At 59.6% G+C, this 57,671-nt stretch carries 49 protein-coding genes and 1 pseudogene (1 of these 50 running past the window's edge); 24 read left to right on the top strand and 26 right to left on the bottom strand.

The features are described 5' to 3' along the window. The 3 genes in view from EI290_RS07705 to EI290_RS07695 are tightly spaced (at most 53 nt apart) and all read right to left on the bottom strand, a layout consistent with a single transcriptional unit that may run on beyond the window. Positions 1-1,885: the 5' portion of a UvrD-helicase domain-containing protein gene (locus EI290_RS07705; RefSeq protein ID WP_125428388.1), read on the bottom strand. The gene continues 1,622 nt to the left of window position 1, outside the view; 1,885 of the gene's 3,507 nt are visible here — the first part of the coding sequence; the start codon lies at positions 1,883-1,885; the stop codon falls past the left edge of the window. Positions 1,886-1,894: 9 nt separating this feature from the next. Further along, entirely contained in the window at positions 1,895-2,482 is a 588-nt protein-coding gene (locus EI290_RS07700; RefSeq protein ID WP_125428386.1) for a hypothetical protein, read from the bottom strand. A gap of 53 nt (positions 2,483-2,535) precedes the next feature. Then, entirely contained in the window at positions 2,536-2,955 is a 420-nt protein-coding gene (locus EI290_RS07695; protein ID WP_125428384.1) for an acyl-CoA thioesterase, read from the bottom strand. A gap of 200 nt (positions 2,956-3,155) precedes the next feature. Between EI290_RS07695 and EI290_RS07690 the strand changes: the two genes are divergently transcribed. Together EI290_RS07690 and EI290_RS07685 are read left to right on the top strand one after the other, a co-directional pair. Continuing rightward, positions 3,156-3,347, top strand: coding sequence for a cold-shock protein (locus tag EI290_RS07690; protein WP_110980085.1), 192 nt, complete (start codon positions 3,156-3,158; stop codon positions 3,345-3,347). Between the two features lie 410 nt (positions 3,348-3,757). Next, positions 3,758-5,668 (top strand): DEAD/DEAH box helicase, encoded by a 1,911-nt coding sequence (locus EI290_RS07685; RefSeq protein WP_125428382.1) that lies wholly within the window; start codon positions 3,758-3,760, stop codon positions 5,666-5,668. 214 nt (positions 5,669-5,882) lie between these two features. Here EI290_RS07685 and EI290_RS07680 read toward each other — a convergent pair whose 3' ends face one another. Next, positions 5,883-6,332 carry a PA2169 family four-helix-bundle protein gene (locus tag EI290_RS07680; RefSeq protein ID WP_125428380.1) on the bottom strand — a complete coding sequence of 150 codons (450 nt, stop codon included), beginning with the start codon at positions 6,330-6,332 and terminating at the stop codon, positions 5,883-5,885. Between the two features lie 340 nt (positions 6,333-6,672). Between EI290_RS07680 and EI290_RS22395 the strand changes: the two genes are divergently transcribed. Further along, positions 6,673-6,825: a hypothetical protein gene (locus tag EI290_RS22395; RefSeq protein ID WP_185816894.1), complete on the top strand. Its 153-nt coding sequence runs from the start codon at positions 6,673-6,675 to the stop codon at positions 6,823-6,825. A 460-nt stretch (positions 6,826-7,285) separates the two neighbouring features. Here EI290_RS22395 and EI290_RS07675 read toward each other — a convergent pair whose 3' ends face one another. Beyond that, the gene (locus EI290_RS07675) at positions 7,286-8,545 is read right to left on the bottom strand and encodes a BaiN/RdsA family NAD(P)/FAD-dependent oxidoreductase (RefSeq protein WP_221766239.1); all 1,260 of its coding nucleotides are present in this window, start codon (positions 8,543-8,545) and stop codon (positions 7,286-7,288) included. A gap of 247 nt (positions 8,546-8,792) precedes the next feature. Beyond that, the gene (locus EI290_RS07670) at positions 8,793-9,638 is read right to left on the bottom strand and encodes an NAD(P)H-binding protein (protein WP_125428378.1); all 846 of its coding nucleotides are present in this window, start codon (positions 9,636-9,638) and stop codon (positions 8,793-8,795) included. Between the two features lie 102 nt (positions 9,639-9,740). Between EI290_RS07670 and EI290_RS07665 the strand changes: the two genes are divergently transcribed. Further along, positions 9,741-10,130: a hypothetical protein gene (locus EI290_RS07665; RefSeq protein WP_125428376.1), complete on the top strand. Its 390-nt coding sequence runs from the start codon at positions 9,741-9,743 to the stop codon at positions 10,128-10,130. 46 nt (positions 10,131-10,176) lie between these two features. After that, positions 10,177-11,058 (top strand): SDR family oxidoreductase, encoded by an 882-nt coding sequence (locus EI290_RS07660; protein ID WP_125428374.1) that lies wholly within the window; start codon positions 10,177-10,179, stop codon positions 11,056-11,058. Between the two features lie 152 nt (positions 11,059-11,210). Here EI290_RS07660 and EI290_RS07655 read toward each other — a convergent pair whose 3' ends face one another. The 3 genes from EI290_RS07655 to EI290_RS07645 form a co-directional block, all read right to left on the bottom strand. Continuing rightward, a complete protein-coding gene (locus tag EI290_RS07655) occupies positions 11,211-11,591 on the bottom strand; it encodes a GxxExxY protein (RefSeq protein WP_125428372.1) in 381 nt (126 codons plus the stop codon). 117 nt (positions 11,592-11,708) lie between these two features. Further along, a complete protein-coding gene (locus EI290_RS07650) occupies positions 11,709-12,557 on the bottom strand; it encodes a DUF1571 domain-containing protein (protein ID WP_125428370.1) in 849 nt (282 codons plus the stop codon). Between the two features lie 122 nt (positions 12,558-12,679). Then, entirely contained in the window at positions 12,680-12,979 is a 300-nt protein-coding gene (locus tag EI290_RS07645) for a hypothetical protein (protein WP_125428368.1), read from the bottom strand. Positions 12,980-13,078: 99 nt separating this feature from the next. On the opposite strand from EI290_RS07645, the gene EI290_RS07640 reads away from it, so the two are divergent. Further along, on the top strand, positions 13,079-13,837 hold the full coding sequence (locus tag EI290_RS07640; protein ID WP_125428366.1) for a glycosyltransferase family 2 protein: 759 nt from the start codon (positions 13,079-13,081) through the stop codon (positions 13,835-13,837). Positions 13,838-14,015: 178 nt separating this feature from the next. Here the strand turns inward: EI290_RS07640 and EI290_RS07635 are convergent, their stop codons facing one another. The 5 genes and pseudogenes from EI290_RS07635 to EI290_RS07615 form a co-directional block, all read right to left on the bottom strand. Then, entirely contained in the window at positions 14,016-15,287 is a 1,272-nt protein-coding gene (locus EI290_RS07635) for a metal-dependent hydrolase family protein (RefSeq protein WP_125428365.1), read from the bottom strand. A gap of 45 nt (positions 15,288-15,332) precedes the next feature. Beyond that, positions 15,333-15,944 (bottom strand): hypothetical protein, encoded by a 612-nt coding sequence (locus tag EI290_RS07630; protein WP_125428362.1) that lies wholly within the window; start codon positions 15,942-15,944, stop codon positions 15,333-15,335. Positions 15,945-16,010: 66 nt separating this feature from the next. Then, entirely contained in the window at positions 16,011-18,272 is a 2,262-nt protein-coding gene (locus tag EI290_RS07625; protein WP_125428360.1) for a S46 family peptidase, read from the bottom strand. A gap of 330 nt (positions 18,273-18,602) precedes the next feature. Then, positions 18,603-18,701, bottom strand: a pseudogene (locus EI290_RS22990) (YkvA family protein); the annotation flags it as partial. A gap of 318 nt (positions 18,702-19,019) precedes the next feature. Next, a complete protein-coding gene (locus EI290_RS07615; RefSeq protein WP_125428356.1) occupies positions 19,020-19,583 on the bottom strand; it encodes a YdcF family protein in 564 nt (187 codons plus the stop codon). Between the two features lie 128 nt (positions 19,584-19,711). Here EI290_RS07615 and EI290_RS07610 point away from each other — a divergent pair, with 128 nt between their 5' ends. The 3 genes from EI290_RS07610 (at position 19,712) to EI290_RS07600 (ending at position 21,329) form a co-directional block, all read left to right on the top strand. Next, on the top strand, positions 19,712-20,242 hold the full coding sequence (locus tag EI290_RS07610; protein ID WP_125428354.1) for a DinB family protein: 531 nt from the start codon (positions 19,712-19,714) through the stop codon (positions 20,240-20,242). Positions 20,243-20,503: 261 nt separating this feature from the next. Beyond that, on the top strand, positions 20,504-20,749 hold the full coding sequence (locus tag EI290_RS07605) for a hypothetical protein (RefSeq protein WP_125428352.1): 246 nt from the start codon (positions 20,504-20,506) through the stop codon (positions 20,747-20,749). Between the two features lie 181 nt (positions 20,750-20,930). Continuing rightward, positions 20,931-21,329 carry a VOC family protein gene (locus EI290_RS07600; protein WP_125428350.1) on the top strand — a complete coding sequence of 133 codons (399 nt, stop codon included), beginning with the start codon at positions 20,931-20,933 and terminating at the stop codon, positions 21,327-21,329. On the opposite strand, the gene EI290_RS07595 is transcribed toward EI290_RS07600, so the two are convergent. The 4 genes from EI290_RS07595 to EI290_RS07580 form a co-directional block, all read right to left on the bottom strand. Then, entirely contained in the window at positions 21,317-21,949 is a 633-nt protein-coding gene (locus EI290_RS07595) for an AlbA family DNA-binding domain-containing protein (protein WP_125428348.1), read from the bottom strand. The genes EI290_RS07600 and EI290_RS07595 overlap by 13 nt on opposite strands. A 164-nt stretch (positions 21,950-22,113) precedes the next feature. Then, complete coding sequence (locus EI290_RS07590) at positions 22,114-22,989, bottom strand: SDR family oxidoreductase (RefSeq protein ID WP_125428346.1); 876 nt, start codon at positions 22,987-22,989, stop codon at positions 22,114-22,116. 69 nt (positions 22,990-23,058) lie between these two features. Beyond that, the gene (locus tag EI290_RS07585; protein ID WP_125428344.1) at positions 23,059-24,411 is read right to left on the bottom strand and encodes a leucine-rich repeat-containing protein kinase family protein; all 1,353 of its coding nucleotides are present in this window, start codon (positions 24,409-24,411) and stop codon (positions 23,059-23,061) included. Between the two features lie 209 nt (positions 24,412-24,620). Then, complete coding sequence (locus EI290_RS07580) at positions 24,621-25,043, bottom strand: DUF3127 domain-containing protein (RefSeq protein WP_125428342.1); 423 nt, start codon at positions 25,041-25,043, stop codon at positions 24,621-24,623. A 148-nt stretch (positions 25,044-25,191) separates the two neighbouring features. Between EI290_RS07580 and EI290_RS07575 the strand changes: the two genes are divergently transcribed. Next, positions 25,192-26,163 (top strand): isoaspartyl peptidase/L-asparaginase family protein, encoded by a 972-nt coding sequence (locus tag EI290_RS07575; protein WP_125428340.1) that lies wholly within the window; start codon positions 25,192-25,194, stop codon positions 26,161-26,163. 173 nt (positions 26,164-26,336) lie between these two features. On the opposite strand, the gene EI290_RS07570 is transcribed toward EI290_RS07575, so the two are convergent. Together EI290_RS07570 and EI290_RS07565 are read right to left on the bottom strand one after the other, a co-directional pair. Continuing rightward, positions 26,337-27,275 (bottom strand): cyanophycinase, encoded by a 939-nt coding sequence (locus EI290_RS07570; protein WP_125428338.1) that lies wholly within the window; start codon positions 27,273-27,275, stop codon positions 26,337-26,339. A 182-nt stretch (positions 27,276-27,457) separates the two neighbouring features. After that, positions 27,458-29,281, bottom strand: coding sequence for a M1 family metallopeptidase (locus EI290_RS07565; protein ID WP_125428336.1), 1,824 nt, complete (start codon positions 29,279-29,281; stop codon positions 27,458-27,460). 269 nt (positions 29,282-29,550) lie between these two features. Between EI290_RS07565 and EI290_RS07560 the strand changes: the two genes are divergently transcribed. The 3 genes from EI290_RS07560 to EI290_RS22390 all read left to right on the top strand — a co-directional run bounded on the left by EI290_RS07560 (position 29,551) and on the right by EI290_RS22390 (position 33,352). Further along, a complete protein-coding gene (locus EI290_RS07560) occupies positions 29,551-31,314 on the top strand; it encodes a L,D-transpeptidase family protein (RefSeq protein WP_125428334.1) in 1,764 nt (587 codons plus the stop codon). 477 nt (positions 31,315-31,791) lie between these two features. Further along, on the top strand, positions 31,792-32,394 hold the full coding sequence (locus EI290_RS07555; RefSeq protein WP_125428332.1) for a helix-turn-helix domain-containing protein: 603 nt from the start codon (positions 31,792-31,794) through the stop codon (positions 32,392-32,394). A 787-nt stretch (positions 32,395-33,181) separates the two neighbouring features. After that, complete coding sequence (locus EI290_RS22390; RefSeq protein ID WP_185816893.1) at positions 33,182-33,352, top strand: hypothetical protein; 171 nt, start codon at positions 33,182-33,184, stop codon at positions 33,350-33,352. A gap of 100 nt (positions 33,353-33,452) precedes the next feature. Here EI290_RS22390 and EI290_RS07550 read toward each other — a convergent pair whose 3' ends face one another. Then, positions 33,453-33,932 carry a hypothetical protein gene (locus tag EI290_RS07550; RefSeq protein ID WP_125428330.1) on the bottom strand — a complete coding sequence of 160 codons (480 nt, stop codon included), beginning with the start codon at positions 33,930-33,932 and terminating at the stop codon, positions 33,453-33,455. A 179-nt stretch (positions 33,933-34,111) separates the two neighbouring features. After that, positions 34,112-35,539, bottom strand: a complete 1,428-nt coding sequence (locus EI290_RS07545) for a DEAD/DEAH box helicase (protein WP_125428328.1) — start codon at positions 35,537-35,539, stop codon at positions 34,112-34,114. A gap of 168 nt (positions 35,540-35,707) precedes the next feature. Here EI290_RS07545 and EI290_RS07540 point away from each other — a divergent pair, with 168 nt between their 5' ends. Further along, on the top strand, positions 35,708-36,265 hold the full coding sequence (locus EI290_RS07540) for an NUDIX domain-containing protein (RefSeq protein ID WP_246008884.1): 558 nt from the start codon (positions 35,708-35,710) through the stop codon (positions 36,263-36,265). 152 nt (positions 36,266-36,417) lie between these two features. Here the strand turns inward: EI290_RS07540 and EI290_RS07535 are convergent, their stop codons facing one another. After that, positions 36,418-36,978, bottom strand: a complete 561-nt coding sequence (locus EI290_RS07535; protein ID WP_125428326.1) for a hypothetical protein — start codon at positions 36,976-36,978, stop codon at positions 36,418-36,420. A gap of 234 nt (positions 36,979-37,212) precedes the next feature. On the opposite strand from EI290_RS07535, the gene EI290_RS07530 reads away from it, so the two are divergent. The 9 genes from EI290_RS07530 (at position 37,213) to EI290_RS07490 (ending at position 51,737) form a co-directional block, all read left to right on the top strand. Next, complete coding sequence (locus EI290_RS07530) at positions 37,213-37,431, top strand: hypothetical protein (RefSeq protein ID WP_125428324.1); 219 nt, start codon at positions 37,213-37,215, stop codon at positions 37,429-37,431. 46 nt (positions 37,432-37,477) lie between these two features. Further along, positions 37,478-38,359 (top strand): UDP-2,3-diacylglucosamine diphosphatase, encoded by an 882-nt coding sequence (locus EI290_RS07525; protein ID WP_125428322.1) that lies wholly within the window; start codon positions 37,478-37,480, stop codon positions 38,357-38,359. A 50-nt stretch (positions 38,360-38,409) separates the two neighbouring features. Further along, positions 38,410-39,441 (top strand): glycosyltransferase family protein, encoded by a 1,032-nt coding sequence (locus tag EI290_RS07520; protein ID WP_125428320.1) that lies wholly within the window; start codon positions 38,410-38,412, stop codon positions 39,439-39,441. Between the two features lie 285 nt (positions 39,442-39,726). Then, positions 39,727-41,163, top strand: coding sequence for a GH1 family beta-glucosidase (locus EI290_RS07515; RefSeq protein ID WP_125428318.1), 1,437 nt, complete (start codon positions 39,727-39,729; stop codon positions 41,161-41,163). Positions 41,164-41,222: 59 nt separating this feature from the next. Continuing rightward, entirely contained in the window at positions 41,223-43,961 is a 2,739-nt protein-coding gene (locus EI290_RS07510; protein ID WP_125428316.1) for a choice-of-anchor I family protein, read from the top strand. Between the two features lie 461 nt (positions 43,962-44,422). Then, positions 44,423-45,892: a PhoX family protein gene (locus EI290_RS07505; RefSeq protein ID WP_125428314.1), complete on the top strand. Its 1,470-nt coding sequence runs from the start codon at positions 44,423-44,425 to the stop codon at positions 45,890-45,892. Positions 45,893-46,191: 299 nt separating this feature from the next. Next, a complete protein-coding gene (locus EI290_RS07500; RefSeq protein ID WP_125428312.1) occupies positions 46,192-48,078 on the top strand; it encodes a cytochrome-c peroxidase in 1,887 nt (628 codons plus the stop codon). 52 nt (positions 48,079-48,130) lie between these two features. Then, positions 48,131-49,576 carry a 3' terminal RNA ribose 2'-O-methyltransferase Hen1 gene (locus tag EI290_RS07495; RefSeq protein WP_125428310.1) on the top strand — a complete coding sequence of 482 codons (1,446 nt, stop codon included), beginning with the start codon at positions 48,131-48,133 and terminating at the stop codon, positions 49,574-49,576. A gap of 148 nt (positions 49,577-49,724) precedes the next feature. Next, entirely contained in the window at positions 49,725-51,737 is a 2,013-nt protein-coding gene (locus EI290_RS07490) for an OmpA family protein (protein ID WP_125428308.1), read from the top strand. Positions 51,738-51,809: 72 nt separating this feature from the next. Here EI290_RS07490 and EI290_RS22985 read toward each other — a convergent pair whose 3' ends face one another. After that, entirely contained in the window at positions 51,810-52,178 is a 369-nt protein-coding gene (locus EI290_RS22985; RefSeq protein WP_125428750.1) for an SMI1/KNR4 family protein, read from the bottom strand. A gap of 37 nt (positions 52,179-52,215) precedes the next feature. Next, positions 52,216-52,734, bottom strand: coding sequence for a hypothetical protein (locus tag EI290_RS07480; RefSeq protein ID WP_125428306.1), 519 nt, complete (start codon positions 52,732-52,734; stop codon positions 52,216-52,218). An 89-nt stretch (positions 52,735-52,823) separates the two neighbouring features. On the opposite strand from EI290_RS07480, the gene EI290_RS07475 reads away from it, so the two are divergent. Beyond that, positions 52,824-55,598, top strand: coding sequence for a polynucleotide kinase-phosphatase (locus tag EI290_RS07475; protein ID WP_125428304.1), 2,775 nt, complete (start codon positions 52,824-52,826; stop codon positions 55,596-55,598). 49 nt (positions 55,599-55,647) lie between these two features. On the opposite strand, the gene EI290_RS07470 is transcribed toward EI290_RS07475, so the two are convergent. Further along, entirely contained in the window at positions 55,648-57,498 is a 1,851-nt protein-coding gene (locus EI290_RS07470) for an STAND family AAA ATPase (RefSeq protein WP_125428302.1), read from the bottom strand. Positions 57,499-57,671: the final 173 nt, after the last annotated feature.

The following is a 57,671-nucleotide window of genomic DNA, read 5'->3' as shown; positions in this document are numbered from 1 at the left end:
GGCTGCTCTGGCGGGTGCGGCAGAGTACGGCCACGTCGTACAGGGCGAAGCCGTCGGCCACGGCCTTTTCCACCAGCTGCAGCGTCAGGTACAGGGTGCTTTCGTCGTAGTCCAGCGTCTGGCCCACCAGGTAGCCGGGTAGGGTTTCGGGCGTGTACGTGCCCAAAGCGGCATCGTAGCGGCAGGCGGGGGCGTCGTTATCGGTGAACAGCAGCTCCACGTGGGCGTTGGCCGGGGCGTTGGCCGGAGCCTGCTGCACAAAATCAGCATCGTAAATGCCCTGCACCAGCGGCAGCGCGGCGTGGGTGGCGCTGATAAACCGGAACAGCTCGTTGTTGAACTGGATGATGGCCGCGCCCGAGCGGTAGTTGGTGCTCAGGTTGCGGGATTCCAGGGCCCCGTCGATGGTGCGGTAGCGCTCCGTCAGAATCCGGCGCAGCTCCTCGTCGGCCACGTGCTGGTAGAGGTGCTTGGTCTGGCGCTGGTACAGGCGCAGAATCTGCTCCATCTCGCCGCCCCGCCAGCGGTAAATTGACTGCTTGGCGTCGCCCACGGCCAGGCTCAGGTTGCCCTGGCCCAGGGCGTTTTCCACCAGCGGCAGCAGGTTGTTCCACTGCAGCACCGAGGTGTCCTGAAACTCGTCAATCAGCAGGTGCTGGTACCGGTCGCCCAACCGCTCATACAGAAACGGCACCGGCTCGCGCAGCACAATGCGGGCAATCCGGCGGTTGAACTCAGCAATCAGCACCACGCCCCGGTCGCGGCTGATCTGGTCCACGGCCTTGCTCAGCTCACTCAGCAAGCTCACCTGAAATACGTAGGGCAGCATCCCGGCGGCCAGCAGGTAGGGTGCCAGCAGCCGCTCGCGCTGCTGCTGCAGCTGCCGGAATATTTGCTCCAGCGTGGGGGCGGCGGAGTCCACAGCCTCCCGTAACGGCCCTTTTTTGGATTTGGCGCTGCTCCAGTCGCCCGACTCCAGCGGTTTCAGGGCAGTGGCCGTGGGAAACTGCCCGCCGGTTGCCGGCAGTTCCAGCCAGCGCCGCCAGTTGCTGAAATGGCCGTACACGCCGTTGGTGCCGCCGTTCAGGTGTTCGGCTTCCAGCCCGTGCTGCTCCAGGGTTTCCAGGGCCAGGGCGGCAGTTTGCTCTACCAGTAGTTCGATTTCCTGCTTGCGCTGCCGCAGCCCTTCGTACAGACGGCGGTGGTCCTGCAGGCTCAGCTGCTGCAGCTGCTCCACGGCCTCATGTACCGGCTCACTTAGCAGAAACTGCCCGAACTGCACCAGCTCCTCGGGCAGGTTATTCCAGCTGCGGCCCTCGTCGGCCTTGTTTAGGGCAAAATCGGAAATGGTTTTCGACAGCAGCGCCGAGTTGGGGTCCCGGTTCACCTTGTCCAGCAGCACGGCCACGGCGTTTTGCAGCACGGTGGCGCTGTCCAGCTCCACCTCAAACGTGGCCGGCAGCCCCAGCTCCCGGGTGAAAGCCGTGACGATGCGCTGCACAAACGAGTCGATGGTGCTCACCGCAAAATCGGCGTAGTGGTAGAGCGCCAGCCGGAACGTGGCCGTGGCCCGCTGCTGCAGCACCTGCTGCCGCTCCTCGGGCGTTTCCAGGTGGGCCAAAGGGCCTTCCTGGGCCAGCTCGTCGGCAATTTCCGTCAGCAGCCGGTCGGAGCCGCCGGCGGGCAGGCGGGCAAACCGCCGCAGCGCCCCCAGAATCCGCTCCTTCATCTCGCCGGCCGCGTCGTTGGTGAACGTAATGGCCAGAATAGTCTTGAAGTACGCCGCGTCGTCGGTGGCCAGGGCCAGCTTCAGGTATTCCTTGGTAAGCTGGTAGGTTTTGCCGGAGCCGGCCGAAGAAGAGTAAATGCGGAAGGAGGGGGGCATTGGGGGAGGTTAAAAGTCGTTGTCGTGAGCCCAGAGCTTATCGTCACGACGTTTTGCGCGGTTTTTAGCTCTAAGTGTCATGTTTTCTTGGTGTTGGCTTTTCTTACGCCATCTAGCTTTAGCTTCCTTATGTAGCACTAAGTATACTCTACGCCGCTCAGGATTCAGCGAATCACGGGCATACTGTGGGCTTTTCTCATAATCATTGAGCATTGAACTGATTACGGTTATTACGGACCCGAAACATCCACACATCTGCGCTGTCTCTGCTCTATCCTGCCGATGCCGGAGCAAAAGTGGGTACAAATCTACCTCCGGCCGTTCCGTCAGCGCCCAAAAGGCGTACCCGCGCACGGCCGGCGACTTGTGCTTTAGCAACGCCTGCAACTCTGCGGAACTACAAAAGCGGCGCAGCGAATCGAAGCGGATATACTGGCGGGGAGTAGAGCCAATGCGGCTGACAGCTTCACATTTCACTACCCCTACGTAGGCAATGGTATCGGTAACGCGCTTGATAAAGGCTTGGTGGCAGTCCTGCGCCCACATCCCGTGGCTCAGGAACAACATCACCAGAAGAGTAGACAGTCGATACATCATAAGTAAAGGATAGTGCTGAAAAATAAACAGGGCAGAAATCAGCTGTAATATACCTACACCGGCTCCTGCACCCACCGGGCCATTTCCGCCGGAATGCGCTGGGGGCGCATCGTATCCGGCTGCAGCAGAATCCAGTGGGTTTCCGCCTCGCACAGTAGCTTGCCGTCCCGGGCCCGCTCAATGCGCACGTGGCGGTGCGAGGTGACGCCCTCCATACTACTCACCCAGGTAATGCAACGCAACTCGTCCCCTAGCAGGGCCGGGTGCAGGTAGCGGATATGATGCTCGCGCACTACCCATACATACTGCGCCTGAACAGCAGCCGGTGCGGCGGCATGCCAGTGCGCCCCGGCCGTATCCTGCACCCACTGCACATACCGCACGTTGTTGGCGTGGTTGAGCTCATCGATGTCTTCGGGCTGTACCGTAATCAGGCGCGTGAAGCGGTAGGCTGGGTAGGCAGGTGTATCCATCGAGGGCAAAGTAAGCAGAGGACAGCCGGAAGTCCTTATGCACATTCCTGCGTCGGCTCTTCCATATCTAAAATATCCCCGTATCTTTGGGCAGGTTAAGAAAACGCGGTTCTACCGCCCTGTTGAGTACGTCCGTGAGGAGGGGAAAGCAGAGTTGAGTACTGCTTTCCTGCCATACATCATCCATCATCACCAGTACCATGCAGACAGGAACTGTAAAATTCTTCAACGAAACCAAAGGTTTCGGCTTTATCAAAGTTGACGAAACCGGCGAGGACGTATTCGTGCACGTAACCGAGTGCATCGACGAAATCCGCGACAAAGACAAAGTGGAATTTGAAATTGCTCAGGGTCGTAAAGGCCCCAACGCTGTGAAAGTGAAGCTGGCCTAGTCCAGTATCCTTTCCCGGATAGCTCAGAAAAGCAGGCTCCTCAAGGGCCTGCTTTTTTTGCGTTTAATGGATTTAACAGCAAACGAAAAACGTCATGCAGAGGCGCAGCCGAAGCATCTTGCGTACTGAGTTGCAATGGCACCTGATTGCTTAGGAGCGTGTGCTCCGCCTCTGTATGACGTGTTTACAGCCACTACGTGCAAACATCAATAATTCTCCCTACCTTTGCAGCCGCATTTGAGAACGGCCACGTTCCGCGCAGCTTGTGAGCTGCCTCTAAAAGAAACTTGTTGGGCCGGCTTTGTCTTCCGTCCGTTGCTTCCGTCACTTGTCGTTGTGTTGAGTGGGAGAGAAGAGCGTCGCTGAATCCGCTGTTTTCAGAGCTATTCACTCCACTCCATTCAACTGACATGGAAAACGAAACTGGTAAGACCAAATTCAGCGAGCTGACCCTCTCTGAAGAAATGCAGCGCGCCATCACGGAAGTAGGCTACGAAGAAGCATCCCCCATTCAGGCCAATGCTATTCCGGTGCTGCTGGAAGGCCGCGACGTAATCGGGCAGGCCCAGACGGGTACCGGCAAAACCGCCGCCTTCTCTATTCCCGCCATTGAGCGCATTAACACGGAATCCCGCGAGGTGCAGGCCATTGTGCTGTGCCCCACTCGCGAGCTGGCCGTACAGGTATCCGGCGAAATCCAGAAGCTGGGTAAGTACAAGCGTGGCCTGGCCGTAGTACCGATTTATGGTGGCTCCTCGTACGACCGGCAGTTCCGCGCCCTGGAGCGTGGCGTGCAGATTGTAATTGGTACGCCCGGCCGCGTAATGGACCACATTGAGCGGGGCACCCTGAAGCTGGATGCCTGCAAAATGATCATCTTGGATGAAGCCGACGAAATGCTCGATATGGGCTTCCGCGACGACATCGAGACGGTGCTCAAGAAAATGCCCGAAGACCGCCAGACGGTATTCTTCTCGGCTACCATGAGCAAGCCCATCATGGAGATGACCAAGCGCTACCAGAAGGATCCGCAGATTGTGAAGGTAAACCATCAGGAAATGACGGTTACCAACATTGAGCAGAGCTACTTCGAAGTGCGCGGCCCCCAGAAGAAGGACGTGCTGACCCGCCTCATCGACATGTACAACATCAAGTCGGGCATCGTCTTCGCCAACACGAAGCGTATGGTGGACGAGATTGTGGGCGACCTGCAAGCCAAAGGCTACTTCGCCGAAGGCCTGCACGGCGACATGGGCCAGCAGCAGCGCCAGAACACGCTGGATAAATTCCGCAAAGGCACCCTCGAAATCCTGGTGGCCACCGACGTGGCCGCCCGCGGCATCGACGTGGACAACGTGGAAGTGGTAGTAAACTACGATCTGCCCGCCGACGAGGAATACTACGTGCACCGCATCGGCCGCACCGGCCGCGCCGGCAAGCAGGGCAAGGCCTTCACCTTCGTGAGCGGCCGCGACATCTATAAGCTGCGCGACATCATGCGCTTCACCAAAGCCACCATCAAGCAGGAGCGCGTGCCCAGCTTCGAAGATGTGTCGGAGGTGAAAACCACGCTGATGCTCAACTCTATCAAGGAGGTTATCGAAAAGGGCAACCTCGATAAGTACATTGCCCGCGTACAGCGCCTGATTGATCAGGACCAGGAAGACGCCGTTACGTCGCTGGACGTGGCCGCGGCCCTGCTCAAGATGACAATGAAGGAAGACAAGCGCGCCCAGGAAAGCCTCGACGCCAGCCGTACCCAGGGGGCGGCCCGCCCCGGCTTCACGCGCCTGTTCGTAACCATGGGCAAAAAGGACCGCCTGCACCCCCGCGACATCGTGGACCTGATTGCCGAAAATACCAGCCTCTCGGCCGGTAAAGTGGGCGACATTGCCCTCTACGACAAGTTTAGCTTCGTGGAAATTCCGAACGATTTCGTGGAGGAAGTTATCAGCCAGCTGGGTCGCAGCACCATTCAGGGCCGGCCGGTAGCCTTCAACATTGCCACGCCCCGCCAGGAAGGCGACGCGCAGCAGGAAGGTGGCAACCGTTTCGGCGGGGAGCGTCCGCGCCGCACCGGCGGCTTTGGCGGCGACCGGCGCGAGGGTGGCAGCTACGGCGGCGACCGTCGGGGCGGTGGCTCCTACGGCGGCGGCAGCTACGGTGACCGTCGGGGCGGTGGCTCCTACGGTGGCGACCGGCGCGAAGGTGGTTACGGTGGTGGCAGCTACGGTGGCAACCGTGGCGGCGGCTCCTACGGCCGGCGCGAAGGTGGCAGCAGCTACGGCGGCGGCTACAAAGGCAAGCGCACAGACGACTAAATCACGGATTTAGACGGATTTGTCGGATTTCACGGATTCGTTCTGGTATAGCATCGGGAAATTAGCCAGCAATACATTGCTTGGCCTAGTGCTAGTGCAGAAGTGTCCGGCAGACGTAAACAAAAACAGCTCCCTTGCAAAAGGGAGCTGTTTTTGTTTACGTCGGGTTCAAAAATGAATCCGTGAAATCCGACGAATCTGTCTAAATCCGTGATTATTTTTTGGCGGCGTCGCGCAGGTTGCGAATTTCGTCGTGGCCTTGCTTGATGCCGGCGGCTTGCTTCTCGATGAGAGCTTTGAGGGCGGCAGGAATGTCCTGAATCTTCTGGGCTTTCTCGTAGGCGCCTTTGGCGTAGTCTTCGCCCCGCTCGCACTCGGCCAGAATGCTGTACCGGTCCTTGCTGGTTACCAGGCTTTTCAGGTTGATAAAGGCGCGGTGAATGGTGCCCGTAATGGACGATTCTTCTTCCGGATGCAGGTTGAGCTTGTGCATCTGGTCTTCCAACTCGGTAATGTATTCGGAGCGCTGAGCCGCGTATTTTTTGAAGGTCTGTTTCAGGTCGGCGTCCTCCACGTCGGTCAGGGCTTCGGTGTAGCCTTTCTGGCCATCTTTCAGGGTTTCGAGCAGTTCGTTGAGGCCGGCTTGCAGTGCTTTAGCTTCCATGAGGAGAGGATAGTTTGGGTGTTTGTGGAAAAGAGGTGATGCAGTACTTTACTGGAAAACCCTGCGCAGGGTTGTACCCAAGGGCCGGCTTCACCTCGGACTTTCACTGCACCGGGCAAATAACAGGCAAGGGTAGTATAGTGAATAGCCCATTAGGAAATGCCACTATCTGAGCTGAAGTGCAAAGGCTACTAAATTGATCAGTAAGGCAGTAACCGTGTGGTTGCCTGGAATACTAACAAGAAATTTTCTGCTGGGCTTTAAATCGGGTTGCAGCTGCCAGTGTATGCCAGCGTATGCACACCCCATGCTAGTTCCTTCACCTATCATCCTACCCAGCATGGAAATCGAACAAAATAATCAGGCTCAGTCTATCAACCCAATCAGCGTTGCGCCGGACGTGGTCAGCAGCCTGAATGCCGGCTCCGGAGGTGCCGCCAAGCCCGGTCTTTCCGCTAACAAACAGTACCACTTCAGGAGATGCCAGCAGTAGCATTCCAGCCAGTATGTCCAGTCAGTAGTTGGTAGCCGCGGAAATGGGTGCCGGCCCCGGTGGCTACGGCAACCAGTAACCGCAACAACGACCAGACGAACTTGTCGCACGGAGCTATGGCCGCGGTAATTTTGGCAACGATTATCAGCAGGAACGGTACCGCGGCGACTATAGCCAGAACCAAAACCGAGGCAGCACCCTTGGCCACTTCAACAACAACGACGACTCGTGGGGCAACCGCCTAATACGCAGCAGTTACCGTAATACGCCGGACGAATGCCGGGACAACAACCGCAACCTGGGGCTATGGCCGGAATCAGCAGAGCTGGTACTGGGACCAGGACGACATAAACTACGGTAGCGCATCGGGGAGCAACAGCCGCCGCAACGACGACGACCAGCACTAAACCGGTAAGGTGAATAGTAAAAAGCCGGGCTTCCGGCACAGGAGGGCCGGCTTTTACATTGCTGGCACCAGAGTGGCTTCTGCCATAGCACGCCCGGCCAGGTAGCCGGTGGTCCAGGCCGCCTGAAAGTTGAAGCCGCCGGTAATGCCGTCGATATCCAGTACCTCGCCGGCAAAGTGTAGCCCTGGCAGCAGGCGGCTTTCCAAGGTGCGCATGTTCACCTCCGCAAGCGTGATGCCGCCGCAGGTGACAAACTCGTCTTTATAGGTTGTTTTGCCCTGCACCGGCAGCGAGGTGCGCAATAGGTTTTCAATCAGGCGGTTTTGCAGCTTCAGGGGCAGTTCCAGCCAGCGCATGTCGGGGGCAATGCCGGCTTGCTCGGCCAAGGTGCGCCACAGCCGCTGGGGTAGCCCAAACAGCGGGTTGCCGGCCACCTGCTTTTTGCCGTGCAGCTCCCGGTACTGGAGCAGGTACTGACGCAGGGTGTCCTCGGTAAAATCCGGAATCCAGTTGATGAGGGCCGTGCTCTGGTACTGCAGCTCGTGCAGACGGCGGGCACCCCAGGCCGAGAGCTTCAGCACGGCCGGTCCGCTCACGCCCCAGTGTGTCACCAGCACCGGGCCCTCGTACTCAAGCTTTTCGCCGGCCACGCGCACCCGGGCGTGGGGCACGCTCACGCCCGGCAGCTCCCGCAGCGGCGAGTTGGGCACGTTGAAGGTGAAGAGGCTGGGCACGGGCTCCTGCACCGAATGCCCCAGCTGCCGCAACCACCCGTACTGCTCCGATTTTGGGGCGCCGCCCGTGGCAATCAGCAGCCGGCTAACGGGCAGCGTCTGGGCGTGGGCGCCGGTAAGCATCAGCTGGAACCCGCCGCCGGGCAGGGGCTGAATCTGCTCGGCGGTGGTGTGCGTGAGGATGTCGACGCCGGCCCGGCGGGCGGCTTCCAACAGGCACTGGGCAATAGTTTCGGAAGAGTCGGTGACGGGGAACATGCGGCCGTCGGGCTCGGTTTTGAGCGCCACGCCCCGGCTGGCAAACCACTGCACCGTATCGGTAGCGCCGAATTGCTTGAAGGCTTCTTTGAGCTGGCGGGCCCCGCGCGGGTAGTGCTGCACCAGTTGCGCGGCCGTGTCGGCGGCGTGGGTTACGTTGCACCGGCCCCCGCCCGAAATCCGGACCTTGCTCAGCAGCTTGCCCGTTTTCTCGATGAGGACCACCCGCAGCGCCGGGTTGGCCTCGGCGCAGGCAATGGCCCCGAAAAAGCCAGCGGCCCCACCGCCGAGTACCGCCACCGTTAGTCGTTCATTCTTCACCCTGCAAAGATAGACCACTGATTGCACGGATGTTGAGCGGATTGCCCAGATTCTGTGGACGATTGTGGCACACGCTGTAGCTTGTGCCGTGCGCCGCTTAATAACTCTGGATAACAACAAAAGAGGCTTGCCACTTGGCAAGCCTCTTTCAGTAAGCTTCTTGTTGTGGAATGCGTAATTCGGCGCACGGCACAAGCTACAGTGTGTGCCACGGGTAACCGTCCACAAAATCCGCGGAAATCCGTGCTTAGCAAAAGGCCAGGGCGGCTACCACGTCATCGTGCCGGAACTGGTAGCCAGTCAGCTCCCGGATGCGGGAGGCATCAATCTGCTTGCCCCCGCTGGTTTCAGCTTGGAACGTGGGCAGCTGCAAGCCCAGGCGGGCGGCGGCTTCGGTGTAAAAGGTGCGGCGCGACGGATGCGTGGCCGCGCTGGCGTTGAAGGTGTAGCCCCAGAGTTGCCGTTCCAGCACGCACAGCAGCAGCCCGAGGCAATCCTGTAGGTGAATCATGTTGACGGGTGCCTCGCCGTGGGCCACACCGGTGCGGCCGGCCAGGAAGCGGCCCGGGGCCCGGCCCGGACCCATGAGGCCCGCCAACCGCACAATGGTGTGCGTGGGCCGCTGAAACAGGGCCTCGGCCCGGAGCAGCGGGGTTTCAGAATCAGGAGAAGCCACCGCGTCCGATTCGCGCATCAGGCGCGGCTCATCGGGGTACACGCCGGTGGAGCTGATCAGCAGTATGTGCCGGACGCCGGTTTGATTGGCTACGGCGGCCACCTGCGCCAGCAGGGCCGGGTAGGCATCGGGCGTACCGGCGCCGCGCGTAGGCGGAATATTCAACACCAGCACATCAACTCCCTGCAGTAAGGCCTGCAGGGTATCGGCATCGGTGGCGGAAAGGGTAGGGGCCAGCCGCAGCAGATAGGGCCGGATGCCGGCGTCGCGCAGGGTGAGCAGCTGCCCGGGCGTAGTGGTGGAGCCATGCACCGGATAGCCCGCTGCTACCAGGGCGCGGGCCAGGGGCAGCCCCAGCCAGCCGCAGCCCAGCACGGCCACAGTAGGCAGGGTGACAGATGGGATGAGGTCAGTCATGCGAGGTAAAGGTGGCAAAAAAACTTTCCCGGGCAAGGAGGCAACCGGGGAATTGACAAACTGTTACCTTGCGCCCGAAACAAGTATGCAAGCATACTACCTATGCCCGAGCCGGACCGCCTGCACCCAGAGTTTCCAGTCGACTTTGAAGCCCGCGTGCGAATCCTGCGGGCCGATGAGGGCGGACGGCAGCAACCACCGTACAATGGTATCCGCTGGGATTTTAGCTACGCCACAGCTACGCCCAGGCAGTTTCATATGATGCTGTATCCCGATTTCTTCGACCCCATAACCGGCAACTCGTGGCGGGAACTGCCGGTGCCGGTGGATGAGTGGCTGCATGTACGGGTGAGCGTAATGTTGGAACATAGGCGCGCCTTCCACCAGACCCGGATTCGGGCTGGTACCAGCTTCTACTACTGTGAAGGCAACCGAATAGTGGCCGAGGGCACCGTTACCCACATAATCGGTTTATTTGAACCCCGGCCCTAGTTAACAGTCCTGAATTCTGATTTCCCACTTAAACCTTTCTCTCCTTATGTCTTTCGCGCACCCTTACGCCCAGCCCATGCTCCGCGACAACGCCCTGCAGGGCAAAACCATTGTGGTAACCGGCGGCGGTACCGGCCTCGGCCGGGCCATGACTACGTATTTTCTGCAGCTGGGGGCCAACGTGGTTATCAGCTCCCGCAAGCTGGAGGTGCTGGAAAAAACGGCCGCCGAGCTGCGCGAGCAAACCGGTAACCCGAATGTGCTGGCCGTGCAGTGCGACGTGCGCAAGTACGACGAGGTAGAGAAACTGCTGCAGCAAACCATTGACACCTATGGCGGCGTGGACGTGCTGCTCAACAACGCCGCCGGCAACTTCATCAGCCCTACGGAGCGCCTGAGCCACAAGGCCTTCGATGTTATTGTGGACATCGTGCTGAAGGGTTCTTATAACTGTACCCTGGCCTTTGGGAAGCGCTGGATTGCCGACAAGCGCCCCGGTACTATCCTGAGCATCGTGACGACGTACGCCTCGGTGGGCTCGGCGTTTGTGGTGCCCTCGGCGGCGGCCAAGGCTGGCGTGCTGGCCATGACCCGCTCCCTGGCCGTGGAGTGGGCCAAGTACGGTATCCGCTCCAATGCCATTGCCCCCGGTCCGTTCCCCACGGAGGGTGCCTGGAGCCGCCTGTTCCCTGAGCCCTTGGCTTCCAAGCTGGACCCCGCCGCCAACGTGCCGCTCAAGCGCGTGGGCAACCACCAGGAGTTGGCTAACCTGGCCGCCTACATGGTGTCGGACTTCTCGGCCTACATGAACGGGGAGGTAGTTACCCTGGATGGGGGCGAGTGGCTGAACGGGGCCGGCGAGTTTAACAAGCTGGAACTCCTGACCCCCGAAATGTGGGACCAGATTGAGAAAACCATGCGCCGCTAAATCACGGATTTAAACGGATTTTTCGGATTGCACGGATCTGTTCTGGTATCTGTGAACTGATAGCTTTGTTGCCCAGACATATAAAGAACGAGGCCATATGCATATGGCCTCGTTCTTTATATGTCTGGGCATTTCAAATGGCTGGATAATACCTAGGCAGAACGCAGAAAACGTTTGTATTTCAGGCTGGCTTCTCCAAAATTCAGCAACAACCCTACCTCAAGCTGGTAGGCCTTTAAGTAGTTAATTACTTGGGCGTAGTGTAGCGCGGTAATTTCTGTAAGGGCTTTCAGCTCAACCAAGACAACTTTATCAACCAAAAAATCTACCCGCCGTGAACCTACCTCCTGATTGAGGTAATACACTGGCAAATGTAATTCCTGTTCGAAGGGCAAGCCATGATGGGCAAACTCAACGGCCAGACTACGTTGATATATAATCTCCGGAAAGCCATTTCCAAGTGCCGTCTGCACTCTCATAGCACACCCAACAATTTCCTTAGTCAAAGGGGCGTATCGATTTTCCAGTAGCATACAGCAAATAGTAAAGGTATTCTACTTCATCAACATGAAGATAAAAGCCTGCTGCATAATTATTATTCGAATCCAGAACGAATCCGTGTAATCCGAAAAATCCGTCTAAATCCGTGATTAAAGTTTGTAGCCGTTGAAGTCCTTGGTGAACTCCTGGGCGGGAATGGGCTGGTTGGGCACCACGTCTGAAAACTCGAACTTCTCGAACAAGCCTTTATCATCAGTTACCTGCACCACCAGAGGCAGAAACAGCTTCTGATCAATGCATATGATGATGCGACGGCCGTAGCCGTTGGGTACCTGCACCGCTTTACCGGCCGGCACCACGGCCCCCGGCGACAAGTCGTTGCGCTCCAGAATCCGGTATTCCCCGCACCCAAACTTATCGGAAATGGTGCTGACGCTCTCATTCCTGGCGGGCTTGTAGCTCAGGTACCGAAACTGCGGAAAATCGGAGCGGAGCACGTAGGCAGGGTGGCCCTGCACGGTGGTGTCGCCGGCGTAGCGGAAGGTTTTCTCGAAGCTTCGGTCGAGGCGCTGGCTGGAGCCGTGCAGCATTTCGGCAATAGTGCCATAACCGGCGTCCAGGGTGGTGTGGTGCTGGTTTTTGCGCATCACTGCGCCCTTGGGGTCAAGGCTGAGCGTAACGTAGGGGAAGCTGTTGGGGTACACCCAGGCGTCGCCGTTGTTCTGGCCCGTCACGTACAGCACCTCAATGCCCTTCTGGTTGCGCATGTACACCTTATAAGGACTGAAGCTGATTTTCATCAGTGTACGAGCCTGTTGGTAGCTGCCTTCAATGCGCTCCTGGGCCCGCACGTTGCAGCGCAGGGTTTTCAGGCCCTGAATAGCGGTGCTGAGCCGGGTAGTAAGCTGTTCGGTAGTGATTTTAGGCTCGGGAAGGGTGGCCGCCAAAGTGGTGAGGCCTACGGTAGCAGCGGCCAGCAGCCGGTAATAACGAATCATGTAGCGGGTAAGGGAGTGAATACGAATCCGGAAGATACAGCAAAGTGCCCGGCCTGCGCAACCAAGCCGCCGCAGAGCGGGACAGGGGAGCCTGGTGCCGCTACTGCTACTATCGTGCCCGCTTAGTTCAGGCTGATGGCCGGGAAGCGGCTGGCCTTACTGTCAAACACAAACAATTCATCGACCTCAATGCCGAGCAAAAACCGAAACAGCGGAAATTGCTCCACCACGGTGCGCACAGCTTCGGCGCTTTGTCCATTCATGGTTACCCAACCGCGGGTACGGTCGGCGCTAATGGCGTATGCCTCAATGATATCCTCCTCGATGAGGCGGCTGATGAAAGCACGGTGGCGGGGGATGAGGGCCATGAAGGCCTCATCGATTCTATCGGGCAGGCGCAGGGTGACTACAAATTTGGCCATAAAGTCAGCGGCTTTCCTGTCCTAACGGGCGCGGCCGCCGCAGGGTTAAGGCCGAAGCTCGGCCGTAACTTTTTTAGGCCATAGGCAGAATAGGAGAGTATGCATTTTACTGTTATTACCCCGACCCACAACCGCCGCGACTATCTGCCGGAGGCCGTAGCCAGCGTGCGGGCCAGCGTATCGGCTCCGCTGGACTTTTCGTTTGAGCACCTGATTTGTGAAAACGCCAGCACCGACGGCACCGCCCAGTGGCTGCGCGAAGCCGCTCCGGAAGCCGGCCCTACGCTGCGCGTACGCACCCAGGCTACCCTGCTCAAAGCCGGCCCCGCCCGTAACCTGCTCATCCGGGAAGATGCGCCCGCCGATACCTGGATTGTGCCCCTCGACGATGACGACCTGCTGCTGCAGCGCACCCTGTTTCACTACGCCGACCAGATCCGGCGCCACTCCGGCCGGCCCTGGCTGGTAGCTGACTTTCTGCGCGTGGACCAGGACCGGCGCTACCTGCCCAATGAGGATTACTACGCCTGGCAATTCGATTCGCCCCGGGCCATGCTACAGGCCATTTTCCGGGCCGAGCACTTCATTCAGGGCAATGTGTGCTACAGCCGGGAGCTGTTTGATGCAGTAGGTGGGTACGATGAGCACATCAAAATGGCAGAGGACCTGGACCTGTACGTGCGGTTTTTGCTGGCCGGCCACCTGCCCGTCATCTGCCCCCACATCAGCCACCTGCACCGTTTCCACACCAGCAACGTGAGCATCGGCGTCGATGCCGACCACCACGCCCAGGACCTGCGCATCATTTACGACAACTACGCCGGGCAGCTGCAGCAGTTGGGTATCGAGCGGCCGTAGCGCGCAGCTCTGCTTCGCGCACGAGCCGCAGGCGAGTAGCTACATTAGAACGTGTGCGGGAGTTAGTAAACATTGTTTCTGTTATGCTGACTTTATCGAAGCATGACAATTTCTAAACGTATTCTGGCGGTGCAGTACCGCATACTCGCTCCGCTCGTGCGCGAAGCAGAGCTGCGCGCTACTCTTTCACAATCACTCCACCCTTCACCACCAGCCGTACCTGCCGCAGGGCTTTGATGTCTTGGGTTGGGTCGCCGGGTACGGCTATGAGGTCGGCGAGGAGGCCGGGCTGGAGGCGGCCCCGGTCGGGGAGCTGGAACAGGCGGGCGTTGGTGGCGGTGAGGCCGCGCAGTATCTGCAGGCTGCTGAGGTTATAGTTCTGCACCAGCTGCTCGGCTTCGCGTAGGTTGTCGCCGTGCTGGAATACGCCCACGTCGCCGCCCACAGCCAGCTCCACGCCGCTTTGCAGGGCCAAGCGCATGCTTTCCCGCTTCTGGCGGATGCGCTCCGGCTCGGGCGTGGTGCCGGGCTGCCAACCCCGGTAGCGGGAAATAGCGTCGCCGGCGGCCACGGTGGGACACAGCGCCACGCCGCGCTGCTTCATCAGCCGGAATACTTCCAGGGTACCCCCGTCGCCGTGCTCAATGGTTTGCACGCCGGCCAGCGTGGCCCGGCGCATACCTTCGGGCGTGCTGGCGTGGGCCACCACGGGCCGGCCGGCGCTGCGGGCGGTTTGCACAATCAGGTTTAGCTCGTCCTGGGAAAACGTGGGGCGGCTGGGCTCGTTGGCTCCCCAGCGGTAGTCGGCGTACACCTTAATAATGTCGGCGCCCTTACCAATCTGCTCCCGTACGGCCCGGATAACGCCGTCCACGCCATCGGCTTCCTGGGCCCCCTGGGGCACCTCTACATCCACGGAAAGCTTGGGGCCGTAGCTGCCGGTGGCCACCAACGCGCGGGTGGCTACCAGCAGGCGCGGCCCCGGAATCAGGCCCTGCTCAATGGCTTGCTTCAGGCCCACATCGGCGTAGCCCGCGCCTTCCGAGCCCAGGTCGCGGGCAGTGGTAAAACAGGCTTCCAGCGTTTGGCGGGCGTGCACCGTGGCCCGGGCCACCCGCAGCGCTTCCGATTCCAGCAGCACCTGGTCGTTCCAGGGCGTTTCGTTGTAGGGGTGCAGCAGCAGGTGGCTGTGGCCCTCAATGAGGCCCGGCAGCAGCGTGAGGCCCGGTAGCTCCAGGGTGCGCGCTCCGGCCGGAGCCTGAAGCTGGGCGGCGGGGCCCACGGCTTTTATCTTGTTGCCCTCCGTGAGCACCGCCCAGCCCGGGTGCAGGGTTTCGCCATCGAACACGGCGGCAGGGCGCAGGAGCAGGGCTGGTGGAGAAGTCTGAGCGGAAGCAGCCCCGGTAATGCTGAAAAGCAGGGCAGCTGCTAAAGGCCACAAAAGACGCATAGCGGGCGAGGGGGAAAGGAGTGCCGCACAAGGTAGCGCAGCCTGTCAGAATTGCCACCATGCTTTCGGCTCCGGGTCGACGGGCAACCCCAGTATCTGCTGTAGCACGCGGGCGAGGCTTTGGGTGGTATTCATTGTTTCAACCTCGGCTAAGTACAGGAGCACGTCGTCTGTTAGCTCAACGCAAAGCAATCCATACTTATGTTCCTCTGTTCTTGCTCCATCGTAAGCTTTCACCTTCTGTACCTGTGAGAAGGCAACTAGGGTGGTTTTCGCTACTTGCTGTTGATAGTACGGATGCAGATGCTCTACTATAATCTGTTGGGCCAGCGTGTCAACTACAATTTTGTTTTGTAACCTAATCGTCTTAAGGTCGGGAGGTTTATTACGAGTCATATACGTATATAGAGCGGAACCTAGCCCAGTGAGTATTGACATTATTCCAAACCCATACTCTTTACAGACGAAAGCAATGACACTGGCTACTACAGTTATTGCTAACCAGATCAGGTTGGCATAAATCGTATCTCCCGGGCTGTCAACTGGCGCCTGAATTCGAATGGTAGTTTCGGAATAGCTGAACTTGAGCTTGCTGGAGTGCTCCCGCAGCTTCCGGCTGATATTCTGTAAATCAGGAAATAGGAGTATCAAATTCATATAAAGCACAAACGCCCGCCGGAAGATACATTTCCGGCGGACGTTTTACATATGCAGGCGAGCAGGCTAGGCCTTTTCCTTGGCCGGCTTACGCTTCACTTTGATCTTCTCCGGTTTCTGGCCGTTGCCGGCGGGAGTGGCATCGGCAGCACCGCCCACCAAGGTCATTTCCTTCACCAGATGGCCGGCCCCGGCGAATTTATCCACCACGAACAGCATGTAGCGCACGTCCAGGGTGATGTTGCGCACCCGGTCAGGGTCGAACATGATATCGGACATGGTGCCTTCCCAGTTCCGGTCGAAGTTGGTGCCAATCAGTTCCCCGCGGCCGTTGATAACGGGCGAGCCGCTGTTGCCGCCAGTTGTGTGGTTGGTGGCAATGAAGGCCACCGGCACCGAGCCTTTGTAGGCGTAGGGGCCGAAATCCTTGTTGCGGTACAGCTCGGCGAGGCGGGCGGGCACTTCAAACTCGGGGTTGGTGGGGTCGGCCTTTTCCATAATGCCGTCGAGGGTGGTGTAGAAGTCGTACTTGGTACCGTCGGCGGGCTGGTAGCCGGCTACCTGGCCGTAGGCGAGGCGCAGGGTGGAGTTGGCATCGGGGTAGAACTTGCGCTCCGGCTGCTGCAAGCGCAGGCCGGCCACGTAGGTGCGCTGGAGCAGGGCAATCTGGTCGGTGGCGGCGGTGTAAGTGGGCAGGATGGCCGTGCGGTAGTTGCCGATGATGGCCGAAGCCAGCAGTACGGCGGGGTCCTGGCGCAGCGCCTCGGCCTTGCCCTGAGCCACCTCATCCAGCACCGCCAGCGCCGACTCCTGCGACGTGAGGCGCGACTTGCTAAACAGCTGGGCGGCGTAGGCGTTCCACCCGCCCTGGGCGGCGTACTGCTTCTGCAGGTTGCTCACGTAGGCGGGCAGCAGGCGGGCCGGGGTGCCGGTAGCGTACAGGGGCAGCAGCTGGGCGGCCACTTTCTGGTCGGTGGGGGCGTTGTAGTTGCGGAAGAAGCCGGGCGTGCCTTTCTTGGCTTTGTCCACGGCGGCGGCCAACTCGGCGGCGGGGGCTTTCTTATCCACCATTTCCAGCAAGGGCAGCAGGCTGTTGGCGTAGGTCATCAGCTCCACGCCCAAAGCGGCTTCGGTCACATAGTCGCGGGCCAGGGTGTAGTCGCGGGCGGTGGCGTAGTTGCGCTGCAAATCGGGCAGCAGAGTGGCGAAGGTGGCGCGCCGGGCTTCGTCGCCGCTTTCGGCCCACTTCTGAAACCCTACTTCCTGCTGCTGCTTCACGCGCACGGCGTCCAGCTTTTTCAGCCCACGCACCTCGCCAATCCACTTTTTCCAGTAGTTGGCAATGCTGGCGTACTTGGCCGCGTACTGAATCCGCACCTTGTCGGAGGCCTTCATATCGGCGTCCAGCACCTTCAGCTTGGCTTCCCGAATACGGATTTTGGCCGGGTCGGAAAGAGCGTAGGTTTCTTCCACGCCCCAGCTGGTAAGGTACTCGTTGGTGCGGCCGGGGAAGCCGAATACCATGGTAAAGTCGCCGGGCTGCACGCCTTGCAGGGAAATGGGCAGGTGGTGGCGGGGCTTGAAGGGCTTGTTGTCGGGCGAGTAGGGGGCGGGCTTGTTGTCGGGGCCGGCGTAGATGCGGAAGATGCTGAAGTCGCCGGTGTGGCGGGGCCAGGCCCAGTTATCCGTGTCGCCACCGAATTTGCCGATGCTGCTCGGGGGCGCGCCCACCAAGCGGATGTCCTGGAATACTTCCGTTACGAACAGGTAGTACTCGTTGCCGTTGAACATGGGCCGCACGAAAGCCTGGTATCCTGTTCCTTGCACCGAAGCCTGAGCCACGCGCTGGGAGTTGGTTTGCACCAGTTTCTCCCGGTCGGCCTCGGTGATGCCCGTGGTGGGTACGCCGGCCAGCACCTGGCTGGTCACGTCCTCCATGCGCACAATGAAGGTGGCCGTGAGGCCGGGGTTGGGCAGCTCCTGGCTGCGGTCCATGGCCCAGTAGCCTTTCGTCAGGTAGTCATTCTCCACCGAGGAATGGCTCTGAATCTGGCCGTAGCCGCAGTGGTGGTTGGTGAGCAGCAGGCCCTGGTCGGAGATAATCTCGCCGGTGCAGCCGCCGCCAAACTGCACAATGGCGTCTTTGAGGCTGCCCTGGTTGATGGAGTAAATTTGCTCAGCAGTAAGCTTGAGGCCTTTTTTCTGCATGTCGGCCTCGTTGAGCTGCTTGAGCAGCAGGGGCAGCCACATGCCCTCATCGGCGCGGGCCGCGGGCAGGGCCGAAAGCAGGGTGAAGGCCAGCAGCGCCAGCCGGGTACGAATCGTCATTCTGAAGATGAAAGGGGTGGAGGTGGGCGGAAAGACGCAAAAGTACGGCTTCGGCTGCTTGCAAACGGGTTTCTCGCAGTGGGTGGCGCAGGGGCGTTCAACGCAAAACGCCCGACCAAAATCGGCCGGGCATTATAGAACGAATCTGCGCAATCTGTAATTCTAGGAATGGCCCAGCTCGGCCACGGCGGGCGTGTTCTGGGTGTTGGTGTTAGAGGCCTTGGGAGTGCGGGAAGCGGCCGGAATATCGTCGGTTTCCTGGGCGGCGTGGGTAGATTCCCATTCGCGGAAGCGGGTAATCTCGCCCTGGAACTTCTCAATGAACCAGCTGATCAAGGCCAGATCATCCAGAAAGCCTACCACCGGAATAAAATCGGGGACCAGATCGACGGGGGAAAGAGTGTAGAGCAGCACGCCCAGCGCCGACACAATAGTGCCGGTGTCAATCTGCCGGTACTCACCACTGACGTAGTTACGCACCAGCCGTACTAGGGTGCGGCCCACGTCAAATACCTGCTTGAACTTGTTGTCGCCGCTGTCTTTGCTGGCCAGCTTGTTGGCTACCTCATTAAGTACCATTACCACCTTAAAGGGGCGGCCCAGCAGCTTGCCGGCGCGGTTGAGAAATACGCTGAACAGGGCGTTTTTTGAAATAGAAAGACCTTTTTCAACAAGAGAAGACATCGGGGAGGGGTTGAGATTGTGTGCTGCGTGTACGGTTCCGGTAGGCGTAGCGTTACAGCTTCCTCAGCGCAACCAAGCCGCATACAGTGCTGGTATCTCCCGCAACAGCGCGTACCCGTCGCGCACTTCTATATATCGGGCCGCTGAGCCCGAAACTTCCGCAACTCCCTGCTGCCGCAACAGCAATTTGGTGCGGCTCAAGTGGAAAAACTGCGACACAACCACTGCCGATTTCCACTGTTGCGTCCGTGCCAGCTGAGTGAAATTTCGGGCCGTAGCCAAGGTGTTGTTGCCTTGATTATCGGTGTAAATAGCCGTATTGGGTACACCTTGCTGCAGCAGGTAGCGGCGCATTGCGCTGCCCTCATAATACCCTTCCTTGCCCAGGCCGCCGCTGACAAAAATATACCGACTCACGCCGGCCCGGTACAAGCGTAGCGCCTCATCCAAGCGGGCTTCCAGGCGGGGCGAAAGGCTGCCGTCCGGGTTTACCGTGTTGCCGGGTACCACCAGGCAGTCGGCCGGGCGGGCCTGGTCAGTGAGAGCATCAAGGGTAATACCGGTGGCGTGGAATATCAGCAGCAGAAACACGCCACCAGTCAGACGACGCCACAAGGAAAGGCGCATATAAGTAGTAAGTAAGAATTCGTAATAGCTTGAATAAACTGGAGGTGTGCAACGTGCTGCGCCTACATCAGCGCGTGGCTAACCCGGCCGCTTCCCGAAGTTATCCGGATTCCGCTACATTCGCCGCCATGAGCACTCATTTCACCCCACCCGCCTCCACCGAGTACGCCCCCTATTACCACACCTATGTGAAGCTGATTGCCGAGGATCCGCTGGAAGCGTTGCGCCGGCAGCCCCGGGAGCTGCGCCAGTTGCTGGCCGGATTTACCGAGGAGCAGGGCGCGTTCCGCTACGCCCCGGGCAAGTGGAGCATCAAGGAAAATCTGGTGCACATGCTCGATACGGAGCGCATCTTCGCCTACCGGGCCCTGCGCATCGGGCGCGGCGACACTACCCCGCTGCCCGGCTTCGAGCAGGACGACTACGTGCCCGTTTCCGGCGCCGATGCCCGTACCTTCGCCGATATTCTGGCGGAGTACGACGCGGTGCGGGCGGCCACGCTGAGCCTGCTGGAGTCGTTTTCGGCCGAGGCCGTAGCCCGGCAGGGTACGGCCAGCGGGCAGCCGGTGAGTGTGCGGGCCCTGGCCTACATTCTGCCCGGCCACGAGGCCCACCACCTCAATCTGCTGCGGGAGCGGTATCTGCCGGGCCTGCACTAAACCGGTGCGCGCACAACACCCGCTGCCAGCACCACGTTAAAAACCTTCTGATTCACCCTTCATCCCACACTACGCATCATGGCAAAAGCCCAGGAACCCCGCAAAGAGAAAAAGAAAGAGCCAGCCAAAACCACTAAGGAAAAAAAGGCCGCTAAGGAAGAGAAAAAAGCTCTGAAAGCTCGTCAACAAGACTAGAAATTTAAAAAAATAACCTTCGTTCAAATTGGATGAGGGTTATTTTTTTTTATTCATTGCTGAATTATGAAACAATTGATTAAATCAGATAAATGTTTGCTTTTATATGTCTTTGCAAAGAATATTATTTTTATTTCGTTCATTTGGCTGGTTATGTCCTTCTTCTCTGGTTACAAAGCAGGGGTGTTGTTTTATATGCTTTGGCTGGCCTCTACCTTTAGTTTGCTGGATATATTAGTGTCAGCGGGATATTGGAAGCTAGTTGATGTATTGGATATATATATGGATATAAAGCCAAGTTGGATACAGTGATATATGCGTCGTAAATAGTTGTTAGTATGATGCTTTTTAATTTCATGATAGGACGAATTGAACTAACAATTACTCTCTGGAAGATTGTAGTAGACAGTGTATTGTTGTGGTGGTTTGTGTACAGGTTAGAAAAGCAAAAATTATATAATTAATATAATCTGCAAGTGCAAAGCGAAACTCCATGCCTCAGCGTATTGCTCTCGTTACTCTAGTGGTGGCGGACTATGACGAAGCCATTCGCTTCTACACGGAAAAGCTGGGGTTTGTGCTGGTGGAAGACACGCCGCTGAGTCCGGAAAAGCGCTGGGTACGAGTGGCACCACCCGGCGCAACTGGCGCGGAGTTGCTGCTGGCTAAGGCGGCCACGCCCGCCCAGCAAGCGGCAGTCGGCAATCAGACCGGCGGCCGCGTGGCCCTGTTTCTCTACACCGATAACCTCGCCCGGGACCACGCCCGCCTGCTGGCGCAAAACGTGCGCATTGTGCGGCCGCCGGTAACGGAACCCTACGGTACCGTGCTGGTATTCGCCGATTTATACGGCAACCTCTGGGATTTGCTGGAGCCTGTTCAGAGCGTGTAATACACTTCCTTCTGCTTGTCGTGGTGCTTGATGTAGCCGTGCAGGGTGAGCTTGATGAGGGTGCGGTAAGCCCGGCGCTGCCCAATGTTGAGCAGCTTCATGTACTGCGGCAGCGTAATGCGTGGGTGCTCCCGCAGATACGTCAGCACCGCCAGCTCTTCCTTGTTCAGCGGAATCCGTTCGAACTGCGAGGTGGCTGGCTCCTGGCGTTCCAGCACTTTCTCGGTGAGGGAGCTGGCCAGCACGCTTTCGTCGCGCACCCGTACGTAGGTGCGCCATTCATCGTCGGCTATTTGGGCGCGGTGGGGCTTTTCGGTGCTTTCCGGCACGGTTACGATGAGTACGGCCCGGCCGTTGTCGGCCTCTATCTCCTCAAACCGCAGCCGGATGGGCGGGTCGATGTAGTGCTGGGCGGCTTGCCGGAGCTGAAATAATTCCTCCTCCACGTCGCGCACTCCCAATATGCGGCCATTATCATCCACCCCCACCAGCACCCGGCCCCCGTGCGTGTTGGCCAGCGACGACAGTGTGCGGGCAATGCGGGTAGGATGGGTGGTGCGCTGCTTGAATTCCAGCCGCTCCCCTTCGCCCTGCCTGATCAGTTCCAGTAGCTCGGTCATAAGGATGTATGTGGTAATGACGGGCTGTAAGGTCATCCTGAACGCAGTGAAGGACCTTATTACACTTGAACAACATCGTTTAGTGGTGATTCTAGCGTGATAAGGTCCTTCACTGCGTTCTGGCTGACCTGGCAAAAAGTCTGCTTAAAAATGACTAACGCACGTCATTCCACCCCGGTTTCCTCGGCCGAAATGCGCCAGAGGCGGCTGGCTTCCTGGGCGCTGCTGGCCCGGCCGGAGCAGCGGGCCGGCTTGCAGTTGGCGAAATAGCGCCCGCTCTGGCTGGCGACTTCGGGCGAGGTGGCGAGGTACAAAGTGGTTTGTGCGCCGAGCTCCGGGGAGGTCATGGCGGGACGGGCCAGCCACCACAGGGCCTTCATCACGGCCGAGGTATCGGGGCGCATCAGGCCGGTGTCCACCAGGCCGGGGTGCAGGCAGTTGGCGGTGATGCCGGTAAGGTCGAGGCGGTGCGCCAGCTCCCGGGTAAACAGGATGTTGGCCAGCTTGGAGTCGGCGTAAGCCGTGAGCCAGCTGTACTTATCAGGCGAGTTGCGCGCGTTCCGGTCGGGCTCAATCTCGCCCACCCAGTGCGCCACCGACGATACGGTAACCACCCGGGCCCGGCCGGCGGCGTCCAGCAGCGGCAGCAGCCGGTTGGTTAGCACGTAGGGGGCCAGGTGGTTGGTGGCCCAGCATAGCTCGTGGCCTTCCTCGGTCAGCGCAAAATGGCCCGGCATGATACCGGCGTTATTCACCAGAATATCCAGCTGCTCAAACTCCTGCTCCATCTCGTTGGCCAGCTGATGCACGTTGCGCAGCAACGATAAGTCGAAGCACTTCACATGCACCAACGCCTCGGGGCCGGCTGCCAGCTGAATGGCCTGCTGTGCCCGGGCCGCTTTGTCCGGGTCGCGGCCTACCAGCACCACGCGGGCCCCACGGCGGGCCAGCTCCCGGGCCGTAACCAGCCCGATACCGCTGGTAGCCCCTGTTATGAGGGCAGTTTTTCCGGCCAGTGGCAGCACCGAAACGGTTGTCATGCAGAAAAATGAGAATGAGAGAGAAACAAAGTGCCACCGCAAAGTACCACCGCGCCGGCAATGTGCCACTTACAGACGTAGCCCCGGCCCGGAAGGTTGAGCAGCCTCTTCGGAAATCATAAGCCCTTGCAGCCCCTGGCTGACTTCCGCTAGTGACGGTCGGGCCGTGCCCAGGGGCTGCAGGCAGCGCTGCTGCCAGTACCGGAGCTGCTGAGCGGTAGCGTCGTTAGCTGTGGCTTCAGGGCAAAGGTCCAGCAGTTCTTCCAGCAGGCAGCCAAACGCCCGCGCCTCCAGCCGCTGCAGTGTGGCGGCAGCCGGCGAGGTCACGTCAAAAAAGCCCGCTGCCCCAAAGTCCCCCAGCAGGCAGCGCCCATCGGCGGCCACCAGAATGTTGTGCGCGTACAGGTCGCCGTGCAGAATGCCGCGGCTGTGCAGGTGAGCAGTAGCAGCGGCAATGCCTTGGGCAATCCGCAGCACTGCCGCCAGCGTAAAGGCGGTGCCGGGCGCGTACACGTCGCGGGTGCAGGTGCTGAAGCTGGGCGGCCCGGCCAGGTTGCGGAATTCCGGGCTGATGAGCTTCAGCACCAATCCCTCGGTGCCGGTCGGGTGGTCGGCCACCTTGCCCAACACCGCAATCAAGTTCGGATGGGCCCCGGCCCGGATGCAGGCCACCATCTCGCTGTGCGGCAGCCCGTCGCTGGTTACGGCTCCTTTGAATAGCTTGACCGCTGCGAGCATGTTCTGCCAGGTAGCCTGCGAAATGACGCCCGAAGCACCTTCGCCCAGCACGTGCTGCAGGGCAATTTCGCGCCAGCTGATTTCCCGGATGGGGGAGTGGGCCAGGGCGGCCGCCTCGGCCGGCTCCGCAAACGGGTTGCCGGCGTAGGCCAGCCAGGTCAGCCGCGGTAAGTGTAGCAGCCAATCGGGCAGCCCGGGCAGCTGGTTGGCCGAGAGGCGCAGCAGCTCCAGGTTGTGGCACTGGCCCAGCTCCGGCGGCAGCTCCCGCAGCTGGTTGCCGGCCAGCATCAACTTCTGCAGCTGTTGGCATTGACCAATTTCCGGCGGCAGCGCGGCCAGCTGGTTGTCGGTCAGAATCAGCCAGCGCAGCCGCGGCGGCAGAGCCGCGCCGGGCAGGGTATGAATCTGGTTGGCCTTAAAGCCCACCATTTCCAAGGCCGGGCACTGACCCAGCACGGCGGGCACCTCAGTAAACTGATTTTCGGAGCAGAACAGAATCCGCAGCCGGTGCAGGCGAGGCAGGTCGGTGGGCAGCTCCCGCAGGGCATTATCCGTGAGGTTAAGAATTTCCAGCGTATCGGCCAGCGCAAAAATTTCCCGCGGAAATTCGGTCAGGCCTTCGCGCAGATCCAGCCGGGTAGCCCCGGTTAGCTCGCCGGCGCGGAGTTGTTGCAGCGTGTGCATGTAGTTTAGTTGCTGGTTGTTAGGTGCTCGTTGTCAGTTGTTTGTTGTCAGTTGCTCGTTGTTAGATGGGTTCTGACAACTGACAACGAGCACCTAACAACCAGCAACTGACAACTAAAAAAAACCGCTCCCGACGTACGGAAGCGGCTTTTAAGAGGCAAAATGGCCGAAGAGCTAACAGCTGGTAACCATCAGCGGACAGCTAATGCTTAGAAAGGCAGGTCGTTGTCGTCGTCCGAAGCAATGGGAGCGGCCGAGGCGCGCAGGTTCGGGTTGGAATTCTGGGCGGGAGCCGCTGCGCGGGGGGCAGCCTGCTGGTAACCACCGCCCTGGGGGGCAGCTGCTCCGCCACCGGCACCGGCCTCAATGCGCCAGGCCTCCAAGTTGGTAAAGTACAGCATCTGGCCGTTCTTGTTGAACCCACGGCCCCGCAGATTGAAGGAAATCTTTACTTCGTCGCCGATTTTGTAGGAGTCGATGAGAGCAGTCTTGTCCTGAACCAGCTGGAACTTGATATGCTCGGGATACTGGCCGTCTACGACCTCCAGCACGAACTCGCGCTTGCGGAATTTTTCGCTCACCTGCTGTTCGTCGAAAATTTCGTGCAGGCGGCCGGTAGCTTCGTAAGCCATAAGGATGAAATATGTTGGGGAGTTGAAAACAGTAAACCAAACCTACGAAAAAAAACGCGGTTCGTTCCTGTTGGGTCAGGCCATTTTCGGCCCGTAGCCTGACTACCTTTACCTTGCGTTTTTGCCCACCCATCAACTTTTTCTGCCCATGACTGCTCCCTTCGCTCTGGCCCTGCACGGCGGGGCCGGCACCATCTCGCCCGCCCTCATGACCCCCGAAAAAGAGCAGGCTTACCGCCAGGCCCTGGAAGCCGCGCTGGCCGCCGGCTACGACGTACTGCGGCAAGGAGGGGCCGCGCTGGATGCCGTGGAGCAGGCCGTGCGCAGCCTCGAAGACTGCCCGCTGTTCAACGCCGGCCGGGGGGCTGTCTTCACCCACGACGGCCACCACGAAATGGACGCGGCTATTATGGACGGCCGCAACCGCGCAGCCGGCGCGGTGGCCGGGGCTCGTTCGGTGCAGAACCCCATCCGGGCAGCCCGGCTAGTAATGGAGCAAACCGAGCACGTACTGCTGGCCTGGCCCGGGGCCGATGAGCTGGCCCGGCTGCACGGCCTGCCCACTCAGCCTCAGGAATACTTTTTCACCCAGCAGCGCTACGACCAGCTCCAGGAAGCGCTGCAGGAAGGCCGCATGCGCCTCGACCATTCCGAAGCCCAATCTGCCGATACGCCTACCCCCCACGAAGACCCCAAAAAGAAAATGGGCACCGTGGGCGCCGTGGCCGTCGACCAGCACGGCAACCTGGCCGCCGCCACCAGCACCGGCGGCATGACCAACAAGCAATTCTCCCGCATCGGCGACTCGCCCATTATCGGCAGCGGCACCTTCGCCGATAACCGCACCTGCGCCATCAGCTGCACCGGGCACGGCGAGTTTTTTCTGCGGGCGGTGGTGGCCCATGATATCAGCTGCCTGATGGAGTACCGGGGCCTGAGTTTGGCCGAAGCCTGTCGCGTGGTGATGCACGATAAGCTAGCCCCCATAGGAGGGGAGGGAGGCCTGGTAGCCGTAGATGCGGCCGGTAACGTGGCCCTGCCCTTTAACTCCGAAGGCATGTACCGGGCCTGGCAAACTTCCACTGAGAACATACCCCAGATTGCTATCTATAAAGGATAAGCTCCATAGCAGCAGCAGCGGTGGTCATAGATTTTTTTTTGGTGGCTATATATTAAGGAGTAGGTACCTCTCCGGCGGTAGTTAATCAAAAGGAACTGTTGACTCATTTGTATAAATATAAAAAGCCCCTATTCAGGAAGAATAGGGGCTTTTTATACATTTGGTTACTACGTCTAGCCAGCTGGGGCGGGGGCATTGGCACTCTTACCGGCCGTAAGCCGCTCCGACTCGGCGGCCTGCTGGCGGAGCTTCAGGTCGGGGTAGAATTCGCGCTGGGTCACGTCGTAGAGGTTGCCCTTTACCAGCACGTGCAGCAGCATGTTTTCAATGGATATGGCCTCACCCTTTTTGGCGGCGGCGGCGTTGTTGTGCTCCAGCTTGTGGCCATCCATAATGATAACCAGGTTGGAGCCGATGGCTTCCAGCTGGTTGCCCTCCGTGATGAGCACGCCCGTATCCTCGCCCAGCCCAATGCCGATAAGCTTGGGGTGCAAAGCTACTGCTTCCAGCAGGCGGCCGAAGCGGCCCCGCTTTACGAAGTGCGAGTCGATAACCACGTTGTCGAGAAAGCCCAGGCCGCTGCCCATCTTCACGGCCCCCTTCATCAGCGCGTCGGGCACGCTGCCGCCCTTTATCATGGTCTTGGACATGGCCACGGCCCCGGCCGAGGTGCCGGCAATGATGAAGTTGGGCTGCTCATAATAGCGTTGCTTGAGCATAGCCAGAAACTCAGTGTCCCCGAACATCTCCGTGAGGCGCGACTGGTTGCCCCCCGAAAACATGACAATATCGGCGCGGCGCAGGCGCTCCAGGTAGTGCGGCTGCAGGGCATCCTCGCGGGTGCGGATGTCCATAATGTTCACGTTGTTGCAGTTAAGCATCGTGAACGAGGAAAGGTAGATGCGGGCCACTTCCTCCGGAATCATGGAGGCGGTGGTAATTACCTCAATCTGCGGGTCCTCTTTCCCCGATTCCAGAATGACGCGCTTGAGAATGCCCAGCTCAAAAAAATTGAGGTAGTATTTCTTCTTGGTGCGGGGGTTCGGATAGGTGCCCTTGTCCTCATTGCCTCCAATGGCAATAAGCTTACCGAGCGGTTTTTGATCTTTCAAGGCGAAAATGAACTTAGACACGGGAAAAGCGGGGAGCCAACAGCACTGCCAGCCTACCTGATGGACGAAGCAAGCTTCGGGCCACGCCTGCTTGTGATGAAAGTAAAAAATGAACGATTGGCTCTTGTTCAGGGCAAGCACAACGGTAGCTGCCACAGGCTGCCACAATACAAACTACGCTGCTAGCTGCCAGTTATACCAGCGTACTCGGTGGGCGGGCCCAACAGGGCGTCGAAGGTAACGGTAGCAACGGCGTGATAGTTAGGCCGGGCTTGGGCGTAGAGCGCCCGGGCTTGCTCCAGGCCGCCGGGCGTGGCCAGCAGTGCCCGGTAAAGTGGAGTCAGGAATTTACGCCGGCCCACCCGCGTCAGAAACTGGTGCAGGGTAGCGTGGGCGGGAGCATAACCGGCGGCAATGGTGTGGGGAAACCAGGCCGCCAGAATTTCGGCGTTGCCTGAATGGGTAAACCCAAAAGCGGCGTCCAGTTCCGCCAGCCGCGCCTCCGGCAGGCTGGCGGGTAACCCCTGCAGAAAGTGCACCCACTCGTGGCTGCTCCAGCTGGCAGTGGCTAGCTCGGTGGCCGGCGTGCCCTCCTGCCAGCGTTGCGCGGCCCCATCAACCGCCGCAAACCGCTCCGACGAAACCGGTGGTGCCCCGGCCGGAATGCCGGGACCATAAATCCAAGCCTGTAGCTGCAGCTTCTCCTCCAGGCCGGGGTAGTGGTCGAGCAATTCCCGGCGCAGGTACTGCACAAACGCGGCCGTATCCATGCTCTGGAAACTATGCCGCGCGAAATACTCCTGTATAAAGGTATCGAGGGCAGGGCGGCCCACCAGGTGCTCCAGGTTCAGGAGCAGGTAGTTACCTTTCTCATAGGCAATGTCGGTCAGCCCTTCGTCCGGGTCGCGGCCGGCCAGGTGTAAGTACAGGTGGGTATCGGGGCTGCCGGAACCCAGCTCCTGCAGGGTGTGCTGCAAGGAGGTATGGCCCAATACCTGCAGCATATCGGCATAGGGGCGGCCGTACAGGCGCTCCATAATGCGCCGCTCGAAGTACACGGTAAAGCCCTCATTCAGCCAGAAATCGTTCCAGGTGGCATTGGTGACCAGGTTACCGCTCCAGGAATGGGCCAGCTCGTGGGCCACCAGGCTGGTCAGGCTCTTGTCGCCGGCCAGAATGGTGGGGGTTACAAAAGTCAACCGCGGATTTTCCATCCCTCCAAAGGGGAAGGAGGGCGGCAGCACCAGCAAATCGTACCGCTCCCAGCGGTAGGGGCCGTACAGGTCTTCGGCGGTGGCCACCATATTTTCCAGGTCTTCGAACTCCGCGGCTGCCTCTGGCAGGGTAACCGGCTCGGCGTACACCCCGGTGCGGGAACTCAGGGCCCGGAACTGCACGTCGCCTACGGCCAGGGCCATCAGGTAGGCTGGAATGGGTTGGCGCATCCGGAAGTGGTACTGGCCGGAGGGGTTACGCGCCTGTGGGTTCTCGGCGCTCATCAAGGCTAGCAGGTGGGCGGGTACTTGCACATGGGCCTCATAGGTGAAGCGCACCCCCGGCGAATCTTGGCAGGGCAGCCAAGTGCGGGCCAGAATAGCCTGCGACTGGGTGAACAGAAAGGGGTGCCGGCGGCCGCCGGTTTGCTCTGGGGTGAGCCACTGCAGGGCGGCCGCCCCGGGCACCGTCTGGTAGTGGATGCTAACGGCCGCAGCGGCGGCGGGGAGGGAAATGTGCAGCGCCCGACCCAGAACCGGATGCTCAGGCCCAAGCCTGAATGCGACGCCTTCGGGGGCGCCATTTACTGTTATGCGCTCAATGTGCAGGTCGCGGGTATCCAGCACCAGCTCGGTGGCGGCCGGGGCAGCGCGGGCGAGCTGCCAGGTGGCTGTACCCTGCAGCACGCGGGCCCCCATGTCCACGGTCAGCTCTAACGTCAGATGATGCACGCTCACCTCCTGAGGGCGGGCGAAACTGTGCGGGTCGGGGGGGAAGGAGGGGTGGACCATACGAAGCGGAAGGAAAAAGAAACAGTACTGCCCCAGAAAAGTCCGGCAGCTGAGGCCTGCCCGGAGCCTTGCTGGCAGTACGGAAAAGTAGTGTCGGCAAACGACAGGTCCACAAAGGTGAAGGCAAAACCGCTAACTTGCATCCTTCGGCCGGAAGAGGCAGCGCGACAACTCCGCGCTACCGAATTCAGTACAACGCCCTGACTGCAGTGCCCCTGCCGGAGCAGCAGTTGCCGTACCGAATTTTACATTCCTGCCCTTACTCTCTCATGCACGCACTTCACCGTCCTACTTTTTTTACCACCTTTTGCTGCTGGCTGCTAGGCCTGCTGCTGTGCACCTCGGCGGTGTCCTGCAGTCAGGACCAGAAAGCCCAGCTAAAAAACGCCCTGCCCGACGGCCTTATCAAAGCCGGCGGCGCCCAGCCCAAGCTCGACAGTGTGTACATAGTGAAGTACATGGCCGCCGAGCCCAAGTTCAAGGATCAGACGGAGTGGGCTAAGAAGTTCTACCGGGAGAGGGACTTCCGCCTCGGCTGGTTCCGCAACCACGAGCTGGTACCCCAGGCCCGCACCCTGCTCGGGGTTATCAATAAGGCTGCCGACGAAGGCCTGGACCCTAAAGAATACAAAACCAAGGACTTCGATAAGCTATTCAGCGACCTGGAAGCTGCCCAGGGCGACTCAACCCGCCGTAATGCGCTGGAAAAGGAGATTGACGTAGCGTTGTCGGGTACATATTTCAACTACGCCTCCGATTTTTACCGGGGCACTGTTGACCCACGTTCGGTAAAGGCCATCGACTGGAATATCAAACGCAACAAAATCAAGCTGCATAAGGCGCTCATGACCATCCTGAAGGAGCGGGAAAGCACTTATGGCTATTATGATTTCGAGCCCCTGCACCCGGAGTATGACCGCCTGCGTAAGGCGCTGGCCGACTATCGTGCTATCCAGCGCAACGGGGGTTGGGCGACGCTGCCGGTCTCTACCCGCTTGAAACCGGGAGTAGCCTCGCCGGCGGTGGCAGCTCTGCGGGCTCGGCTGCTGGGTAATGGCGCTGCCGCACCCGCGGCGGGTACCCCGGCCGTCACCGTGTCCAACAAACCCGGGCAGCCGGCTACTGCAACTTCTGCTGCTCCCGAAAAATACGAGGGAGAACTGGTGGAGGCCGTCAAGGAATTTCAGACGATGAACGGGCTGAAACCCGACGGTATTGTGGCTGGTGAAACGCTACGGCTGCTTAATATTCCGGTAAGCCAGCGCATCGACCAGATTATGCTGAACATGGAACGCTGGCGCTGGATTCCGAAAAAGTTTGAACCCAGCTACCTGCTGGTGAACATTCCGGAGTACACGTTGCATGTGGTAGAAGATAACAAGGAGGCTTTCACCATGCCCGTTATCGTGGGCAAAACGCTGAATGCAACGCCGGTTTTCAGCGACAAAATGGAGTTCGTGGTACTGGCTCCCTACTGGAATGTACCCTACAGCATCATCGACAAGGAACTCCGTCCGAAGCTTGCCGCTGACCCCCAGGGAACCCTTGACCGGCTGGATATGGAAGTGGTGAAAGGGTGGGGGGCTAAAGCTACTCCCGTGGACCCGAGCTCTATTGACTGGGCTAACCTGACGGAGAAGACCTGGAAATACACGCTACGCCGTCGGCCCGGCCCCAAAAATGACCTCGGCGACGTGAAGTTTATCTTCCCGAATTCAAATGATATCTACCTGCACGATACCCCGCACGATGAGCTTTTTAGCCAAACCAAGCGGGGCTTCAGTCACGGCTGCGTACGAGTAGCGGAACCCATTAGGCTGGCCGAATACCTACTCCGCGACAAACCCAACTGGGACCGGACGGCCATCCTGGATACCATTGCCGGCCGCCGCGAGAAATACGTGACTTTGCCCGAGAAACTGCCCGTGTATCTGGTCTACTTTACTACCTGGGTAGATGAGGCTGGCAAAGTTCACTTCCGCGACGACATCTACGGCCACGATAAAGCGTTGGCCAAAGAGTATTTTAACTAGCACTCCCAACTCTTTCTAAGCGTCGGATAACTGCTCTGCTGCCCCCGTGCGGTAAGCAGCGTTACAGAAGCCTTGGCGGTTGCAGCACATAATATGCTGCAACCGCCAAGGCTTCTGGCTTTCCACAGGAAGTAGGAGGAGCGGCGCAGCCCGTTGCCCCCGTAACCCCTGGTCGAATATGCCAGCCAGCTAGCTGGCGATGCTACCCCATTCAAGCGGTCCTGCCTGCCAAAGGGTACCCCGCATACTCAGAGTGGTGGAGGCATACGGCCGGCTACTATTGGATGAAAAGGGCGAAGAGGAGCGCACAGGCCAATAATTCACAATTGTATTACATATGTAAACTAATAGGAAGCATAACCTTGCTTTATAACAAATCTGCAGTTCAGAGTTAAATCTATAACTTTTGTAAACCTACTGTATTGTAGTATTAGCTTGCGGAAAGATGCTGTACATTTGTGAACACTGCAGTTTGCTATGCTCGAACGAATCCGCCAGTTGTTAACTGCCCGCCAGCTAAGCCCCAGTCAATTTGCGGATGCGGTTGGCGTAGCCCGTCCTATTATCAGCCACATTTTAAGTGGCCGGAATAAGCCCAGCCTGGAAGTAGTGCAGAAAATACTGGCGGCCTTCCCCGACCTGTCGGTGAACTGGCTGCTGTTGGGCGCCGGAGACATGCAGGCCTCATCAGAGGAACCCGAGCCAGCTGCCACGAAAAGCAAACTGGCTGCCGCCCCCCCGAAGCCGCCGAAACAGCCCGCTGCGCCCGTATCGGCAGCACCCTCGTCCTCCGAGCGAACCGCCGCTACGGAAATAGCTCAGGCCCCCCCAAAAGAGGCCGCTGTTGTCTCCGCTGAGCACGCGGCGGTGGCCGTGGCCCCAGCATATTCACCTGCTTCAGCAATGGCTCCCTTAGAAGCTGCTCCGGCCATTACCTCTACTGCAGCAGCTTCCCATGCGGAGGGTAGCCAGGGAATCCCACTGGCCGCCCTGGCTGAACCCGGCAAACGCATCCGCCGCATCGTTATCTTCTACCAGGACGGTACGTTTTCGGATTATCAACCGGAGCCCGGCAGCTAAGTGCTACCACTATAGAGCCTGTTCTGTAGAATAGAATCAGGTGAGCTTAGGTTGCGCCTAGCCAGTTAGCTGAAGTCTGGTGCCTGCGTTAGGATAGAGTGTCAATTCGCAGGCAAATGCAATTTGGCAGAACGATAATCAGGTCCTGTTTTTATCTTCGGTCGAGGTGCTTGGAAGGATAGTGGTGCGAGCAAGACTCGAAGTTGTATTTGTCAGCATAGTTCTATAGCGTAATGTGCTAAGCTGGTTGTGATGACAGGATGATGTGGTAATTTAACAAGCTGTTTTTCAAATAGTTATGTTCATTAATATTCAGCTTGGCTTTATGTTTTTTATTTTGGTATGCTGACTTTTGTATATTGTTATAGTGAAAATTTAAAAGTAATGATAAGCAGGCGGGTAAAAGGTGCGAATAGCTGAACTGCTTGCTAATTTGGTTGACTCAGTAGGTTGTGACTATAATCATATGCAACCAAGCAAAGATTATTCATACAAATGGTGGCCGTAGGGCAGTGCTGCGCTTTGGCATGGGTATCCTGATGGGCAGCCTTTACAGGTTGACTGTTTTGATATAGATAATAGTGTTTACAGGTGTTGCTGGTTACTGGCAAGAAAGTAGGGAAACGTAACCCCGGTACACTCAATGCAGAGTTGTTAATAGAAGTAGTAAGCCTATAAGCATTGATAGGATGTGTAACAATTGTAACAAGAAGTGGCTGCCTAGTCCTGTTGGTGAAGGTGCCGACAGATACTTGCCCAATGTAGAGGTGGTGTGTACCTTTGGCGTATGAAAAATATCTGCCTGCTTTTCCTTGCTGCCCTGGGTACCTCCTTGTTCCTGTCGTCCTGCTCCCAGGCTCCCGATGCTGAGAAGGACCCCAACGCTGATGCTGCCTACAAGCGTAGCCACCGCACCGAAGGTTACCGGGAAGCGCAGCGCAGCAACGTAAACTACTAAGCCCTCCCGGCCCGGTTTTGAGCCCCGCCATACAAAAGCCCCGCCGGTTTGTACCGACGGGGCTTTCGTGCGTACTACCAGACTACTATAAGCCGCTGCCCTAGTAAACAATAACGGGTTCAGCGGGCGAGGGCAGCAAGGAGGGAAGCTGAATGGATGCCAGCATCTCCGACTCCAAAAGCTCGGCCCAGGTGCGCAGGTACAGCACTACATCATCGCGCTGGTTATGGCGCAAGGCGTTGCGCCGCTCAAACGGAATAGCCGCCAGAACAACCGGGTCGGATAGCCGCTCGAGGCGGGCCAGGTCCTGGCGAGTGAAACCCAGGGCCAGCATCTCATCAATGATGGCATCGACGGGCAGGCCGCTGGTGGGGCAGTAGTCAGTAAGCTGCTGGTCCCAGTCGCCGTAACGCTGCATAGCCCGGGCGTGGATTTCTCCTTTCGACAAAGCGGTAATGGTCTGGGCCAGGTGGCCGCAGTTACAACTGCCCATGTGCCCCCATTGGTAAGGAGCTTCGGCGGCCAGGCGTAAGGCGGTGTTGCGTAGCGCCTGGATAACGGGAAGAGTGGGTTGTGCCATATCGAATACACGAAACTGGGTGACGTAATTGGCTCTTGCCTTCATAAGCATTCAGGGTATGATTTTGTTTGCTTAACCCGCTGACCATAGCCTCCATAGCCAAACAGGCCCAGCGCCGCTTCGTAGCTACGAAGCGGCGCTGGGCCTGTTTGTTTGGTACATATGCCCGAAAAGAAAGCTTACCGGTTGCCCCGGGAGCGGCGCCGGCTGCTGTTGCGGCTGCCGCCGCCAGCTTCCGGGTGCGAACCGCTGGGCCGGCCCGCTGCCGCGTGGCCCCCGCGCTGACCTTCCCGGCCGCCGCTGGCCGCGGCGCGTTCCGCTGGGCCAGTAGACTCCCGCCGGCTGCCTTCGGGCCGGCCCCCACCGCCCTGCGGGCCCCGACCCGGGCGCGGGGGGCGACCGGCCGGACCTTTGGGCCGCTTGATGGCTGGCCCGCCCGACAAGGGTACGGGGGCCACGGCGGCGGAAAGGTAGGGGTGGTTTTGCACCACGGGCACCTGCCGGCGAATCAGCTTCTGAATATCCTGCAGATAGGCCCGCTCCTCATCGTCGCAGAAGGACAGGGCAGTGCCATCAGCGCCGGCGCGGCCGGTGCGGCCGATGCGGTGCACGTAGGTTTCGGGCTCGTTGGGAATTTCGTAGTTCACCACGTGGGTCAGCTCATCTACATCAATGCCCCGGGCGGCAATATCGGTGGCCACCAGCACGCGGGTAGTGCCGCTCTTGAAGTTGCTAAGGGCGCGCTGCCGGTGATTCTGGCTCTTGTTGCCGTGGATGGCTTCGGCCGGAATGTTGGCTTTAGCCAGCGTCCGGACCACTTTATCGGCCCCGTGCTTGGTGCGGGTGAACACCAGCACCCGCCGGATGCTTTTGTCGCCGAGCACGTGCTCCAGCAGGGCCGGCTTGTCGTTTTTCTCCACCATGTACACGGCCTGCGTCACGGTGTCGGCGGTGCTCGATACGGGCGTCACCGCTACTTTTACCGGGTTAGGACGCAGAATGCTGTTGGCCAGCTCCTGAATCTGGCCGGGCATGGTGGCCGAGAAGAACAGCGTCTGGCGCTGTTTGGGCAGCTTGGGCAGAATCCGCTTGATGTCGTGGATAAAGCCCATGTCCAGCATCCGGTCGGCCTCATCCAGCACGAACACCTCAATGGTGCGCAGGTCAATGAAGCCCTGGTTCATGAGGTCGAGCAGGCGGCCGGGGGTGGCAATGAGCACCTCCACGCCCCGCTTGAGGGCCTGCACCTGCGGGTGCTGCCCCACCCCCCCGAAAATAACGGTGGAGCGCAGTTTGGGCAGGTGGCGGCCGTAGGCCTGGAAACTTTCGCCAATCTGGATGGCCAGCTCGCGGGTGGGCGTGAGCACCAGGCAGCGGATGCGGCCGGGGGCGTGGCGCTCTACCTGGGCCGTCTGGTGCAGAATCTGCAGGATGGGCACGGTAAAGGCGGCAGTTTTGCCGGTGCCCGTCTGGGCGATACCCAGCAAATCGTGGCCTTCCAGCACCTGCGGAATGGCTTGTTGCTGGATGGGGGTAGGGGTTACGTAGCCTTCCTCGCGCAATGCACCCAGGATAGGCTCAATCAGGTTGAGTTCGTCGAACGACATGTAGAAAAAAAGCGGCTGCCCAAGGCAGCGGAAATGTCACGGCTATAGAATGAGCCCGCAAAGGTCGGGTTTTTTAGGTTAAGGCTCCTGCCTGCCGCCGCAAAACCATTTGGAGCGCCGCACCGGTCGGGAGCCGGCGGCCGGTGGTTACGGCAAAATCCGCCTACCTTGGCCATTATTCCCCTTTATCCCATTGCATTTGCCATGCACATCATTGAGCGGAAAGTAGCATACGATGGTCATTACAAACTCAGCCAGCTGCAGGTGCAGGACGGGGCCGAGGTGCTGAAGCGGGAGCGGTTTGAGCCCGGCACGGCGGTGGCTGCCCTGGTAAAGCACACCGGCACCGGCCAGTACATCCTCACCCGGCAGTACCGCATTGGGCCCGAGGATGAGCTGGTGGAGCTGGCCGCCGGCATGGTGGACGGCGACGAAGAGCCCCAAACCGCCATCCGCCGCGAGATTCACGAGGAGCTGGGCTACGAGGTAGAGCACCTGGAGCAGATTGCCCGCATTTTGCCCTCACCCGGCACCAGCGCCGAAGTTATTACCATTTTCTACGCCGAAGTCAGCCGGCAAACCGGCGCAGGCGGCGGGCTGGCCGAGGAAAGCGAAAAGATTGAGCCCGTATACTTTTCCGCGGATGAGCTGGCCCGGGCCCACTTCGAGGATGCCAAAACCATCATTGCCGTGCAGTGGGCCCGGCTGCGCGAAACCAGCCGCTAGAACGGGTACCTATAAGCGGTGCTCTGGCCCATCAGAACGTGTACCCCGGAGCTATGCTCCGGCTCGCGTGAGAAAGTACTTACCCTCTAACGCGGGCCGGAGCATAGCTCCGGGGTACAAGGGCAACAACAGCCAGGGGTCCGCTGCCCGCGCTACTGCGCCTTGATGATGTACTCGAAGTTCTGCTTGGTCTTGGCGTCGTTGATGGTCAGCAGGATATCCTGGGCGGTTTCCACTTTCGTAAATGGAATGGTACGCTTGCTCATGTACAGGTCCCGGTTCCAGAAGCGGCCGTTGCCGGCCGTCAGGCCCGGCACATTCAGCACTTCTTTGCCGTCCTTGTCCTTGGCCACCAGGCTCAGGTAAGCGGGGTCGGCGTTGGCCGCGCCGCGGCGGTACATGGTAACGGTAAGCTGGCCCCCGGCCGGCAGCTGCTGGAAGCGGCGCTGGTAGGTAGTATCGGCCCAGTTATTCATGCGCTTGAGCTCATTGATTTCTGTGAGCAGCTCACTGTAAGGGCGGTACGCCACGCGGGTTACGCAGGCATCCACTTCCGCATCCTCGTCGGTGTTTTTGGTAACGTTGAGCACATAAGGGCTTTCCTCGTCCTTCTTGGGGAAGGTGTACTTTTTGCGGGGTTTGCCGGGCATGTACTGGGCCGAGGCCGCCAGCGCACCTAAAAACAGCAAAGCGAGGAGAATAAATTTCTTCATAGAGGAAGCAGGCAAGCAAATGGGGTGAATGCCGGGTTGCGGCCCCGCAAAGATAGGGAATGCCCCGGCCGCCGCCGCAGGTTTCGGCCAACGGACTGCGGGTTTCGACGGGCCCCGGCGGGCGGGCGCCCAACGGTAGGCCGAGGGGGCAAAGGTGATGAAACCATAACCCCCCGGTAACGCCCGCATCATGTCCCGGTCCGACCTTTGGAGTGGATCAACTGGCTGAAACTCATGCGGACTCCTGTTGCTTTACCGCTGCTGCGCCGCCTACTGCGGGCCATAGCGTACCTGCTGCTGCAGCTGGCTCTGGTGCTGGCCTACGTGTTGCGCTCCGTGGGGGCGCTGCGGCTCCCATTTCACTTCAACCACGCCGCCGACGATGCCCGGACTACTCCTGCTGGGCGCCGGGTGCGGCCCCGAACTGCACTGAGCGCCCGCCCGGCCTTGTAGCCGCTGGTTTCTGACGCGCCATGATGCTGGTCTTTTCCATCCGTATATGAAGCCCAAGCCCGCCCGGCGCCGCCTCGAGGTGTGCGTGATTTCCGACGTACACCTGGGTACCTACGGCTGCCACGCCCCCGAGCTGCTGCGCTACCTGAAAAGTGTCAAGCCCAAAACCCTGGTGCTGAATGGGGATATTGTCGATATCTGGCAGTTCAGCAAAAGCTACTGGCCCGCCGCCCACATGCGGGTGGTGCGCTACCTGGCCGGGCTGGCCGCCAAAGGCACCCGCATCCAGTACCTGACGGGTAACCACGACGAGCTGTTGCGCAAGTTTGCCGGTACCCAGCTTGGGGCCTTGCGCATCGACAATAAGCTGGTACTCGACCTGCCCCACGGCCGCACCTGGCTGTTTCACGGCGACGTGTTTGATGTAACCATGCGCCACTCGCGGTGGCTGGCCCGCCTGGGCGGCCACGGCTATGACCTGCTGATTCTGCTGAACCGCCTCGTAAACTGGGGACTGGTCCGCCTGGGCCGGCCCCGGGTGGCGCTGTCGAAAACGGTGAAGGACCGGGTGAAGCGGGCGGTAAGTCTGGTGAGCGACTTTGAGCAGACCGCCGCCACCATTGCGGCCGACAAAGGGTACCGGTACGTCGCCTGCGGCCACATTCACTGCCCAGAAATCAAGGAGCTGGGCACGGCCCAGGGGCCGGTAACCTACTTGAACTCCGGCGACTGGGTGGAAAACCTGACGGCTCTGGAGTACACGGCCGCCGCGGGCTGGCAGCTCTACCGCTACCACGACGACCCTGCCATGCAGCAGCCCCTTTTGCCCGAGCCTGCCGAGCCCGATGAGGAAGACGCTGCTGCCGATGCCCCCGCCGCCACGCTGCTGGCGGGGCTGCTCCGGGAAATCGGCATGAGTCCGGCCTGAGTACCCCACCATTTTCTGCCTACCTACTGCCCTACACCTCACCACCACGAATGCGCTTATTATATGCCATCCAGGGCACCGGCAACGGGCACCTGAGCCGGGCCCTGGATATTGTGCCGCTGCTGCAGCAACGGGCCGAGCAGGTTGATGTACTGGTAAGCGGCCCTCCGGCCGATATTGAGCTGCCTTTTCCCGTACGTTACCGCTGCCACGGCCTGGGCTTCATCTTTGGGAAGAAGGGGGGTATCAACTTCGTAAAAACGTTCTGGCAGCTCAACTCCCGGGCCTTTCTGCGGGAGCTGAACGAACTGCCGGTGCATACCTATGATGTGGTTATCAGTGACTTTGAGCCGGTGTCGGCCTGGGCCTGCCGCCGGCGGGGCCTGCCTTGCGTAGCGCTCAGCCACCAGGCCGCCGTGCTGAGCGACTACGCCCCGCTACCTCCCGCACCCGACCCGGTAGGCCGGGCAGTGCTGCGCCACTACGCCCCGGCTACGCGCCACTACGGCTTTCATTTTCAGCGCTACGAGCCCCACATCAGCACGCCGGTGATCCGGCAGCAGGTGCGCGAGCTAACGCCTACCAACGACGGCCACTACACGGTATACCTGCCGGCTTTTGATGAGGAAACGCTGGTGAGTAGACTGCGCTACCTTAGCCGCACGGTGCAGTGGCACATCTTCAGCAAGCACAGCCGGCTGGAGGCGCAGCACGGCAATGTGCGGGTACTACCCATAAGCGGAGCCGCATTCACGGATAGCCTGGCCCGGAGCGCCGGGGTGCTGTGCGGAGCGGGTTTCGAAACGCCCGCCGAGGCCCTGTATCTGGGCAAAAAACTGCTGGTAGTACCCATGAAGCAGCAGTACGAGCAAGCCTGCAACGCAGCCGCACTGGCCCACATGGGAGTTCCCGTTGTCAAAAATCTGAAAGATAAGTCGCTGGCCGTCCTGGACCACTGGCTGCAGTACGGCCGCTCCGTACCCGTTGAGTACCCCAACGAAACCGCCACCGTGCTGGATACCATGCTGCTGGACGCGGGCAGGAGCGAGGTGGGGCCGCTCCCCCTTGCCTTATCGTACTGAATGGCGCGGACCTCCGCCCCAAAAGCCTCTCCGCAAGAAGTGACGAGGGGCACTGCGGGCCTTCAGTAAGGGAGGCGGGCACTCTGCAAAGAAACACGGGCAGAAATCAGTCCGTACGGACGTAAATAATACCAGGACTTCCGTACAAAAACGGCAGAAACCACGGCCATAAACTGCCTGCCCCGGCTTAGTACTGTCAGAAATGAGCGGTGCCGATGCAAGCGGGTGCCGAATAAAGGATGAGAGTCGTTTTCCCGGTTACTGCATCCTCTTTCCCTGATTATCATGTTACCTCCTGCTTTCTATCCGGCTTCCGGCCCGCCCGTTTTTTCCCGCTCCGATTTTGGTTCCGACTTCCGCTGGGGCGTATCGGCGGCGGCGTACCAGACGGAGGGTGCCTGGAATCTGGAGGGAAAAGGCCCCAGCATCTGGGACGAGTTTGTCCGCCGCCGGGGCCGCATCAAGCGCGGAGAAACGGCTGAAGTTGCAACCGACTTCTATCACCGGTGGCGCGACGATTTAGACCTATTGAAACAAATGGGTATACTCGAATTTCGCTTTTCGGTGGCCTGGGCGCGTATTTTGCCCTTGGGAAAAGGCCGCAGTAACCAAAAGGGAATAGATTTTTACAACCGCTTGATTGACGGGTGCCTGGAGCGGGGAATCACGCCCTGGCTAACGGCTTATCACTGGGATTTGCCCCTGGCCCTGCAGCGGCTCGGGGGCTGGACCAACCGCAGCGTGGTGGGCTGGTTTACGGATTACGTGCAGCTGCTGGCGGCCCGTTTCGGCGACCGGGTCCCGTATTGGATGGTGCTCAACGAGCCCATGGTGTTTACGGGCGCCGGGCACCTGCTGGGCGTACACGCACCGGGGCGGCGCAGCCTGGGCGCGTTTCTGGCGGCTACCCATCACGCGGCGCTGGCGCAGGCCGAGGGGGGACGGGCGTTGCGGGCTGTTCTGCCGGCGGCCGCGCAGATTGGCACCACATTTTCCTGCTCTTACCTGACCCCCGCCCGGCCTGGCCTGGCCCGGGATGAGCGCGCCACCCGCCGCGCCGATGCCCTGCTCAACCGCCTGTTTGTGGAGCCGGCCCTGGGCTTGGGTTATCCTGTGGCCGATTTGCCCGTGCTGGGCTGGCTGGACCGTTACCACCAACCCGGCGACGATGCCCGCCTGCCATTCGATTTCGACTTTCTGGGCGTGCAGAATTACACCCGCGAGGTGGTGCAGCACGCCCCCTACGTGCCCCTGCTGTGGGCCCGGCTGGTGGGCGCGGCGGCCCGGGGCGTACCGTTTACCGACATGGGCTGGGAGGTGTATCCCGAAAGCCTCTACCACATGCTGCGGCAGTTTGCGGCCTACCCCAACGCACCCCGCCTGCTGGTTACCGAAAACGGGGCCGCCTTCCCCGACCAGCCCAACCTGATGGGCCGGGTGCCCGACCTGGCCCGGCAGGCTTATTTGCAGGCTTGTATCGGGCAGGTGCTGCGGGCCCGACAGGAGGGCGTGCCGGTGGAGGGCTATTTTGCCTGGTCGTTTACCGATAACTTTGAATGGGCCGAGGGCTACGCGCCCCGCTTTGGGCTGGTACACGTTGAGTACGAAACGCAGCGGCGCACCATCAAGGATTCGGGCCATTGGTACGGGCAGTTTCTGGCGGGGGAACCGGTAGTGCGCCCCGGCTACGCGGGCCTTCACGATTCGGTAACTGCTTCGTAAAGTTGGCCTAACAGTGCCCCGGTAGCTTTGGCGCATTCCTTCACCTATCCTTTCCCGGAATGCAACAACCTGTACCCAAATGGGCCAGCCTCTCGCTGCTGGGCCTGCTTCTTAACGGCCCGGCTCTGGCCCAGACGCTCCGCCAGGGGTTCGAGAGTGCGGCCACCGACACCTGGGGGTTTGTGGCTACGCCCGCTACCTATAATTTCCCCAGCCTCACCGATATCTGGGCACCGGTGGCCAATGTGGGCACTACCGGCAGCGCCGGAGTACAGGCCGTGCCGGCCGCCGGGGCGCTGCTCTGGGGTATGCAGGATTTGCAGAACCCCACCACCAACGACCTGCCCGTGTGGCACTACCTGGATTTCACGCCGGTAGCCCTGCAAAGCGGTTCAGCCGCGGCCAACCAAGTATCGTTTAAGTTCTTCAGCAACGGTTTCGACGCCTCCGACTCCCTGGCCTACGCCGTGGCGTTTGACAATGGCACGGCCTGGCCGGCTACCAAAAATTACGTGCAGCTCAGCAAGGATACCCGCACCTACCAGACTGTGACGGTAGCCGTGCCAGCCACGGCTACGCACGTGCGGCTGCGGCTGGCAGCCAAGCAAAACGGCAACGACGATTGGGCCGCCTGGGATGAGGTGGAGCTGAGCCGCACAACAACTCCGCCCGTGGTAGTACCTACGCTGCGCCTGGCCGCGGCTACGGTAGTAGTCAACGAAAACGCGGGTACCGTGAGCATTCCCGTCAGCATTGCCAACCCCTCGGCCACTACCGCTGCCACCGTAGAAGTAGCCTTGGTAGCGGGGCTGGGTACGGCCACGGCGGGGGCTGATTTCACCTACGCCGCCTCCCAGACGCTGACTTTCCCTGCCGGGGCTGCGGCTGACCAGACGCTGACGATTCCGCTGCCGGACGATGCCCTGACCGAGGGCGCGGAGTATTTCGCGCTGCGCCTGCAGAATCCGGCCAACGCCACGCTGGAAGCGGGCAAGACCGACGTGCTGGTTTACCTCAAAGACAACGAAAGCGCCGCCCCCACCCAGGCCCGCAACCTCACGCTCAACCGCCTGACTTCCTATCAGAACGGCGCAGCCGGCACCAACTCGGCCGAAATTGTGGCCCATGACCCCAGCACCCAGCGCCTGTACGTCGCCAATTCCATTGGGGGCAAGCTGGATATTCTGAGCCTGGGCGCGGCCGGCAGCCTGACGGCCGTGGCTTCCGTGGATATCCGACCCTACGGCGGCATCAACTCGGTGGCCGTGCGGGGTGGGGTGGTGGCCTGCGCCATCGAAAACACCGACCCCCAGCTAAACGGCTCGGTGGTGTTATTCGATCAGAACGGCGCATTTCTCAAGCAGGTAACGGTGGGGGCCATGCCCGACATGATTACCTTCTCGCCCAACGGCCAGCTTATCCTTACAGCTAACGAGGGTGAGCCCAAGTCGGATTACTCCGCAGACCCCGAGGGCTCGGTGTCGGTGATTGACTTTAGCGGGGGCGTGGCCGGTCTCACCCAAGCCAGCGTCACGACGGTGAGCTTTACTGGTTTCAATGGCCAGGCGGCCGCGCTGCGCCAGCAGGGCATTCGTATTTTCGGGGGCACGGCGGCCGCGCCCAGCACCGTCGCCCAGGATCTGGAGCCGGAGTACGTGGCCGTATCCGCCGACTCGCGCCTGGCTTACATCACGCTCCAGGAAAACAACGCCATTGCTACCCTGGACCTGACTACCCGGCAGGTTACCGCGCTGCGGCCAGTAGGCTTCCAGGACCACTCCCTGGCCGGTTTTGCGCTGGATGCCTCCGACCAGACCCCCGATGTGCTGCTGGCCAACTGGCCTATCAAGGGTATGCGCCTGCCCGATGCCCTGGCCACGTTTGAGGTGGCCGGCCAGCGCTACCTGCTCACGGCCAACGAGGGCGACGCCCGCGAGTATTCGGCCCTGACCGAAGCCGTGCGCCTGGGCGACGCGGCGTACCCGCTGGATGCTACCCGCTTTCCCCAGGCTGCTTTGCTCAAGAACGCCCAGGCCCTGGGCCGTCTCAACGTCACCAACAAGCTCGGCGACACCGACGGGGACGGGGACTTCGACGAAATATATGCCTTCGGAGGCCGCTCGTTCAGCATCTTCAACGCCACCACCGGGGCCCTGGTGCACGACAGTGGCGACCTGCTGGAGCGCCTCACCAGCACCGACGCCACCTACGGAGCCATCTTCAACGCCAGCAACACCACCGGCAACCCCAGCCGCAAGAACCGCTCCGACGACAAAGGCCCCGAACCTGAAGGCGTAACGACGGGCCTGATCCGGGATACCACGTATGCCTTCGTGTCCCTGGAGCGCATTGGGGGCGTGGCCGTGTTCAACCTGAACGACCCCGCCCAGCCCAAGCTGGTGCAGTACGTGAATAACCGCAGCCTCAGTAGCGGCACCGGCGACCAGGGGCCCGAGGGTATCGTATTTATTTCGGGCTCAAACAGCCCCACGGGTCAGCCCCTGCTGCTGCTCGCCAACGAGGTCAGCAGCACGGTATCGGTGTACGGTATCCAGACGCGGGGGCCGGTAACGGCCACGGCCCGGGGCCGCCATGCCGCTCCATTGCAGCTCTACCCCAACCCCACACAGGGACGGGTGCAGCTAAGCCGCCCCGTGGCGGGCACGCTGCATGATGCTCTGGGACGCCCCGTGCGGACCTTTAGCAACACCCAGCAGCTGGAAACCGCCGGCCTCACGCCGGGCGTGTACGTGCTCCGCACCGACGATGGGGCCAGCTCCCGGCTGGTAGTGCGGTAGGTGGCAGGTATGCAGATGAGAAACGCCCCGGTTGGTCGCAGCCGGGGCGTTTTTGTTTGTTGGAATGATAGTAAACCGTCATCCTGATCCTAGCCCGTCATTCCGAGCCCGCGAGGAATATTGCGTGCTGATGTTGTTGGGAAAAGATCCTTATGCCCATCTGGCGTCCGCATGTGGTGCATCAAGCCAGAGACGGAGTGAAGGCGAAGCATCTCTACCGCTGGCTAATCAATTGCCTTGCAACGAAACAGCGGGGGTGGGGTATCGTCAGCACGCGAGATTCCTCCTGCCGTCAGAATGACGGTCTTATAAAATCAATCCACTATGCCACGTTACGCAACTGTTAGCAAAATCAGTTGATTACGCGCTGGAAAGTAGCATTTCGGTAACGAGAGGCTAACACTGAAATAACGCCCGACCAAGTCCTTTGCGGCATCATTTCACCAACTCCTTCTCCTGCTATGTACTCCAACCGTTACGCCTTCGTGCCCAAGCTGCCGGCCCTGCTGCTGCTGGCGGCGCTGGGGGCCTGCAATGATTCCGAAACCGAATCGAACCCCACCTCGGAGGTTGTGCTGAAGGCGCACTCCGTGAACCCGGCGCTGGTGAAGGCGCTGCCCGGTTTCGAGAGCCTGGAAATTCTGCCCCTCATCAGCTCCGACGACGTGCTGCCGGAGTCGCCCAACTTCATTTTCGGGGCTCAGCCCGACGGCTCGGGCCTGCTGAAAAATCCGAACGGGGAGGGCTACATCCTCCTCAATAACCACGAAATCATGTTCTCGGTATCCAGAGTGTACCTGGATAAAACCTTTAAGCCCACCAAGGGGGAGTACCTGCTCGACGGCGACGGGGGCAACTTCCGGCTGTGCTCGGCCACGCTGGCTACGCCCGAGGAGCACGGCTTCGGCCCGCTGTTCCTGACGGCCGGCGAAACCGACGGCGAAAGCATGGTCCACGCCCTCGACCCGCTGGGGGCCGTAAACAAAAAGGACCGCAGCCGCATGAAGCCGGCCCTGGGCCACGCCTCCATGGAAAACGCCGTGCCCCTGCCCAAAGATGCCTTTCCCGGCAAAACCGTCATCCTCATTGGTGAGGACAGCGGCAACGGCCAGCTGATTGCCTACGTGAGCAACACCGTGGGCGACCTGGACAACGGCAAGCTCTACATGCTGAAGCGTACCAACGCCGACCCGGTGGAAACCAACATGGTGGCCGGCCAGCAGTACGACGTGGAATTCGTGGAAATCGACAACGCCAAAACCTCCACTGGTGCCCAGATTGCCGCCCAGTCGGTGGCGAAGAGCGCCATTCAGTTTGCCCGCGTGGAGGACCTGGACTACCGCAAGGGCGGCAACGGGGCCGGCCGGGAGGTGTACTTCACGGCCACTGGCGTAAGCCAGTCGGATAAGGTGACGCCCGTAACCGGCTTTACCATGTGGGGCCGCGTGTACAAGCTGACCATGCAGGCCGATAATGCGCTGAAAGGTAAGCTGGAAGTGACGGTAGACGGTGCCGTGGACCCCGGCAACAGCATTGTGAACCCCGACAACATCTGCGTAACGAAGGACTACGTCTATATCCAGGAAGATGGGGACTCATTCTACGCCAACAACCGCCACGATGGCCGCGTGTGGCAGTATGGCCTTAGCAGCAAGCAGCTCAAGCCCATGCTGGAGATGAATCACCGCCGCACCGATGCCGCTTTTAGTGCCAAGTACAACAAGAGCAACGACCAGCGGCTGAGTTCCTGGGAGTACGGGGCCATGCAGGATATTTCGGACCTGGTGGGCATTCCCAATACCTTCCTGCTCAACCTGCACCCCCACACCTGGCAGGACGATAAATACCTGAACGCCGACGGCTCCAGCGAAACCCGCAACAAGAACAAGGAAGGCGGCCAGGTCGTCATCGTGCGCGGCGTGCAGCGGTAAGCAAGTTGCTGGAACTCCGGTGCAGAGGCCCGGCCGCAGCATCGGGCGGGCGTTACGCGGAGCATCACTCCAATATGCCGCGCACTGAGCGGCGGGAAGAATCCAGCAAGCTGATGTAATCCAGTCTCAACGTCAGCGCGCTGAATTTCTCGCAGGCTCGGAATGACGTGCTTACCTATCTACGCAGCCTCACCCCAACGCCTTTATTTCTATCCGGTTTCTATCCCGTGCTCAGCCCTCCGTCGACTACCGGCGGAGGGCTATTGCCGTCCGTTTCCGCGCTTCTGCTTTTTTTGCCCATGTTTCACCCGATTTTTCTCGCTCTCCGATCCTGCGCCCCGCTGCTGCTAGCGGCTCTGCTGGCCCTGGCCGGGGCATGCTCCCGTACCGGGGCTTCTTCGGTACCGCCCGCCGCTGCCAGCCCCGCCCGGCGGGTACAGCAGCACGTAGCCCGGGAGCTGGCCCGCCTGCACCACCACGTGCAGCACCAGCTGCTGCCCCTGGCCCGGCGCGGCACCGCCCCCGATTCGCTGCGGCGCAGCTTCCGGGTGGCCCGCCTGCTCTATAAGCGGGTGGAGCCCTTCACCGAGTACTACATGCCTGGTACGGCCCGCCTGCTCAATGGGCCGCCCATTGGGGAGGTGGAGGTGGCCGAGAACAAGGACTTTGAGCCCGGCGGCTTGCAGGTGCTGGAAACGCTGCTGTACCCGCGCTACGATTCCACCTCCCGCGCCGAGCTGGTACGGGAGGTAAAGGCTGTGCAGCGCGAAATCAGCAACGCCCGCACCCGCTGGCAGGTACAGGAGCTCTCCGATGCCCACGTGTTTGACGTGCTGCGGCTCCAGGTGTTTCGGGTGGTGGCCCTGGGCATCACCGGCTTCGATACGCCCCTGAGCCCTGCGGCTACCTTTCCCGAAACGGCCGCTGCCCTGGCTGCCCTGCAGCCGGTGCTGGCCTGCTACGAGCCGGCTCGGGGTGCTGCCGATTCCGTGCGGGCAGCGTATGCCACCGCCGGCCGCCAGCTTAGGCGGGCTGAGCAGTACGCCCACCGGCACCCCGATTTTGCGGATTTCGACCGGCTGGCGTTCATCCGTGACTATGCTAATCCGCTGGGCCAGGCGCTGCTGGCCTGCCAGGTGCAACTGGGTATCCGGCCCTTCGAGGAAGTGCGCGCCCTCCGCCCCGATGCCGCCACGCTCTTCGATTCGGCGGCCTTCAACCCCGATTTCTACGCGCCTACCACCCAGCACTACCGCACCGAGGCCCGCGTAGCCCTGGGCCGCCAGCTGTTCCATGATCCGGTGCTGTCGGGCAGTGGGGGGCGCTCCTGCGCCAGCTGCCACCAGCCCGACAAGGCCTTCACCGACGGCCTGACCAAAAACATTACCCTCACGCCCGGCGGCCTCGTGCAGCGCAACACGCCCACCATCCTGAACGCGGCGCTGCAGGCCGGTCAGTTCTACGATTTGCGCTCCGCCACCCTCGAAAACCAGGCCGCCGACGTGGTAGGCAACCCCAATGAGATGCACGGCTCCCTGGAAGCCGCCGCCCGCCGCCTCCAGCTCCGCCCCGCATACGTGCGGCAGTTCCGGCAGGCGTTTCCTGGCAGTGAGGTAGGAGCGGAGCCCACCGCCATTACACCCGTGCAGATTCAGACCGCCCTGGCCGCCTACGAGCGGACCCTGGTGCGCCTGAACTCCCGCTTCGACCAGCATATTCGGGGCCAGCGGGAAGCCCTGAGCCGGGAGGAAATCCGGGGCTTCAACGTGTTTATGGGCGCGGGCAAGTGCGGCACCTGCCACTTCGCGCCCCTGTTCAACGGCACGGTGCCGCCCGGCTTCACCGAGGCCGAGTCGGAGGTGCTGGGGATAGAAGCTGCGCCCAAGGCTCGTCGGCTCGATGCCGACCAAGGCCGCTACGCCCAGGTGCAGCTGCCGCAGCTGCGCCGCTCCTTTAAGATTCCGACCGTGCGCAACGTGGCTCTTACCGCGCCCTACATGCACAACGGGGCCTACCGCACCCTGGAGCAGGTAATTGAGTTCTACAACGAAGGCGGCGGCCAGGGCCGGGGCCTGCCCGTGCCCAACCAAACCCTGCCACCCGATAAGCTCCACCTCTCTGCCGCCGACCAGCGCGCCCTCAAAGCCTTCCTGCTGGCCCTCACCGATACGGCGGCTGTCCGGTAGCCGCCGGCGGGTATGTATCTTGCCGCTTTGTGTATTGTATTCCTTAGCGGCCATGCTACTTACTATCACCACCACTCATCAGCCCGCCACCGACCTGGGCTATTTGCTGCACAAGAACCCAGCCCGGCTGCAAACCCTGGACATTGCCTACGGCCAGGCGCATGTGTTTTATCCCGAAGCCACGGCGGAGCGCTGCACTGCGGCCCTGCTGCTCGACATCGACCCGATTGGGCTGGTGCGCAACCACCGGGGGCCGGCCGGGGAGGGGTTTGCCCTGGAGCAGTACGTGAACGACCGGCCCTACGTGGCCTCATCGTTTTTGAGTACGGCCCTGGCCAAGGCGTTTAACACCGCGCTGAATGGTACCTGCAAGGACCGCCCCAATCTGCCTGAGCTGCTCCTGCCGCTCGAAACTACGGTAGCGGCCCTGCCCGCGGCCAGCGCCGAGCAACTGCACCGCCTGTTTGCGCCTCTGGGCTACGCTATTGCCACTGAAGCGCACCCGCTCGACCCCACTCGCCCGGAATGGGGCAACAGCCGCTACTTCACGCTGCGCCTGCACCACCCGGCCCTGCGCCTGCGCGACCTGCTGAGCCACCTCTACGTGCTCATTCCGGTGCTGGACCGGGGCGACAAGCACTATTGGATCAATCGGGAGGAAGCGGAGAAGCTGCTGCGCCGGGGTGCCGACTGGCTGCCCCGGCACCCCGAACGGGAGTTTATCACGCGGCGCTACCTGCGTTTTGCGGAGTTTGTGAACCCCACCCTGGAGCGCCTGCTGGCCGTGGATGCCGAAGCCTCCGATAACGACGAGTTGCGGGCGGAGTTACTGACTGAGCCGGAACGGGCCAGTGCAGCCGAGCCGGCCGTCGATACGCAACAACCCGCCACGCCGTCGCAAAACCTGCACGACCTGCGCCTGGACCGGGTAGCGGAGGAAATCCGGCGGTTGGGGGCCAAGCGGGTGCTGGATCTGGGCTGTGGGGAAGGCAAGCTGCTGCGCCGCCTATTGAAAAACCCCGCGGTGGAGCATGTGTTGGGCCTGGACGTATCGTGGCGGGAGCTGGAGCGGGCCCGGCAGCGCCTGCATCTGGCCGAAATGGCCCCTCGTCAGCGGGACCGGCTCACCCTCACCCAAGGCTCTCTGCTCTACCACGACCCGCGCCTGGCCGGCTACGATGCCGCCGCCGTGGTGGAAGTAATTGAGCATCTGGATGAAAGCCGCCTGGCCGCCTTCGAGCAGGTGGTATTTGCCCGGGCCCGCCCCGGCGCCGTGCTCGTCACCACGCCCAACGCCGACTATAACCAGCGCTACGACTCCCTCGCGGCCGGCGAGTTCCGTCACTCCGACCACCGCTTTGAGTGGACGCGGGCGCAATTTGCCGCCTGGGCCACCGGCGTAGCCCAGCAGCACGGCTACCGGGTGCGCCTGGAGCCGCTGGGGCCGGAGTATGCCGAGGTTGGGGCTCCCTCGCAATTGGCCGTGTTTGAGCTGTAGATAATCAGGTCAAAACGCGCAGAACGGTGATACCTGATATAGGACTATGCCTAGACAGAGTTTGCTGACAGCAGCCGACAGGATAGATAGAAAGCTGCCATAGGGAAAAGTAGCCCGGAAATAGCAACAGGATTCGTAATTTTGAAGAATGTTACCTATTCCTGACGGGCTGCCTGCCCGGCTGATTATGTTGCTTTTGGCGCTACTAGCTACCGGGCCGCTGGTCCGGGCGCAGCAGCCGGCCGAATGGCAAACCTTCACCGACGCCCGCACGGGCTACCAGCTCACCTATCCGCACGGCTGGCAGGTGCACGAGGAGGAGGCTTCGGCCATGAGCTTTTACGCTGGTCCTACCTGGGCTGCTGCGCCGGCCGTGGTGCGCTTCACGGTGCAGCCGCTGCCAGCCAGCCGCGTAAACCTGTCGCCCCTGGCCCTTGGCCCCCTCGATTCGCTGTGGCAGGCCCTGACGGCATTGCCCCAGGCCCAGGTAGTGCAGCTGGAGCAGCACGAAGCCGGCGCTGTGCAGGAGGTTCGCTATGAGTATACCTTTGCCGACTCGGCGGGCCGTAGCCGGGTGCTGGGCCGGCGGCTGTGGCGGGGGGGGTACGAGTTTCAGGTGGAATACCGGGCCGCTACCACCCAGGAGGCCAGCTACCTGGCAGCCGGCCGCCAGGTGGTGAAGTCGTTTGCCTTTGCCGGGCCGGGCTTGCCCAGCCGCCGCTACGCCGACCAGCTTTGCGACGAGAAACTCTACGGCATTGCCGCCCTGCGCACCCATGATGGTATCTGGGAGGATGATTGCCGCAGTATTCATGAGTGGGCCGGTAGTGCCAGCCTGGCCGCCGCACCCACGGTTCACCGCAATGCTTTGCCGTTTCAATCCTACGCCCTGGCCAAAGGATTCGATAACTGCCTGTATTCCGTCACCAAATCCCCTACCGACCAGCCCGAGCGGGTGTACCGCTACAACCCCGGCACGCGCCGGGGCGAGTACACCGCCTGGGAGCTGCCGGCCCAGGGGCCCGGTAACGTCTGGATTTCGGCGGCTACTGACCGGCGAGGCGACTTATATTTCCAGACCAGCGACGCGCATTTACTGGTGCGCGTGAGCCCGGCCACCGATTCGGTGGCGGTGGTGTGGGAGGCGGACCCCTTACGCCGCGCGGCGTATTATCCGGCCATTGGGTTTGCCAAAGCCGGTACCCACGCCAACTTTGGCCTCGATGAAACCGGCACGCTCTACGAGGTGTACAGCACCGACGGGGCCCTGCTGAAAGTAGACCTGCGCACGCAGCAGCCCGCCCCCGAGCTATTTCCCCTGGATGGCCTCCCGGAGCAGGGTGGCTACAGCGACGTGCTGCTGGAGCAGGACAACACGGGCCGCCGTCGGCTGCTCCTGGCCGGGCCCAAATCTGTTTTTGAAGTAGACCTGGAGCACCGTCGGGCCACGCGGGTACGGCGCGGCACCTACACGGACCTGGCTGGCTGCAGTCTGTTCCGGCCCTCCGCCACCCCGCCCGCTGCCACTGCCTCCGCTGCTTTGAGCGTTTCGGCGGGCGCCGAGTGGCTGGGACGGGTGCTGGATGCCGTTACGCTCCGCCCGCTCCCGCAGGCCCAAGTACAGTTTATGGGGCCCGGAGCACCCGCCGGAATCCGCCGACTTACCGCGGCCGGGGAGTTTCTGCTGACTGGCCAACCCGCGCAGCTCTACCAGGTGCAGGCTCAGCTGGACGGTTACGTTCCTGCCGATACTACTTTCCGTCTGCCCGCTGGCCCGTCGGGTCAGGATATTGTACTTTGGCCCCTGAACACAGGGACTACGCTACGCCTCGACAACGTGCAGTTTGAGCAGGGCAAGGCCGTGCTGCTGCCCTCATCTGCCCCCGACCTGAACCGGCTGCTGGCCCTGATGGTAACCAACCCCCAGCTTACCATTGAGCTGCGCGGCCACACCGACAACCAGGGCGACCCCCAGCTCAACGTGCAGCTCAGCGAGCAGCGCGTGGCCGTAGTAAAAGCCTATCTGGTGAGCCACGGCGTGGCCCCCGAGCGGATTACGGGCCTGGGCCTGGGCGGGGCCGAGCCCCGCGCCAGCAACAACCAGGAAGCCACCCGCCGCCTCAACCGCCGCGTCGAGTTCCGCATTACGGGCGGGCGGTAGGCAGGTGCTAGTCAGACTTCAATGGCTTCTATTGGCGCTTCTATCCAGTAGTCAGGGGTTGAACTCAAGCGCTCAGTCAAGCAATCCAAAAACGCCGCCCTGTAAGAATCGGTGGATAAATAAGGCCAGCGAATCGGTAAGGAGGACCATTTCTCCATCCTGGCCCTGGCTCAGAATCCGGTAGCCGCTGCTTTCCGGTCGTATTTCCACCATCCAAAAATCAACGCAAGCGCCATACTCAGCAAAGAGGAATTGACGGGGCTGGTATTCTGCTTTAAAATGGAGTACTTCCTCGATTGGGGTGATGTGAAACAGGAATTCAGCTGACTTGAACCCGTTGCAAAAGGCGTAAAACTCCCGAAAGTCAGCCGGAAGGACTAAACCTAATGCTGCTTCGAGTTGCTGTAGCTGTTGCGCGCTGGCCGGCGGGTGTAGTGTAATGTCCGTCTATGGGAGGTTCGTTCTGAAGCTGTTTTATTCAACCAGATTGAATCATTTCATAGGGTAACTTTCCTAGTTCGTCGATAACGAATTGAGTATCCTGGGGGCAGAGAACAACGACCTTGCATAGTAGATACGCACCATTTGGTTCCGGTATATCATAGAAGCGAAACAGGGCCCTGTCCTCCACCAGCAGTACGGGTTCCTTCTGCGAGCCGGTATATGCTGTAAAATGCCAGCCTACCCGCTTAAGGTTGCCCAATACCTTATCGTAGGTTAACTTATTATGGAGCCAGGCAACACCAAAGAAGCGTTTTCTGGCTTTGGGCCTGATGCGCCACACCTGGATAATTAGTTGATACAGTTCCTGATATAAGTCTCCCCTGAAGTATAATTCAACGCCCTCTAAGTCCAGGAACGGGTAATTGGCCTGGCGGTGCCGCTGAATAAGTTGATAGGAATGGGAGAGCCGGTGAGCAATATCCTTCCCGTTCATGCCCCAGTGTAACGGGCTAATATTACCTTCTTTGATGATTTGCTCGAGGGATATTGGCATAGCTGAGTACAGAGATAAGGAGGAGTTTGCGCATTTTTACCACCCGTTATCTATCCAAAAGTCGCACAATTCTGGCCTCGGCACTTCTTATGCCCCAACCTGCTACCTCCCTCAAGCTTCCCGAACTTTCTCTGGTCCTGCTCATCGGCACCTCTGGGGCCGGTAAATCCACGTTTGCGCGGCGGCTGTTCCGGGCCACTGAAATTGTGTCGTCGGACCAATGCCGGGCGCTGGTATCAGATGATGAAAACGACCAGGCGGCTACTACCGATGCGTTTGCCTTACTACACTACCTGGTAGGACTGCGCCTCAAACGAGGCCTGCTGACAGTGGTGGACGCCACCAACGTGCAGCCCGAAGCCCGCAAAACCCTGGTGCAGCTGGCCCGCGACTACCACATACTGCCCACCGCCATCATTCTCGACGTGCCCGACCGCGTGGCCGAGGACCGCAACCGCCAGCGGGCCGAGCGTCAGCACCTGGGCCGGCACGTGGTGCCCCAGCAGCGCCAGCAACTGCGCCGCAGCCTGAAGTCGCTCAAGCAGGAAGGTTTCCGCCACATCTACCACCTGCGCGGCCCCGAGGAAGTGGACGCCGTGCAAACCATCCAGCGCGACCCGCTCTACAGCAACCGCAAGCAGGACACCGGCCCCTTCGATATCATCGGCGACGTGCACGGCTGCTACCAGGAGCTGGTGGAGCTGCTCACAGAGCTGGGCTACGCCGTGGAGGAAACGCCCGTACTGGATGCGCGGGATTTGGGCGTGCGCGTAACCCCACCCCCCAGCCCCCTCCCCGGTGGGGAGGGGGAGCCGAGTGATACGAGTAATAGTGATTACGCTTCTTCTACGTCTGGCACCCCTCCCCACCGGGGAGGGGCCGGGGGTGGGGTTTCACGCCGTGTCCTCTTCCTCGGCGACCTGGTGGACCGGGGCCCAGCTTCGCCCCAGGTGTTGCGCTTGGTGATGAGCATGGTGCAAAGCGGGCTGGCCCTGTGCGTGCCCGGCAACCACGACATCAAGCTGCTGCGCTATCTTAATGGTAAACAGGTCAACGAGAAGCACGGTTTCGCCGAAACGGTACAGCAGCTGGCCCTGGAATCTGACACGTTCAAAAGCCAGGTGCGGCAGTTTCTGGATGGGCTGGTGAGCCACTACGTGCTGGATGGGGGCAAGCTGGTGGTGGCCCACGCGGGCATGCGCGCGGAAATGCAGGGCCGCGGCTCGGGGGCCGTGCGCGCCTTCGCGCTGTTTGGCGAAACCACCGGCGAAATCGACGAGTTTGGCCTGCCGGTCCGTTACAACTGGGCCGCCGAATACCGCGGCCGGGCCATGGTGGTGTACGGCCACACGCCCGTACCCACGCCCGAGTGGCTCAACAACACCATCGATATTGATACCGGCTGCGTGTTCGGCGGCCACCTCACCGCCCTGCGCTACCCCGAGCGGGAGCTGGTATCTGTGCCCGCCGCCCAGGTGTACTGCGAGCCAGTCCGGCCGTTGTCAGTTGTCAGGAATCAGTTGTCAGTTGTTAGTGAAGGCGTAGCCGATAACCAGAACGAACTGACAACTGACAACCAACAACTAACAACTCAGCTAACCGCGCAACAAGCGCACGATGACCTGCTCGACATTCGGGATGTAACGGGCAAGCAACTCATCAAGACGCGCCTGCTGCCGTCCGTGACCATTCGGGAGGAAAACGCAGTGGCGGCGCTGGAGGTGATGAGCCGGTTTGCGCTCAACCCCAAGTGGCTGCTGTACCTGCCGCCCACCATGAGCCCCTCCGAAACCTCGGCCCTGCCCGACCTGCTGGAGCACCCCGCCGAGGCCTTCGACTACTTCCGCCGCCAGGGGCAGGAGCGGGTGGTGTGCGAGGAAAAGCACATGGGCAGCCGCGTGGTGGTGGTGCTGGCCCGCAGTGAGGACGCCGCCCGCCGCCGCTTCGGGGTAGTGGGCGAGGGGCCGGGCAAGGTGTACACCCGCACCGGCCGCAACTTCTTCACCGATGCTACGCTGGAAGTCGCCTTCCTCACCCGGCTGCAGGCGGCCCTCACGGCCAGCAACTTCTGGGAGCAGTTTGGCACCGACTGGCTCTGCCTCGACGCCGAGCTGCTGCCGTGGTCGGCTAAGGCCCAGCAGCTGATCAAGGACCAGTACGCCGCCGTGGCCGCCGCCGCTACGGCCGCCCTGCCCGAAGCCGTGGCCGTGCTCAGCCAGGCCGCCAGCCGGGGCCTCGACGGGGTAGAGGCCCTGCTGGCCCGCACCAGCGCCCGTCAGCAAGCCGCCCAGCACTACGCCGAGGCCTACCGCCGCTACTGCTGGCCCGTGGACAGCGTGGAGGATCTGCGGCTGGCCCCCTTCCACCTGCTCGCCACCGAGGGCCGCACGTACTTTGATAAGGACCACGCCTGGCACATGGAAACCCTGCGCGCCATCTGCCTCCAGGATGAAGGCCTGCTGCGGGCCACGCCCTACCGCGTGGTGCACTTGCAGGATATTGCCGACGTGGAAGCCGCCACCCAGTGGTGGCTAGACCTGACCGCCGGCGGCGGCGAAGGCATGGTGGTGAAGCCCTACGACTTCATCCCCGCGGGCCAGAAACACCTGGTGCAGCCGGCCCTCAAGTGCCGCGGCCGCGAGTACCTGCGCATCATCTACGGCCCCGACTACCTGCTGCCCGGCAACCTGGAGCGCCTGCGCGAGCGAAACGTGAAAAGCAAGCGCAACCTGGCCCTACGCGAATTCGCCCTGGGCGTGGAAGGCCTCGAACGGTTCGTGGCCGGTGCCCCGCTGCGCGAGGTGCACCAGTGCGTATTCGGCGTGCTGGCCCTGGAAAGCGAAGCCGTCGACCCGCGGCTTTAAAATAGATAAAACAACAAGGCCTGGGACAATTGTCCCAGGCCTTGTTGTTTTATCTATTTTTTATTTTTCTAACAAGTCTTCTTTTATCTATGTTAGTTATAGAGTTACTAATACTGTCATCACTCGCCTTTCCAGTGAAGTTTTTTTGAGCTTTTGAATATATTGTTTTGAGTCTAGTGTCAATGTCTTTTCTGATACCTTCAGGTAATTCATCGACTTTAAAATGCATATAATAGAGTATTTTTAAAATTATTCCATATTTCAATATAGGGGCTTTTATGCTTTCCATAGATTCGGATATGTAATCAATATTTTTTCTTAAATCAATGTCACTAAGTAGATACATTAGTATGAATAATTTAAATTGATTATTCGGAATTTCTGGTTTATTTAATTGTATATTTTTTATTTTACGTTTTATGATATTTTGCATGTTGCTTGCGCCAATCATGTCAAATATTCTGCTTTCGACAATAACGGGGAGTAATTGTTGCATTAATTGAAGGATTTTTTCATGTTGAGTCTTTCCTTCGTTGTCATTAATTTCTGTTAATTTAAGTGTTTGAAACATTTTTAATCCCCACTTGCATGTAGAATCGATAATGTAATCGAATATTTCATTTATTAGTTCTACATTGTCAATTTGGTCTGCATTTTTAAATACTCTTCCTAGTATATAAAGTGATTTCTCTAATGAAAAAATATCGTTGCTATCGAGTTCAACAGCGTCTTTTACTCGTACTTCGCAGTTGCGGTCTGCTAACATGATATTAGTTGAAATAGCATCATCTTCTAAATTATCTCTTTCTTCTTCAGAAAGTTTTTTGAATTCACTTACACCCTTTTTTATTAACTCATCATTAGGGTTGCAAGTTAAGGACTGTATAGAGCTTTCGATATTTATTTCGGCAAATTCTAATTGTACATTAGAGAATATATTTTTGGTTTTATTGTATATTCTCAATAAAAAATCTTCATCTCTTCTATTTGATCCAGCATACATTTCTAGCTCATTTTTAAAGCTTAAATAAGCAAAATTATCTTCAATTATTCTATTTCTGAAGTCTGCATCGTTTTTCATGTAGTAAGATAGAAAATATTCGAATATTCCATTTAATCTGAATGTGTAGCTTGAATCAGGATTTTGTTTTACTATTCCTTTCTCTTCAACATAATCCCATACTTTTCTGGGCTCTATGTCATTTCTGGGGTTTTTCTCTAAATACTTTTCTGTAAATATTATTATTTCTGAATATGACGCAGAATAAAATTTATCTGGTTTACTTAATAAGTACTTTGCTAAATTGGCTAAATATAATTTATAACTTTCAAATCCAAAGCTAATTTTATTTTTAACTAACTTTTCTCTTTCTAGTATTGATTCAATATATAGGTCTATTAGACCTACGTCATTTTGTATTGAAGAACTACTTTCTTTAAAAACCCACATGAATAATGATACGCTCCAAAAATCAAAAGGAATTGCGAGCATATTGAAAATATCTCCAATTTTTTTGACAATTTCAGTTTTATCTTCTGTGTCACCGTATAATTTATGAGCTAGTTCTTTTATTTGCTTTTTCTTCAATGTGTGAAAAAACACTTTTGTTACTTTTCTTCCATTTATAAGCAAGTCTTTGTATTTATTGTCTGGTGTTTCATTAGCGCAAAGTATCAGACGGATATTTGGATGCGCAGAAAGCACTTGCTGTAACCAATCTGCTGTATGTGCATTGCTCAAATCAATATTATCAATCAATAGGATCAAACTCTTGTCTTCAATTATACTGCCGGCATCTGCTTTGTTCGTGGTGTAATATGCAGCTATTTCTCGTTGGAGCTTGTCTTGATAATAAGATTCGTTAAAGGCATAACTTTTAGCATTTATATAGTAAGGCACTTGCTTGTGTTTAGAGTATGATTGTAAATATTCTAGTTGTATTTTCTTTAGAGCGTGTTTGGGAATTCAGACCCGATTGAGCGACATAGTGATGTTAGCTAGTAATAGCCAAGCAACATGGCTAGCGGGAGTGAATTCGTAATCAACGACCACGCGGCGAAAGCAGGCTAACC

The organism is Hymenobacter metallilatus, from assembly GCF_003944705.1.
GTDB lineage: Bacteria > Bacteroidota > Bacteroidia > Cytophagales > Hymenobacteraceae > Hymenobacter > Hymenobacter metallilatus.
This window is presented reverse-complemented; position numbering and strand designations above follow the sequence as displayed.

Coding starts and splice junctions, on each gene's coding strand:
- EI290_RS07700 (WP_125428386.1), bottom strand. CDS start 2,482: ATGATGTATCGACTGTCTACTCTTCTGGTGATGTTGTTCCTGAGCCAC.
- EI290_RS07695 (WP_125428384.1), bottom strand. CDS start 2,955: ATGGATACACCTGCCTACCCAGCCTACCGCTTCACGCGCCTGATTACG.
- EI290_RS07690 (WP_110980085.1), top strand. CDS start 3,156: ATGCAGACAGGAACTGTAAAATTCTTCAACGAAACCAAAGGTTTCGGC.
- EI290_RS07685 (WP_125428382.1), top strand. CDS start 3,758: ATGGAAAACGAAACTGGTAAGACCAAATTCAGCGAGCTGACCCTCTCT.
- EI290_RS07680 (WP_125428380.1), bottom strand. CDS start 6,332: ATGGAAGCTAAAGCACTGCAAGCCGGCCTCAACGAACTGCTCGAAACC.
- EI290_RS22395 (WP_185816894.1), top strand. CDS start 6,673: ATGGAAATCGAACAAAATAATCAGGCTCAGTCTATCAACCCAATCAGC.
- EI290_RS07670 (WP_125428378.1), bottom strand. CDS start 9,638: ATGACTGACCTCATCCCATCTGTCACCCTGCCTACTGTGGCCGTGCTG.
- EI290_RS07665 (WP_125428376.1), top strand. CDS start 9,741: ATGCCCGAGCCGGACCGCCTGCACCCAGAGTTTCCAGTCGACTTTGAA.
- EI290_RS07660 (WP_125428374.1), top strand. CDS start 10,177: ATGTCTTTCGCGCACCCTTACGCCCAGCCCATGCTCCGCGACAACGCC.
- EI290_RS07655 (WP_125428372.1), bottom strand. CDS start 11,591: ATGCTACTGGAAAATCGATACGCCCCTTTGACTAAGGAAATTGTTGGG.
- EI290_RS07650 (WP_125428370.1), bottom strand. CDS start 12,557: ATGATTCGTTATTACCGGCTGCTGGCCGCTGCTACCGTAGGCCTCACC.
- EI290_RS07645 (WP_125428368.1), bottom strand. CDS start 12,979: ATGGCCAAATTTGTAGTCACCCTGCGCCTGCCCGATAGAATCGATGAG.
- EI290_RS07640 (WP_125428366.1), top strand. CDS start 13,079: ATGCATTTTACTGTTATTACCCCGACCCACAACCGCCGCGACTATCTG.
- EI290_RS07635 (WP_125428365.1), bottom strand. CDS start 15,287: ATGCGTCTTTTGTGGCCTTTAGCAGCTGCCCTGCTTTTCAGCATTACC.
- EI290_RS07630 (WP_125428362.1), bottom strand. CDS start 15,944: ATGAATTTGATACTCCTATTTCCTGATTTACAGAATATCAGCCGGAAG.
- EI290_RS07625 (WP_125428360.1), bottom strand. CDS start 18,272: ATGACGATTCGTACCCGGCTGGCGCTGCTGGCCTTCACCCTGCTTTCG.
- EI290_RS07615 (WP_125428356.1), bottom strand. CDS start 19,583: ATGCGCCTTTCCTTGTGGCGTCGTCTGACTGGTGGCGTGTTTCTGCTG.
- EI290_RS07610 (WP_125428354.1), top strand. CDS start 19,712: ATGAGCACTCATTTCACCCCACCCGCCTCCACCGAGTACGCCCCCTAT.
- EI290_RS07605 (WP_125428352.1), top strand. CDS start 20,504: ATGAAACAATTGATTAAATCAGATAAATGTTTGCTTTTATATGTCTTT.
- EI290_RS07600 (WP_125428350.1), top strand. CDS start 20,931: ATGCCTCAGCGTATTGCTCTCGTTACTCTAGTGGTGGCGGACTATGAC.
- EI290_RS07595 (WP_125428348.1), bottom strand. CDS start 21,949: ATGACCGAGCTACTGGAACTGATCAGGCAGGGCGAAGGGGAGCGGCTG.
- EI290_RS07590 (WP_125428346.1), bottom strand. CDS start 22,989: ATGACAACCGTTTCGGTGCTGCCACTGGCCGGAAAAACTGCCCTCATA.
- EI290_RS07585 (WP_125428344.1), bottom strand. CDS start 24,411: ATGCACACGCTGCAACAACTCCGCGCCGGCGAGCTAACCGGGGCTACC.
- EI290_RS07580 (WP_125428342.1), bottom strand. CDS start 25,043: ATGGCTTACGAAGCTACCGGCCGCCTGCACGAAATTTTCGACGAACAG.
- EI290_RS07575 (WP_125428340.1), top strand. CDS start 25,192: ATGACTGCTCCCTTCGCTCTGGCCCTGCACGGCGGGGCCGGCACCATC.
- EI290_RS07565 (WP_125428336.1), bottom strand. CDS start 29,281: ATGGTCCACCCCTCCTTCCCCCCCGACCCGCACAGTTTCGCCCGCCCT.
- EI290_RS07560 (WP_125428334.1), top strand. CDS start 29,551: ATGCACGCACTTCACCGTCCTACTTTTTTTACCACCTTTTGCTGCTGG.
- EI290_RS07555 (WP_125428332.1), top strand. CDS start 31,792: ATGCTCGAACGAATCCGCCAGTTGTTAACTGCCCGCCAGCTAAGCCCC.
- EI290_RS22390 (WP_185816893.1), top strand. CDS start 33,182: ATGAAAAATATCTGCCTGCTTTTCCTTGCTGCCCTGGGTACCTCCTTG.
- EI290_RS07550 (WP_125428330.1), bottom strand. CDS start 33,932: ATGGCACAACCCACTCTTCCCGTTATCCAGGCGCTACGCAACACCGCC.
- EI290_RS07545 (WP_125428328.1), bottom strand. CDS start 35,539: ATGTCGTTCGACGAACTCAACCTGATTGAGCCTATCCTGGGTGCATTG.
- EI290_RS07535 (WP_125428326.1), bottom strand. CDS start 36,978: ATGAAGAAATTTATTCTCCTCGCTTTGCTGTTTTTAGGTGCGCTGGCG.
- EI290_RS07530 (WP_125428324.1), top strand. CDS start 37,213: ATGCGGACTCCTGTTGCTTTACCGCTGCTGCGCCGCCTACTGCGGGCC.
- EI290_RS07525 (WP_125428322.1), top strand. CDS start 37,478: ATGAAGCCCAAGCCCGCCCGGCGCCGCCTCGAGGTGTGCGTGATTTCC.
- EI290_RS07520 (WP_125428320.1), top strand. CDS start 38,410: ATGCGCTTATTATATGCCATCCAGGGCACCGGCAACGGGCACCTGAGC.
- EI290_RS07515 (WP_125428318.1), top strand. CDS start 39,727: ATGTTACCTCCTGCTTTCTATCCGGCTTCCGGCCCGCCCGTTTTTTCC.
- EI290_RS07510 (WP_125428316.1), top strand. CDS start 41,223: ATGCAACAACCTGTACCCAAATGGGCCAGCCTCTCGCTGCTGGGCCTG.
- EI290_RS07505 (WP_125428314.1), top strand. CDS start 44,423: ATGTACTCCAACCGTTACGCCTTCGTGCCCAAGCTGCCGGCCCTGCTG.
- EI290_RS07500 (WP_125428312.1), top strand. CDS start 46,192: ATGTTTCACCCGATTTTTCTCGCTCTCCGATCCTGCGCCCCGCTGCTG.
- EI290_RS07495 (WP_125428310.1), top strand. CDS start 48,131: ATGCTACTTACTATCACCACCACTCATCAGCCCGCCACCGACCTGGGC.
- EI290_RS07490 (WP_125428308.1), top strand. CDS start 49,725: ATGTTACCTATTCCTGACGGGCTGCCTGCCCGGCTGATTATGTTGCTT.
- EI290_RS07480 (WP_125428306.1), bottom strand. CDS start 52,734: ATGCCAATATCCCTCGAGCAAATCATCAAAGAAGGTAATATTAGCCCG.
- EI290_RS07475 (WP_125428304.1), top strand. CDS start 52,824: ATGCCCCAACCTGCTACCTCCCTCAAGCTTCCCGAACTTTCTCTGGTC.